This is a genomic window from Rhodococcus sp. P-2 (genome assembly GCF_016598535.1).
Classification (GTDB): Bacteria; Actinomycetota; Actinomycetes; order Mycobacteriales; family Mycobacteriaceae; genus Rhodococcus_F; species Rhodococcus_F baikonurensis.
Window position 1 is genome coordinate 115,343 of sequence record NZ_CP066779.1, and the last position, 57,671, is coordinate 173,013.

Consider the following 57,671-nt stretch of genomic DNA (forward strand, 5'->3'; position numbering starts at 1 on the left):
CCATGGTTGGGCAACCGGGTGTGTCGTCAGGGATGCTGGAGACATCATGAGTGAAGCGCGAGGCGAGAAGTCGAGCGGAAGTGATCTGCACCACCGCAGATGGCATCCGCTACGCCGCACCGGGCAGTTGATCGGTCGAACCCTGAGCAAGGCCTGGGACGATTCCATCTTCGGAAAGGCGGCTACGGCCGCGTTCTGGCAAACGCTGTCACTGGCTCCCCTGCTGCTCGGTCTTCTCGGAATGATCGGCTATATCGGTGGGTGGTTCGGACCCAACACCGTCGAGATCATCGAATCCAAGATCGTCACGTTCAGCGGGACGATCTTCAGCGAAAGCGTCGTCGACCAGATCATCCGTCCGACAGTGACGGACGTGCTCCAGCGCGGACGACCGGAGATCATCTCGGTCGGCTTCCTGCTCTCACTGTGGGCGGGGTCGTCGGCGATCAGTACGTTCGTCGACTCGATCGTGGAGGCACACGGTCAGCAGGATGCCCGCAATCCCATCTGGCAGCGCATCTTCGCCCTGCTGCTCTACGTGATGTTCCTGGTGATGGCGGTGTTCATCCTCCCGCTGGTAGCACTGGGCCCGACGCTCGTCGGGCGCGCACTACCCGCATCCTGGTATGTGGTCGGATCGAATCTGGTCGACACGTTCTACTACCCCGCAGTCGGCCTGCTGGTGATCATCGGCCTCACGACGCTCTACAAGGTCGCTCTGCCGAAGTCGCTGCCGTGGCATCGGCTCCTCGCCGGCGCTCTGGTCGCCGGTGTGTTCTTCATGGCTGCGAGCACCGGATTGCGCTGGTACCTGGGATTCGTCACCAGCACCGGCTACACGTACGGAGCGTTGGCAACGCCGATCGCCTTTCTGCTCTTCACGTTCTTCCTCGGTTTCGCCGTCGTGCTCGGCGCCGAGTTCAACGCGACCGTGCAGGAGTTCTGGCCGGCTCGAGCCACCCGGATGGAGCAGATGCGAGAGTGGCTCGCGGCTCAGAAGACCGATGACGAATCCGGCCCGGTCACCAACCTGACCTGGCACCTGGCCACCAGCCCGATCCGCATCTCGGGCGACAAAGCGGATCCGGCCACTGTCCCCTCGTACGGGCGGCCGCGCAGCAGACAAACGGAGTCGCGACAGAACTCCTGCGTCGACCAGGATCACTGCGACAACCCGCAGGCAGACGCGAAGAGCCCGGCGGCCGACTGCGTCGAGGCTGTCGATCCGCCGAGCTCTGGAAGTACTGCCGCTCGCGTGACCCGAGGTCAGTCGCCCTTACGGAGTCCTTCGTAAATCTTCTTGCAGTCCGGGCACACCGGTGATCCCGGCTTGGCGGACTTCGTCACGGGAAACACCTCACCGCACAGCGCGACGACATGGGTTCCCATGACGGCGCTCTCGGCGATCTTGTTCTTCTTCACGTAGTGGAAGAACTTCGGGGTGTCGTCGTCGGTCGTTTCGTCGGTGGAGACGTCGGGACGTTCCTTGGTTTGAGTGCTCACCCCTCCAATAATGCCGTCTCCGTCACAGCGGTGCGACCCACGGGTCGTGTGCAATTGTCGGCCGAGAGTGGAACAGTGGAGTCATGGCACGAAATGGCGCGTTCGGCAGGTCCGACGAGGCCGGGACTCCCGACAATCCCGTACTGATCACCGAAGCGCAGCAGTCCGTCGAAGAACAGCACAAAGCCCGAGTGCGCAAGTACATGATCATCATGTCCTTCCGGTTCCCGGCGTTGATCCTCGCGGCGATCGCGTACGGCATCTGGGCCAACGCCTGGATCTCGATGCTCATCATCGGTGCATCGATTCCGCTTCCCTGGATCGCCGTCCTGATCGCCAACGACCGACCACCGCGCACCAAGGACGAACCGAGTCGATACGACGGGCGAAAGAAGACCGCAGGCGAGATCGAATCCGCGACGCACCACACCATCGAAGGCTGACAAGTTCCGCCTGCGAGAATGACGGGGTGAGAAGCGAAACGCTCCTGTCCATCACCCCTGCGCTGCGTGGGGCTCTGCTTCGCAATCGATTCGACACGGGAACCATGCTCGAGGCATTGGGTCCCGAAGTTCACGCCGCTCTCGGCCGAAGTGAGCCGGTACCCGTGCGCCGCGCCACCCGGGAACTCGGGGATCTGGGCGTTCTCGTCAGACTGTTCCTTCTCGCCGATGATTGCCCCGCGGGCGACGTCGCCGCGGCGCTGGCTCCACTGACGATTGCGCAGTGTGTCGACGCCGGTCTGCTCGAAGGTGAGAACTTCGACAGTGAGAATCCGCTCGTGCGGGCCGCGGTCGATCTTCGTCCCATCGATGTCGGCGACGGCGATCGTTGGGTGATCTCGGACCTCGACGGCGGAATCCGTCCCAAGAAGGCCACGGCCGATCACGTGCTGGGAGTCGGGCACGCGTCACTGTCCTTGCTACAGGCCACTCCCACCGCGAAGGTCGGCAGCGTGCTCGACCTCGGTACCGGATGCGGCATCCAAGCCCTGCACGCGAACACGTACGCCGATTCGGTCACCGCAACCGACATCAATCAACGCGCCGTCGACCTCACGGCAGCAACCATGGCCCTCAACGGACTGGACGTCGAACTGCTTCAAGGGTCCTGGTTCGAACCCGTCGAGGGTCGAACTTTCGACCAGGTGGTCGCCAATCCCCCGTTTGTCGTCGGCGAGGCACGCGTGCATCACACGTACCGCGATTCCGGACTCGATCTCGACGGTGCGAGCGAATTGATGATCTCGCGCTCGATCGACTACCTGAACCCCGGCGGCACGGCAGCACTGTTGGCATCGTGGGTGCACATCGAAGGACAGGACTGGCGTTCGCGGATCGCGTCGTGGCTGCCGGCGCACGGCGTCGACGCCTGGGTGGTGCAGCGCGACGTGGCGGATCCAGCTCTGTACGTCGGTACGTGGCTCAAGGACGGCGGGCAGGATCCGCGAGATCCGGAAACGGCATCGAGAGCAAACGCCTGGCTGGATCACCTCGAAGAAGCCGATGTCGAGGGCGTCGGCTTCGGTTTCGTGTTCCTTCGCCGCACCGACTCCCCCACCGACCTGATGGCCGAGGACCTCATGCACGGCTTCTCGGACCCGCTCGGGGCCGAGGCGCTCGCATACTTCGACCGTCTTGCCTGGTTGCGTGAACACGACGTCCTCGAGGAACGATTCGTTCTCGATTCGGACACCGCACTCGAACGCGTCTATCTCCCCGGCGACGAGGGATGGCGGCCGGTCGTCACTCGCGTGCACCGCGGAAACGGACCGCATTGGCAACACGAGATCGACGAACTGGGCGCTGCGCTGCTGGCCGGCCTTCGAGCGGATGGACTGGTGGTCGACGAGCTGGTCGAACTTCTCGCCGCGGCGAACGACGAAGACCCGGACCAACTACGTGAGGCCGTCGTCACATTGCTGGTCTCGCTCGTCCGGCACGGGTTGGTGCTTCCCGTCACGAACTGAGTTCCCGGTGAGTTGCAGATTTTTGTGTTCTCAGCAACTTCTCAGGACGACTGGGAAATAACTGCAGGTCACGGCGATTTTGCGGAAATCGGCACGGGAACTTTCCCGGAACTCTCACACGTTGAACTGTGTGAGAGACCGCCGATAGGGAGGCAAGTCATGACAAGCCCCAGCACCACTACTCGCATTCGTCCGAGCGCCGCAGATCTGGACGCCCAGAGCCCGGCCGCAGACCTGGTCCGCGTCTACCTGAACGGGATCGGTCGTACTGCACTGCTGACAGCAGCAGACGAGGTCGAACTGGCGAAGCGAATCGAAGCGGGGCTGTACGCCAGCCACGTTCTTGCCACGGGAAAGCGCCTGACAGTCGCCAAGAAGAGGGATCTCGCAACAATCGTTCGCGAGGGACAGTCGGCGCGTAGCCACCTCCTGGAAGCGAACCTGCGACTCGTCGTGTCGCTGGCCAAGCGCTACACCGGCCGCGGCATGCCGCTCCTCGATCTCATTCAAGAAGGCAACCTCGGACTCATCCGTGCCATGGAGAAGTTCGACTACGCCAAGGGCTTCAAGTTCTCGACGTACGCCACCTGGTGGATCCGTCAGGCGATCACCCGCGGAATGGCTGATCAGAGCCGCACCATCCGGCTCCCAGTCCACCTCGTGGAGCAGGTGAACAAGCTCGCACGCATCAAGCGCGAACTGCACCAGCAGCTCGGACGCGAAGCGACCGACGACGAGTTGGCCGAAGAGTCGGGCATCCCGGCCCACAAGATCGCGGACCTGCTCGATCACAGCCGTGACCCGGTAAGCCTCGACATGCCGGTCGGTAACGACGAAGAAGCGCCGTTGGGCGACTTCATCGAAGATTCCGAGGCGACTTCGGCGGAGAACGCCGTCATCGCCGGTCTGCTGCACAGCGATGTGCGCAGCGTGCTCGGGACCCTCGACGAGCGAGAGCAGCAGGTCATCCGACTTCGCTACGGTCTCGACGACGGCCAGCCTCGCACCCTCGATCAGATCGGCAAGCTCTTCGGCCTCTCCCGTGAGCGGGTTCGTCAGATCGAGCGCGAGGTCATGGGCAAGCTCCGCGTCGGTGACCGCGCCGAGAAACTGCGGTCCTACGCAAGCTGATCAAACAACACAGCACGTGCGTCAGCGCGCCACACCACTCGCGCTGACGCACCGCACAAAGCACCGGCCACCGCTACTTCCCTCCCCCTCGGGAATGTGCGGTGGCCGGTGTTGTTCGCTGTGTCCATCTCGAACGCTGTGACTACCGCAACCGTCTGGGCCCCAGGTCGATTGCGCTCGGCTCGGGCCCTATGCGTACTCGCGAATCGGTGATCTCCGCGCCGGTAGCCGAAGCGAGTACCGGCTCACAGGCCAGTTCGCGGACTTCCGGAATGTCGTCGGCCAGCGCCGAGATGCGCTGGACCAGATCAACCAAGGCACCCTTGTTAACCGGAACGGCGTTTCGATATCCGGAGAGTAGCGGCGCAGCCTTGGGTGCGTCGATCAACTCCGTAGCAGCGTCTTCGGTGAGAGGCAGTACGCGATAGGCACGGTCGCCGAGGAGGTCGGAGATCACACCGGCGAGGCCGAACGAGATCAGCGAACCGAACGACGGGTCGTCTTGGACTCCGACCACACACCCGATGCCCTTGGTTGCCATTTTCTGCACGTGCAGCAGCGGTTCACCCGACGCGGCCGCAAGATCTCGGTAAGCGAGGCGTACCGATTCCGGTCCACTCAGATCCAGCCTGACGCCGCCCAGATCCGGTCGGTGGCGCCACATTTCGCCGGTTGCCTTGACCGCGACCGGATAGCCGACAGCATTCGCTGCCTCGACAGCTTCGTCTTCGCTCAGGACCGAACGGAATTCGACGACCGCGACCCCGTAGCACTCGAGAAGAGCGGCTGCCTCCACGTCCGACAGCCAACGGCCAGAAGAGTTCTCGAGCCAGTCGGCCACCATCTTCTGAGCTCGCTCGGAGTCGATCCCCGCCGGGCGAACAACCTTCGACGCCGGCTTGCTGCGCCACTCCGCGTAACGCCAAGCCCTCGCCAACGCCAGTGCGGCGCGCTCCGGCCCCGGGTAGGACGGCACCGAACCGCGGGTCGGGTTACCGACTTCGTCGCGGACCGCAAGGACGTCCGGCACACCCTCGGCTGCGAGGAACGTCGTGAGAATCGGCTTGTCCGAGCCCGCGACGGCGTCTTTGAGTGCTTTCGCGAACGGCTCGACCGGAATTGCAACCGGAGGAACGAAGACGGCGATGACGGCATCGACGTCGAACGACGCCAACGCGTCACGCACGGCGGTAGCGAACAGCTCCGGACTGGCCTGTGCGCCAAGGTCGACCGGGTCACTGACCTGCAATCCTTCACTGCGGGCAGCGTCCGCGGCAAGGACACCGAGCGCGGTGGAGTTGCCGATGACTGCAAGCCGTGGACCGGCCGGCAACGGCTGGTAGCCGAAGAGCAGTGCGCAGTCGAACAACTGAGAGATGGATCCGACTTGGATGACGCCGGCCTGTTCGAAGAGGGCCCGGACGATGGAATCGTCGATCTCGACTCCGGTGGCGGCGAGCACCGGCGGAACCGCGTGCCGACCGCTCTTGACCGCGACGATCGGCTTCTTGCGCGCAACTCGACGCGCGATGCGGGAGAACTTTCGTGGGTTGCCGAAGCTCTCCAGATAGAGAAGAACCACTTCGGTGGACTGGTCGGAATCCCAGTACTGCAGAAGGTCGTTGCCCGAGACGTCCGCACGGTTACCCGCAGAAACGAAGGCGGACAACCCGATTCGACTACGCGCGGCCTCGTCGAGAATGGCGATACCGAGTGCGCCGGACTGACAGAAGAAGCCGACGTTGCCTGCCACCGGCAAAACCGGCGCCAACGTCGCATTCAACGAAATCGCCGGGTCGTTGTTCGCGACACCCAGGGCGTTCGGACCGATGAGGCGCATTCCGTGAGCGCGGGCCGCGTGGACCAGTTTGCGTTCGGACGATCGTCCGTCCGGACCACTCTCACTGAAGCCTGACGAGACCACCACCAGCGCTTTGACGCCCTTGTCGAGGCAGTCGTCGAGAACCGAATTGATCGATTCCGCAGGTACAGCCACGACGGCCAGATCGACGTCGTCGGGGATGTCACGAACCGTCGGATATGCCCGAACACCGTGCACCGAACGATGCTCCGCGTTGACGGGATAGACCGGTCCGGTGAATCCGCCGCGCAGCAGGTTGGTCAACACCGCGTTACCCACCTTGGCCGGGTCCGCCGATGCGCCGATCACTGCCACCGATCGTGGACTCAGCACGTTTCCCATGCTGCGGGCCTCAGCTGCCCGCTCCCGCGAATTACGTACCGAAACAAGCGCTTCCGTCGGGTCGATCGCGAATTCGAGTCGCAGCACGCCACCGTCGAACGAGCGGCTCACCTGATAACCCGCCTCACGGAACACCGTCACCATGTTGCGGTTCTCGGAGAGGACCTCGGCGACGAACATCGTCAGACCGTTCTCGGCCGCTGCTGCTGCCAGGTATTCGAGCAGGATCGGGCCGAGGCCGCGCCCCTGGTGTGCGTCGGCGACGACGAAGGCGACCTCGGCAGACTTCCCGTCACCGACGTCGAGGAGGCGCTCGTATCGACCCACCGCGATGATCTCGTCGCCGAGCATCATCACGAACGCGACGCGGTTGTGGTGGTCGACCGTCGTGAAGTTCTTGACGTCGCGCGCCGACATCGTGGGGTACGGGCCGAAGTAGCGCAGGTAACGGGTGCGCTCGGAGAGCTTGCCGTGGAATTCGACGAGTTTGTCCGCGTCCTCGGGAACGATGGGTCGCAGCGCCACCGCGCCGCCGTCGGAGGCGAGAACATCGACTACCCACGAATGGGGATAGGTGTGAGCGGGGTCGGTCTTCGGCGCCTGCTCACTCGCGCCGCCGGCATCGGTATCGGACTGTTCAGTCACGGGGATCCTCCGGGTCGAGTCCGAGTAGCGGGAACGAAGCGCGGCGTGTGGCGATGATCGCCGAGTCGATTCGGGTGAGTGCACGGTCCACCGACGCGACGCCTGTCTCCGGTGTACCACCCGGGCCGTCCCACGGTGTGTAGGCGACATCGCCGCCGTCACCCATGGTCGGCGGGAGGTCGACGCTCGGTGCCCGCAGTTTCGTCGATTCCTTCCAGTCCTCGGGGACAGCGGTGTCGACGTCGATCTCGCGATCGAGTGCGGCCGCGATCAGGTGAGTCCATGCCCTGGGCACGACGCGAACCAGTCCGTATCCCCCACCGCCGACCGCCAGCCACCGTCCTTCGGAGTAGCGGTCGGCGAGATCGCGCATTGCCAGGAACGCCGCACGCTGACCGTCGACGGTGAGGGCGAGGTCCGCGAGCGGGTCCTCGCGGTGCGAGTCCACACCGCACTGACTGATGATGATCTGCGGGCGGAAGGCTGCAATGGCTCCCGGAACGACGGCGTGAAATGCACGCAGCCACAACGCGTCGACGGTCCCGGGAAGCACCGGGATGTTCACCGCTGTACCTTCGGCCGCGCCGTCACCGACCTCGCTCGACCATCCGGTGTTGGGCCACAACGTCGCCGGATGCTGATGCAGCGAGACGGTGAGCACCCGAGGGTCCCCGAGGAACGCATGTTGCACACCGTCGCCGTGGTGAGCGTCGACGTCGATGTAGGCGATGCGGTCGTAGCCGTTGTCGAGCAGCCACGAAATCGCAACAGCCGCATCGTTGTAGACGCAGAATCCCGAAGCCCAATCCGCCATCGCATGGTGCATGCCACCGCCGATGCTGACCGCACGCCTAGTACGCCCCGAAGCGATTTCCTGCGCTGCCGCCAGCGAGCCGCCGGCGAGGATGGCACTTGCCTCGTGCATGTGCGGGAAGACCGGGTTGTCCTCGGTACCGAGGCCGTGGGGAACATCCTGGCCGCTCACACCGTTGTTCGCAGAGTTACCCGCGTCTTTGACCGCTGCAAGATATGCCGGTGTGTGGATTCTGAGGAGGTCGGCATCGGACGCGGCACTCGGTTCGAGAAACTCGATGCCCTCGAGAAGTCCGAGGCTTCGCGAGAGTGCCATCGTGAGATCGAGGCGAGTGGGATTCATCGGGTGATCGGCGCTCCACCGATAGCTCAGGTACTCCGGACTCCACACCACGACTCGATTCGCTCGAGACGCCGCGGGGTCCCCGTCAGATCTGATCGACGCGGTCATGGGATCACGCTACTTCCTTCTCGTTTCGTGCTGCACACCACACTCGTGGCCCGCTACGGAGACAGAGATCGAGTGACACGAATCCAATTCGGACACGCGCTGGACTCGCCGCAGTGGAGGCGGCACCGGAACCACGAACTGAACGGTAGAATGATCAACTGACGAAGGGGTTGAGTGTGAAGGATCTAGTCGACACCACGGAGATGTATCTCCGGACGATCTACGACTTGGAAGAAGAGGGCGTAGTCCCACTCCGGGCGCGGATCGCCGAACGGCTCGAACAGAGCGGACCCACCGTCAGCCAGACAGTTGCGCGTATGGAGCGCGACGGCTTGCTGATGGTCGCCGGCGATCGACATCTGGAACTCACCGACAAGGGTCGCGATCTCGCGATCTCTGTCATGCGTAAGCACCGGCTGGCAGAGCGCCTGCTGGTGGACGTCATCGGTCTCAAATGGGAAGACGTACATGCCGAGGCATGCCGTTGGGAGCACGTGATGAGCGAGGAGGTCGAGCGTCGACTCGTCGTCGTTCTGAACAACCCCACGACGTCGCCCTACGGCAACCCGATTCCGGGCTTGGACCAGTTGGGACTCGACGGCCCGGTTGCCACCACCGAAACGTTGGTGCGTCTGACCGACATTCCGCACGGCGCACAGACGGCGGTGGTCGTTCGGCGACTGGCCGAACACGTGCAGTCCGATCCCGAGGTGATCGCGCAGCTGCGTGACGCCGGCGTCGTTCCCGACGCCAGGGTGACGGTCGAAACCCGTCCGGGCTCGGTGACCATCATCGTGCCGGGTCACAGCGGGTTCGACCTGTCCGAGGAAATGGCTCACGCCGTTCAGGTCAAGCAGGTCTGAGGAAGTAGTAGATGAAACTCCTGGTCACCGGCGGCGCCGGTTACGTCGGCAGTGTGTGCAGCACTGTGTTGCTCGAGCGTGGACACGAGGTTGTCGTCATCGACGACCTCTCCACGGGAAATGCCGACGCGGTGCCCGCCGGTGCCGAGTTCATCGAAGGGGACGTCGGGGCGCTGGCCGCCGAGGTCCTCGGTAGTGCGGGTTCACCCGTTTTCGACGGCGTACTGCATTTCGCAGCGCAGTCGTTGGTCGGCGAATCGGTGCTGCACCCCGAAAAGTACTGGCGCGGAAACGTCGTCACGACCATCGAGTTGCTCGAGGCGATCCGTCTCTCCGGCACTCCCCGGCTCGTGTTCTCTTCCACCGCCGCAACGTACGGCGAGCCGGAGCAGTCCCCCATCGTGGAAACGGCTCCGACCCGCCCTACCAATCCGTACGGCGCGACCAAGCTCGCGATCGATCATGCGATCACCTCGTACTCGATCGCCCACGGCCTGGGCGCGACCAGCTTGCGCTACTTCAACGTCGCGGGTGCGTACAAGTCCGCCGGCGAGAACCGGGTGATCGAAACCCACCTGATTCCACTCGTGCTGCAGGTCGCACTCGAGCAGCGAGACAAGATCTCGGTCTTCGGAACCGACTGGCCCACGCCGGACGGCACCGCAGTACGCGACTACATCCACGTGCTCGACCTCGCCGAAGCGCATCTACTGGCGCTCGAATCCTCGGTTCCCGGCGAGCACCGCATCTACAACCTGGGAAGTGGTGCCGGCTTCAGCGTGCGTGAGGTGATCGCTGCCTGTGCACGGGTCACCGGCCTGCCGATCAACGTCGAAGACGCGTCGCGACGCCTGGGCGATCCCGCGGTCCTCATCGCATCGAGCGACAAGGCGATTGCCGAGTTGGGTTGGACGCCCACGCGTACCGATCTCGACGTCATCGTCGCCGATGCGTGGCAGTTCCTCCAGGATCTGGGCGATCGCTCACACGCTGCTCGCTAGCTTCCGCTCGGCAGTGCCGGCGGCAAGCCGGCGATTCCGAGCGATTCCCCGATGGACAATCCGACGGCCGCAAGGTCACGGATCCCGTCGGGGTGCACGCCGGATTGAAGGGACAAGTCCAGCAATCCGGCCAAGGTGTGTTCCGAATCGGCCGACAGTGCGACCGACAGCGCCACACCGGCCAGAGGGCCGTCACCGCGAACGTATGCAAAGAAGCCGAGAAGTGTTGCCGGCCAAGCGCGTTCGGGACAAGGCACTTCATGGGTGAGCGCAAGCCACAATTGCTCGGCGGCCGCCGCAACTGACGTGATCGCCAGACCCAGCACCACGTCGCGCACGTGAACGTCCATCAACGCGACCACAAGATCGGCGCATTCCTGCGGGTCAGGGTGATCTCCTCCCTCCACACGACGAATATGTTTCAGCACCAGATCGACCCGGTCCTGGACCGGGTCCTCGCCGTCGACTCCCCCTCCGTACATACCCGATTCCCTTCCGCTCGCGATCAGTTCCGCAATCACCTCGTGATTGCGAGCGGCACCGTGTACCCACCGGACCAGTTCCTCACGCGAACGGCGAATGACCCTCCCGCCCAACACCTGTGCCGCCGCAACCGACGAAGATGCCGGGTCGGGCAGAGTGCCCCGGTGAATCGAACGCGTGACGCTCGTCCACGGTTGGCCAGATTCTATTGCGGCCGTGCACAATACGTCAGCCAGCCCGACGCAGGTTCCGCCGAGCATGTCTTCGAATACCTCGGCCAGCTCGATGGTTTCATCGATCAGAGTTTCAGCTGCCGAGTAATCGGTGATCACCACGAGAACGACCGCACGCGCTCCTTCCCTGTCACACACGGAGGCGAACTGGCGCAGCGCTGCACTCATCTGCCTCGCGGGCTTTCCCCTGACACTGGGAAAGTAGTCGTGTCGCATCACCGGGCCGAGCGTCGAGGCGGAGATGCCCATCAGAGACAGCGCAACGACGGAGTTGGACGGATGAAATCCCAGGAGGGCGGGTATTGCCGCAATCAATTCGCCTGGATCGGAAACACGTTCGACGCAGCCGAAAAGGGTGAGGTCGTCGTCGGAGAATTCGAATTCTCCCGGAAGAGGTGATGTGGTCATGCACAGACCCTGGCCGATCACCCCGACGCCGCCATCTACTCGACCAGGGGAAACACCCACGTCGAAGTCGTCTGTGGATTACCGCGATTGTTGTGGACGAAGTGCCCCGACACAACGGGGCGATCCGATCCTTGTCGGACCCGTATGCTGCGGAATCACTTACCCGCTTTGACCTTCTGGACAGCGGCGGTGAATGCCTGATCCAGAGGTGCTGTCGACGGCGTCGCCGAACCGAACGTCATCAGTGTCGTCGCTACCCGCACGTCGCCCACCTGCGCAATCAACGTCAGCATCGTCTGATCGCCGGCTGCAGCTTTGGGGGAAACGACAGTGCGGCGCAGCGACATCGTCTTGTCGGCATCGATCGGCGAGGGCGGAAGAATTTCCGTCGTCACTGTTGTCGTGACGCCGTTCGCAGTGACGGTCATGGACGGGCACTGCCGAGTTTGCGCTTCCAACTCGTCCAGGGGTGCGTCGACCTTCGTGAGTTCGACCGAAATCGTTGCCCTCGTCGCATTGTCGGTCCCGACCGCCATCACGGTCCCGTTCGGACCGTAATCCTGTTCCGGTGGCTCACATTCGGATGGATCGACGGTGGCACCGCGTGGGACGCCGACCAGATCCGGCGCTGCCATCGGAACAGCCTGCGGGGGCAGGACAACAGCGCCGAAGGGCTCGGGAAATTCCTCGGGAGTCAGCAGAAGTTCGGACAACGGTGCCGCTGATTTCGGAGAGGTAGATTTCGGCGACGAGGATTTGGGGGCAGCCGTCGTACTCGGCGCCGCTGAGCCGCTGTCGGTCACACCGGCAGTCGCCGGCGCGGAGTCCGGAACGGGTGCTCCTTGGACCGACCCGGAGCAGCCCGCGAGTAGTGCAACCGCGGCCACTGCTGCAAGGGAGCTTGCGGCCACTCGCCTGGACGATCGTGGACACACCCGCATGTAAGCCTCCGCACTCGACCGATCCCGACAATCGACCAATCCATTTCGGACAAATCAGTCGTGCCGACCTTGTGTTCCACTCTGCCATGTCCGAAGCCGCGCACCCGACATCTACCGAACGCCCAGGACAAGTGTCGAAAGATACCGCTCGGCTTCGCTCTCGGCGAACGCCCGTCTCGTCGGATCGGGAATGATCGGTCACCGACTCGGTGTTCTTACCGATGAACGTCTGATCCAGTGCTGTCGGGCACCCGACTCCGATGCTGTCGAGCGTGCGCCGATAGTGGACACTTGAGATCAAGACCGAAGAGCGAAGGGGACTGCGATGGACGAACAGTCGAGGATGTACGAGCTGGAATTTCCGGCGCCCCACTTGGCGGCTGCCGACGGCCAGGGACCGATCCTGATTCACGGACTCGAGGGTTACTCCGACGCCGGTCACGCCGTGAAATTGGCGACGACGCATCTGCGGGAAAGCCTGGAAACCGAGCTTGTCGCGTCGTTTGCTGTCGACGAGCTGATCGACTACCGCTCGCGCCGACCGACGATGACGTTCAAGGCCGATCATTTCTCCGACTACGACGCTCCGGCGCTCAATCTGTATGCGCTGCGCGATACGGCCGGCACGCCCTTCCTGCTGCTTGCCGGGATGGAACCGGACCTCAAGTGGGAGCGGTTCACCACAGCCGTTCGTCTGTTGTCCGAACAGCTCGGTGTGCGTCGAACCATCGGGCTCAACGCCATTCCGATGGCAATCCCGCACACCCGACCGCTGGGCGTGACAGCACATTCGACCAACAAGGACCTCATCCAGGACCATCAGCGCTGGTCAGGTGAACTGCAGGTTCCCGGCAGCGCATCGTCATTGCTCGAGCTTCGTATGTCTCAGCACGGGCACGAGGCGATGGGCTTCTCGGTTCACGTTCCCCACTACCTCGCGCAGACCGATTACCCCGGCGCCGCCGAGACTTTGCTCGAAAACGTCTCCGAGGTTTCGGATCTGGAACTTCCGCTGGCGGCACTGGGTGAGGCCGCGGCACGCGTTCGAGAACAGGTTAACGAGCACATAGCCGGAAACGAAGAAGTTCAGACTGTAGTCCACGCTTTGGAGCGGCAATACGACACTTTCGTGGCCGCCCAGGAACAGCAGTCGTCACTTCTAGCTGGAGAAGCCGACCTCCCCAGCGGCGACGAGATCGGCGCGGAGTTCGAAAAGTTCCTGGCCGAACAGGCTGGGAACGACGACTTCGGCTCAGCTGGAGACGCCGGTCGAGGCGACATCTGACCAAAATGTGACGGGCGGGGCGCATAATTCGACATTGTGCGCATTCCGCAACCCCTCCGTTACCTGGGCTGTTGTTCAGGACACATCCGTCGGATAGCCTCGAACTCTGTGAGATTTTCGTTGACGGCTCAACAACTGGAGCAGACAGTCAACGTGGTCTCACGCTGAGCCAGGAGGCGACATGAGCAGACCACGGAACCGTCAGCTCCGACCGGTCCCCGACGAGGAACCTCGGATGATGTTCCGGACCATTCACGGCTACCGACGCGCATTTCGGATAGCCGGAGAGGGCCCGGCAGTACTGCTCCTGCACGGAATCGGCGACAACTCGTCGACGTGGACCGAGATCATTCCCCACCTCGCCAAGAAGTACACCGTCATCGCACCTGACCTGTTGGGTCACGGCCGCTCCGACAAGCCGCGCGCCGACTATTCGGTAGCCGCGTACGCCAACGGCATGCGTGATCTCCTGTCGACGCTCGGCATCGAGCACGTCACTGTCATCGGGCATTCACTCGGTGGCGGCGTCGCGATGCAATTCTCCTACCAATTCCCACACATGGTGGATCGCCTCGTGCTGGTCTCGGCCGGTGGCGTCACCAAGGACGTCCACCCACTGCTGCGCCTCATGTCCGTTCCGGTGGTCAACGAGGTCGTCAAACTGCTCCGGATACCTGGAGCGATGCCGCTCGTCCGAATGGCCGGAAACCTTGCCGGCGTCGTGCACGGTTCAAATCTGCGTCCCGGCACCATGCTGCACGACACTCCCGACCTGATTCGTGTGCTCGCCGATCTCCCCGACCCCACGGCCTACGAGGCGTACCTTCGTACCCTGCGGGCGGTGGTGGACTGGCGCGGACAGGTCGTCACGATGCTCGACCGTTGTTATCTGACCGAGAATCTGCCCGTTCAACTGATCTGGGGCGACGACGACTCCGTCATTCCGGTCTCCCACGCGCACCTCGCGCATGCGGCCATGCCCAACTCCCGACTCGAAGTCTTCCGCGGCTCGGGCCACTTCCCGTTCCGCGACGATCCGATGCGTTTCCTGCAGATCGTCGAAGATTTTCTTTCCAGCACCGCACCACTCGTCTTCGACGAGGCCCGCTGGCGTCACATGCTGATCTCCGGGGTCGGCGAGAACACCATCACCGGAACGTCGTCCACCCGCATGGCGGTGCTCGACGCCATGGGCTCGGACGAGCGAAGCGCAACCTGATCCGCGGTTGCGGCTAGCCTGTACGAGTGCTGCTGACGGAACTTCTCCCCGACAACGCGGATCCTGATTCCGTTTTCGACGCCTTCTCCTCGTGGACCCTCGAACGAGGGTTGACGCTCTATCCGGCCCAGGAAGAGGCCGTCATGGAGTTGGTCTCGGGTGCAAACGTGATCCTTGCGACGCCGACCGGGTCCGGCAAATCGATGGTGGCGATCGGCGCGCATTTCTATGCGATGTCGCTCGGCAAGCGTACGTATTACACCGCGCCGATCAAGGCGCTGGTGAGCGAGAAGTTCTTTGCGCTCTGTGAGGTCTTCGGTGCCGAGAACGTCGGCATGATGACCGGTGATGCCGCCGTGAACTCGTCGGCGCCGATCATTTGTGCGACGGCGGAGATCGTCGCGAATCTCGCACTGCGAGAGGGCCCGAACTCCGATATCGGCCAGGTCGTGATGGACGAGTTCCACTTCTACTCCGAACCCGATCGAGGTTGGGCGTGGCAGGTTCCGCTCATCGAGTTGCCGCACGCCCAGTTCCTCTTGATGTCGGCAACCCTCGGTGAGGTCGATTTCTTCTCCGAAGATCTGACGCGTCGCACCGGTAAGCCCACCACCGTCGTCTCCGGCACGGAACGCCCCGTGCCCCTGATGTTCTCGTACGCGACCACGCCGGTCGGCGAAACCATCGAAGATCTGGTGACCACCAACCAGTCCCCCGTGTACATCGTGCATTTCACGCAGGCCGCCGCTCTCGAACGCGCCCAGGCACTGACGAGCGTCAACTTCTGTTCCAAGGAAGAGAAGGAAGCGATCGCCGAAGCATTGGGCGGTTTCCGCTTCACCACCGGGTTCGGAAAGACACTCTCTCGCCTGGTCCGGCACGGCATCGGCGTTCACCATGCTGGCATGCTGCCCAAGTACCGACGGCTCATCGAAGTTCTCGCGCAGGACGGCCTTCTCAAGGTCATCTGCGGTACAGACACTCTGGGCGTCGGCATCAACGTCCCGATCCGCACGGTACTGCTCACCGGTCTCGCCAAGTACGACGGCGTCCGCACACGGCATCTGAAAGCCCGCGAGTTCCATCAGATCGCCGGCCGCGCGGGTCGTGCGGGCTACGACACGATGGGCACCGTTGTCGTCCAGGCACCGGAACACGAGGTGGAGAATCTGCGGGCCGTCGCCAAGGCGGGCGACGATCCGAAGAAGATCAAGAAGATTCAACGCAAGAAGGCTCCCGAGGGGTTTGTGTCCTGGAGCGAAGCGACGTTCGACCGATTGGTCGCGGCATCGCCCGAACCGTTGGTGTCACGATTCTCGGTCAGCAACTCGATGCTGCTCAATGTCATTGCCCGACCGGGCAACTGCTTCGACGCGATGCGGCACCTGTTGGAAGACAACCACGAATCGCGGCCGGCGCAGCGCAAGCACATCCTCAAAGCGATCTCGCTGTATCGCGGATTGCTCAGCGCCGGGATCGTGGAGCGCCTCGACGAACCTGACGAGCACGGCCGGATGGCACGGTTGACGATGGACCTGCAGCGCGACTTCGCGCTCAACCAGCCGCTGTCGCCGTTCGCCTTGGCGGCATTCGAACTCCTCGACGTCGAATCCGACAGTTACGCACTCGATGTCGTCTCGATCATCGAGTCGACGCTCGACGATCCGCGTCAGGTGCTCATGGCGCAGCAGCACTTCGCTCGCGGCGAAGCGGTGGCACAGATGAAGGCCGACGGCATCGAGTACGAGGAGCGCATGGAGCTTCTCGAAGAGGTCACCTGGCCGAAACCGTTGTCGGACTTACTGTTCCCGGCTTTCGAAATGTATCGCGGCGGCCACCCGTGGATCACGGAGTTCGCCCTCTCCCCCAAGTCCGTGGTGCGCGACATGATCGAACGCGCCATGACGTTTGCCGAATTGATCAGCCACTACGGACTCACCCGATCCGAGGGCCTCGTCCTGCGCTACCTCGCCGACGCGTACCGCGCCCTGCGGCAAACCGTCCCGACGGAGGCACGCACCGAGGAACTCGAAGACATCATCGAGTGGTTGGGCGAGCTGATCCGTCAGGTCGACTCGAGCCTTCTCGACGAGTGGGAGTCACTTACCGACCCCGGAGCCGAAGCAGACACCGAAGAGGTGGCGTTCGGCGCCGACATTCCCCGGCCCATCTCGGCGAACCCGCGCGCATTCCGCGTCATGGTGCGCAATGCGATGTTCCGACGCATCGATCTCGCATCGCGTCGGCAGTGGAACGAGCTGGAAAACCTCGAGGACGGTATCGACGCCGCTGAGTGGGAAGAGCAACTACTCCCGTACTTCGAGGAGTACGCAACCATCGGAACCGGACCGTCGGCGCGCGGGCCGGCGCTCTTCCAAGTCACCGAAGAGGGTGAGTTCTGGCGGGTGCGGCAGGTGCTCGAGGACCCGGAGGGCGATCACGGATGGGCACTGCTTGCCGTCGTCGACATCCCGGAATCGGATGCCGCGGGTGAAATCGTATTCGACGAGCTGAGCGTCGTAGAAGGCTAGCGCCTGTGCGCCTTTCTGATAGTGGTCGCTACCAGTAGGGCGCACAGGGGGCTTTCAGCCCCTTCGAGCCTTCCGCGGCTGATTACGACGAGCAGCGCGCTTTTCCTTGATGCGAACGTTCTCGGCCCGCACGTCGGCCTGAACAGCGCGTTCCTTCTCGAGCCAGTCGGGCTTCTCTTCGAGGAGTGCGGCGATCTGATCCGTGGTAAGTGCCTCTTCGACGCCGCCGCGAGCGAGACCGGCGATCGAGATGCCCAACTTGGCAGCGATGACCGGGCGAGGGTGCGGTCCGGTGCGTCGCAGCTCCAGCAGCCACTCCGGCGGATCGGTCTGCAGCGCGGTCAGTTCGTCACGAGTCACGTCGCCTTCCTGGAACTGCGCAGGTGTTGCTTCCAGGTACACACCCAGCTTCTTGGCAGCCGTCGTCGGCTTCATCGTCTGGGGAGTTTTGTTCGACGTCATGCAACAAGAGTAACCAGCCGATACGGGTGCTTTTACCAAGGCGGTAGCCTTGCCTGGTGACAGGTGCGGATAGTCAGGCAATTTTTCGACTCGCGTACGCCCCGGGGGTGACGCCCACCAAGTGGGTCCGGGTGTGGCACGAGCGGCTTCCCGAGGTGCGTCTGGAACTGGTTCAGTTCCCGGTTCTCGAACTCGAAGCTGCACTTCGCGCAGGTGAAGCAGATGCAGGTTTGGTTCGCCTGCCGATCGACCGGACCGGCATCAGCGCCATCTCGCTGTATGCGGAAACCCCGGTGGTGGTGGTACCGAAAGATCACGTGTTCACTACTGTCGATCAGATTTCCGTCGACGATCTGGCCGACGAGATAGTGCTCGATCCTCTCGACGACAGACTCGACTGGCCGACCCGTCCCGGAAAGACCGCCGCCGAGCGACCCGCGAGCATCGCCGACGCGATCGAATTGGTTGCCGCCGGCGTCGGCGTTGTCGTCGTGCCACATTCGCTGGCGCGGTTCCACCATCGCAAGGACCTGACCTTCCGTCCGGTGGACGGTGCGCCCGAGGCTCCCGTGGCTTTGGCATGGATGGAGTCCAAGACCACAGATCTGGTCGAGGAACTGATCGGCATCGTGCGAGGCCGCACGGCACAAAGTTCCCGCGGCCGGAACGGCGAGCCGGCCGAGAAGATCAAGGGTTCCGTGAAAGCCAAGATCGCGGCCCGTGAGCGTCGTGCAGAAGCTGCCAAGAACGGTCAGAAGGCGAAGGGCGCCGGCACCGCGAAGAACATTTCCGGACGCAACGCCGGTTCCGGTAAGGCCAAGGCGGGCGGCAAATCGGGTAGCGGGAAGTCCGGTGGGACCAAGAGTTCGGGTGGCCGGTTCTCCGGAAAGCAGAAGGGCCGCTAGGGATTCAGCCGGCAACTCGGAAGATCGTTGCCTGACATCGCTGAACTGTTCAGGCGCGAGTGAACCGCGCTGCGGGCCGCGAAACGGCGCATCGTCGAACTCCGTCGAGCATGATGAGAGTATGACTCCCGCGAGTTCTTCAGCCCTCGACGAATTGGTAGCGGCACTCCCCGAGGGAGCCGTCCTGCTGGATCCTGACCTGACCGCGGGCTACCGCCAGGACTGGGCTGCCGATCCGACCGCCGGCCACCCCGCTGCCGTGGTTCGCGCAACGTGCACGGAAGACATCCAAGCAGTCATGCGATGGGCAACCGCCAACCGCGTACCGGTGGTTCCCAGAGGTGCCGGCTCGGGCCTTTCCGGTGGATCCAGCGCCGTCGACGGTTGCATCGTGGTCAGCACCGAGCGAATGCGACAGATCACGATCGACCCGGTTGCCCGTGTGGCCGTTACTCAGCCCGGCTTGATGAATGCGGAGGTCAAGAAAGCAGCCGCAGAGCACGGACTCTGGTACCCGCCGGACCCCTCGTCCTTCGAGATCTGTTCCATCGGCGGCAATGCAGCCACCAACGCCGGCGGACTCTGCTGCGTCAAGTACGGAGTAACCACCGACTACGTTCTCGGACTTCGGGTCGTGCTGGCAGACGGGACAGCGGTCAGCCTCGGTGGCCCCCTTCTCAAGGACGTCGCCGGACTCTCACTCACGAAACTGTTCGTGGGTAGTGAGGGAACTCTCGGCATCATCACGGAAATCACCCTGCGTTTGATTCCCGCGCAGCCGCCCGCATCAACCGTCGTCGCGTCGTTCGACTCGTTACAAGAGGCTGCCGACGCGGTCTTGGCGATCACCGGCAACATGCGTCCGGCGATGCTCGAGTTCATGGATCATGCCAGCATCAATGCCGTCGAGGATTCGGTACGCATGGGTCTGAACCGCAAGGCTCACGCACTGCTGCTCGCGCAGTCCGACGCACCCGGCGCGGCAGGCGTGCTGGAAATCGAGACGATTGTTCAGGCGTGCGAAAACAACGGAGCCACCGAGGTATTCGCCACCGACGATCAGGCCGAGGGTGACGCTTTTGCGGCAGCACGGCGGGCAGTGTTCCCGGCAGTGCTCGCGATGGGAAGTCTGCTTCTCGAAGACGTGGGCGTTCCCATGCGCGCACTCCCCCAGCTCGTGACCGGGGTCGAAGCCATCGCCGACGACCTCGAAGTCCTGATCTGCACGGTGGCGCATGCCGGAGACGGAAATACACACCCGCTCATCGTTTTCGACCCCGCAGATCCGGACATGACCGAACGCGCACAGATCGCATTCGGACGGGTGATGGATCTCGCCATCGCGCTCGGCGGCACGATCACCGGCGAACACGGGGTCGGTCGACTCAAGCGCGACTGGCTGCCGTCACAATTGGGTGACGACGTCATGGCCCTCAATCGCAAGGTCAAGGATGCGCTCGACCCGCTGGGAATTCTCAATCCCGGAGCCGTCATTGCCGTGAAAGAAGGCTCATCCGACTAGCTTTCACGTCGACGTCGAACGAGTTACGTCATCGAGGAACTGTCGGGCTGACCGAACGGACCAACTCGGCCAGCTGACGGAATCCTTCTGCTCGGCCACTCGAAGAGCGGAACACGACGCCGATCGTGCGACCTGGAGCCGGCGATGCGAAGCGCGCCGTCGACAAATCTCCGCGTCGAACCTCCACTGCAACAGCAGATTCCGGGACCAAAGTCACCCCGAGTCCCCCGGCCACACACTGCACGACCGTCGCGAGCGACGTCGCCCGCGTGTCGCCGGCAAGCGGATGAGCGTCTACGGAACGGCACAGATCCAACGTCTGGTCGCGCAGGCAGTGGCCGTCGTCGAGCAAGAGCAACGGCAGCGCGTCGAGCACGTCCACCGTGAGATCGACACGTCCGGCCAAGGAGTGATCGTCCGGCACGACCATCACAAAATCCTCTTCGTACACAGGAACTTCCACCAGGCCGGGCGTTCCGGCAGGAAGCGCCAACACAGCTACGTCGAGCGCTCCCGATCGCAGTGCATCGAGTAGGCGCGCCGTCTGATCCTCGACGATCTGCGGCGCCAACGACGGCAGCTTGTCGCGCAGCTCCGGCAACAACCCCGGAAGAATGTAGGGCGCAACGGTCGGGATCAACCCGATGCGGAGCGGTCCGGTCAGAGAGTCGCCGGAGCCGGCGGCACTCGCGACGAAACCGTCGGCAGCCTCGAGAATCTGCTTGGCCTGACCGAGCAAGCGCTGCCCGTCCGCAGTCACGAGCACGCGCCGCGTACTCCGTTCGATCAGCTTGACCCCCAGGCCCGCCTCGAGCGCCGCCAGCGCCTGGGACAGTGTGGGTTGGCTCACACCGGAACGTGCTGCGGCAGTACCGAAGTGCCGATACTCGGCCACCGACACGAAGGCACGCAGCTGTGACAAGGAAGGTTGATAAGTCTGATCAGACATGCCTATCAGTGTAGTGCCACCCATCACCTTTACCTTTTGAACGGTTTGATGCAGAATGGACTCATACCAAAAAGCGCCGGTCACAACCTCGACACTCCAGTCGAAACCGTCCGACCCGCTGACGGTGACAAACCCTCTCGATCCAGCACGTTCGGCCGTCACAATCCGAACAGCCGGATCGTGTGCGCAAGAAATTCCTGTTCACGAGACACGTAGGAGAATGAGACACATGGCTCTGCTCACAATCGGCGACCAGTTCCCCGCTTACAACCTCACGGCTGTCATCGGCGGCGACCTGTCCAAGGTCGATGCCCAGCAGCCCGATGACTACTTCACCACCGTCACCAGCGACGACTACGCAGGCAAGTGGCGCATCGTCTTCTTCTGGCCCAAGGACTTCACCTTCGTGTGCCCCACCGAGATTGCTGCATTCGGCAAGCTCAACGACGAGTTCGCAGACCGTGACGCTCAGGTTCTCGGCGCTTCCGTCGACAACGAGTTCGTGCACTTCCAGTGGCGTGCACAGCACGAAGAGCTCAAGACCCTCCCCTTCCCGATGCTCTCGGACCTCAAGCGCGAGCTTGCCGAGGCCACCGGCGTCCTCAACGCCGACGGCGTTGCAGACCGCGCGACGTTCATCGTCGACCCCAACAACGAGATCCAGTTCGTCTCCGTCACAGCCGGTTCCGTCGGCCGTAACGTCGACGAGGTTCTCCGCGTCCTCGACGCTCTCCAGAGCGACGAGCTGTGCGCATGCAACTGGAAGAAGGGCGACCCGACCATCAACGCCGGCGAACTCCTGACTGCGAGCGTCTGAGTATGAGCGTCGAGAACCTCAAGAACTCGCTTCCCGAGTACGCGAAGGACCTCAAGCTCAACCTGAGTTCCATTGCGCGCACGACGGTCCTGAACGAGCAGCAGTTGTGGGGAACGCTCCTCGCAACGGCCGCAGCCACCAAGTCTGCGTCCACGCTCAAGGAGATTGCATCCGAGGCTGCCGACAACCTGTCGGCAGAGGCGTACAACGCCGCTCTCGGCGCAGCGTCGATCATGGGCATGAACAACGTCTTCTACCGCACCAAGGGCTACCTCGACGGTAAGTACGACGACCTTCGTGCCGGCCTGCGGATGAACATCATCGGCAACCCGGGCGTCGACAAGGCCGACTTCGAATTGTGGTCGCTTGCAGTGTCCGCGATCAACGGCTGCAACCACTGCCTCGAAGCTCACGAGAACACCCTCCGCCAGGAAGGTGTCGACCGCGAGGTCATCTTCGAAGCGATCCGCGCCGGTTCCATCGTCGCGGGCGTCGCACAGGCTGTCGAAGCCAACGAGATCCTCTCTGCCGCACAGGTCTGATCACTCGGACCCGACTGCAGTTCGACGAGCCCTCCCCACCGTGAAGGTGGGGAGGGCTTTTCGCGCGCTAGGGTGGACCGATGGGTATCGAGGTGAGTGTGGTCCGGGTCTTCACGGACGAGAACGGCAAGCACGGCAATCCGCTGGGAATCGTCGACGCATCCACGGTTGCAGAATCGGATCGACAAGCCGTCGCGAAGGAACTCGACTACAGCGAGACCATCTTCATCGACGTACCGGATGACGGCGCCTCGCGTGCCCGGGCTCAGATCTTCACTCCGGCAGCAGAACTCCCCTTCGCCGGGCACCCGACCGTCGGTGCCACGTGGTGGCTGGGCGAGCAGGGCCGCCGCGTGACCGCCCTCGACGTTCCCGCCGGCAGTGTCGACGTCCGCCAATCCGGCGCTCTCACATGGGTACGCGCGCGTGCCGAGTGGGCACCGGAATTCGCGATCTATCCGATGGACACGGTCGACGACGTCATCGACGCCGATCCGTCCGACTACGAGGCGGATCATTCGTATCTGTGGGCATGGCAGGACAAGCTCGAAGCTGCCATCCGCGCACGCATGTTCGCACCGGTGATGGGAATCGCCGAGGACGAGGCCACCGGATCGGCAGCGCTACGCATCACGGACCGGTTGAGGAAATCACTGCTCATCACCCAGGGACGCGGATCGGTGCTTCACACCACCTTCTCCCCCGAAGGGTGGCTCGAAGTCGGCGGCCGCGTCGTCGCCGAGCCGTCACGAACCTTGTGAGTACCCGGCGGGATTGCGTCCGGCCTCGAGGTCACTTGCGCTGAGAGTCACCGAGATCTCGTCACCGAGCGCGACTCCCGGTGCGAGGGGCAACTGATCTCCACTCCAGAATTTGCCCGGGTCGAACCAGTTGATCCGACGATTACCGACAAGCAGACCCATCGCTTCATAGGTCTTGGCAACCACTTCGGCGCAGTAGGCGCTCTCGGCGGCGACTGCCGATACGTCGGACTTCTTGCGCAGCTTCGGGATTCGGCCCCCGAACCAGCGTGAGGCGAGCTTGGCCGTCGACGGGAACGGCGTGCCGTCCAGTCGCGCGATCGTCTTGAGCAGAGCGTCTTCCTGCTCACGGGTGATCTCGTGGTCGAGCTGGCGCAACCATCCGCGCTGCCCATACTTGGCGCCCCACACCTGAACCGCCGACCTCAGATCGTGCAGTTGGACACCACGCTGAAAGCGTCCGGTCCACATGTCCTGCAGCGAGTGACCGAGTTCCGCATGCCACATCAGCGGCGGAAGGTCGTCGATCACCACCGACATTCCCACGTGATTGACCGGGCTGTTGGTCAGCGTCTGGATGGCCCGGTCGGCCGTCGACTCTCCGCGGAAGATCCAGATGTCGCCCGTGCGGGTCGCCGCGGCGGCCTCGTCGAGACTCACCTGCGAAAGCAATCGTCGGTCCATGCCTCTAGCGTAGAGGGATGAAACTCCCTACTCCTCTGCGCGCCTCGCACGTTTGGAAACTGGTCGGCCTCGCTGGTGCCATGGGCATTGCCGCCACCGGGGTCCTCGTCGCGCGCGGCGAACGCCAGCGTCGGGCCTACTCCCCGGACGAGATTCGCTCGGTATTGCACGAGCGGTACACCCAGGCCTACGCCAAGCAGTCGGAGCAAGAAGTTCTGGAACTCGAACCTGCACCCAACGCAGTGCGGCGCCGAATCGAGAAGCTCTTCCGGCGCCGCAACTGAACTCATCCGAGGGCTGCGAGGATCCCTGCTGCCATCTCCGCGACCTGATCATCGGTCATCACGAACGTCGGCGAAATCTGCATCGCACCCTGACCCGCCGCGCGACCCGAAATACCGTGCTCACGCAACGTCTTCACGAACGGCAAAGCCTCCGCCGGATCAGCCAACTGCACCGCAGCGACCGCACCGAGCCCACTACGAACCTCCGCCACCCGCGGATGCTCGGCCAACGGCTGCAGATGCGTATGCAACGACGCCTCCAGACGCTTCGACTCCCCGAGCAAATTCTCACGCTCGACAATGTCGAGGTTCGCCATCGCCGCCGCAGCAGCACCGGCATGCCCGCCATACGTGTAACCATGACGCCACCACGAACCCGCATAGAACGGCTCCGCCACCCGCGGCGCGATGAACACCGCACCCATCGGAACATAACCCGACGTCAAACCCTTTGCCGTGGTCATCATGTCAGGCTGCAAATCGAAACGAGTAGACGCGAACCACTCACCACCGATACGACCGAAACCGGTCACCACCTCGTCGACCACAAACAGAATGTCGTGCTCACGGCAGATGTCACGCACCTCCGCCAAATACCCCTCCGGCGGAAGATACACCCCACCCGCACCGATGATCGGCTCCGCGAAGAACGCGGCGATCTTGTTCGCACCGATCCTCTCGATCAACTCGAGCAGACTCTTCGCATCATCCCAACCGACCGTCGCCGCATCCGCCATCAGCTCGCCGTAACCCTCACGGTTCACCGGAATACCCGCCAGAGCCGTTCCCGCAACATGCATTCCGTGGTACGCCTTCTGACGACCGACAATGATCGCCTTCTCCGGCTGCCCCACCTCATGCCAATACCGGCGAGCGAGCTTCGCCGCAGTGTCCACCGAATCCGAACCACCCGAGGTGAAGAAGATCTTGCTCCCGGCAACCGGCGCGATCGTCGCCAACCGCTCCGCCAACACCTGCGTGGTCTCGGGAACAAAATCACCGAAGTTGGAGAAATGCGCGATCTTCGACAACTGAGCCGCCACCGCGTCCGCGATCTCCGTGCGCCCGTGCCCGACATTGGTGAACCACAGGCCCGCCGTCGCATCCAGATACCGAGTGCCCTCGCGGTCCCAGATGTACGCGCCCTCACCGCGAGAGACGACAAACGCGCCGTTCTTCTCCACAGCGCCCATGTCCGCGAACCCGTGCCACAATGCCGAAGCCATCATTGTCCCCTTCGAATACAAACGATGCTGGTGTGCAAACGATGTGCTGCGACTATATCGACACCGGGAATCGGCGCACGACGGCGCTCGCCGGGCACCGGCATTTCCGGGTACACACGTAATCTGTCGACCGTGACTTTTGCCGACAATCTCGCCGCACTGCCCACCATCGATCATCTGGCCGCCATCGAGGTACTCGACGCCGACGGAACCGTCATCGACACCGTCGAGAACAAGCCCGGAAAGTCCGGCTCGGTCAAGGTGTACAACCATCTTGCCGAGGTCTACGGCGCCCTGACACCCGAAGCCGCGACAGCAGGACTGACGATCTTCGCCGAGCACACCGAGGACGCGCGATCGAACCCCGGCAAGCACCCGAACGTGGACCGCCTCGAGCAGGTGCTCGCCTCCGGCAATCCACTAGGACTTCGCAGCGTTCCGTCCGCGTAGCCCGGCGCCCAACCGTCCGACGGCATTGACCGCCAACGCCATCAGGGCCATCGCGATGCCCAGTACGACAAATCCGATGAACAGGGCCAGATAGCCCTGGTGGCGAGGATCCATGAACGGATACGGATACCAGTCGACGATCGGCCCTCGAATCAACGTGTACACCGCGTAGATCACCGGAAACAGCAGCCACTGCAGCGAGCGAATTTCGGAGATCCTGTGCCTCGAAGCGAAGAACACCCAGTCGAGGAGCATCACCAGCGGAAGAATGCGGTGCAGCGCCGAGTTGATCCACGCGTCGTTCAAATTGACGTCGATGTTCGCCAGTAGTACGGCGTAGATGATTCCGGTGATCACCATGTAGAGCGTCACCGCACCGCGAACCGACTGCCATGTCCGAGACTGCGGATCCCGAAGGGCGCCGACCAGCAATACGATCACCGCAAGGATGTTGCTCTCGATGGTGAAGTAGCTCAGATAGTTCGACAACGAGAATCCGTCGGCGTTTCGAATCGGAATCCACAGCAGCGCCGTGAGTCCGTAGAACGCGAACAACAGGCGAAGTACTCGCACGGCAACAGGCGTCGACGCGACCGGTGCAGCAGCCTCATTTGCGGTATTTGTCGTCACTCGACGATATTTGCACATCAAAACGATCTGCGAGCGGTAGTTGTGAACGCGTTCGATAGGCTGTCATCAGCATGTCTACAACACCACCGGCCCCGCTCTCCCCCAAGCGGAGTGACCTGAAGAGCGCGCTGGCACAGGTCTCACTCCGCGACGAGAGTCGACTCCGTCGCAAACTCGACCGCGCCCGCACACCAGACGCTCTGGTGGCGCTGGCCGAAGAAATCGAGAAGGCACGCACACGCTTGGCTGCCCGCGCAGTCAGTGTTCCTGCGGTCTCGTACCCCGAAGCCCTGCCCGTCAGTCAGCGCAAGGACGACATCGCGACCGCGATCTCGGAGAATCAGGTTGTCATCGTCGCCGGCGAGACCGGCTCGGGTAAGACAACCCAGATCCCGAAGATCTGTCTCGAACTCGGACGTGGCGTCCGCGGACTGATCGGACATACACAGCCGCGCCGGTTGGCAGCCCGCACCGTTGCCGAACGTATCGCCGAAGAACTAGACACCGAACTCGGCGACGCCGTCGGATACACCGTGCGGTTCACCGATCAGGTCTCGGATCGCACCTACGTCAAGCTCATGACCGACGGCATTCTCCTCGCCGAAATTCAGCGCGACCGTATGCTCCGACGCTACGACACGCTGATCATCGATGAAGCGCACGAACGCAGCCTCAACATCGACTTCATCCTCGGGTACCTGGCTCAGCTGCTCCCCCGCCGACCCGACCTCAAGGTCATCATCACGTCGGCGACCATCGATCCCGAACGCTTCGCCGAGCACTTCGCTGTCGACGGTAAGCCCGCGCCGATCGTCGAGGTATCCGGGCGAACGTTCCCCGTCGAAATGCGTTACCGGCCACTGACTGTCGAATCCGGCGACATCACCTTCGACCGCGATCCCGTCGACGCGGTCTGCGAGGCTGTCGACGAGCTGAGCGCGGAGGGCGAAGGCGACATCTTGGTCTTCCTCTCCGGCGAACGCGAAATTCGCGACACCGCAGACGCTTTACGCGATCGGCATCTGCGCAACACCGAAATCGTCCCGCTGTACGCGCGGCTGTCGGCCGCCGAACAACACAAGGTGTTCTCGCCGCACACCGGCCGACGCGTCGTCCTCGCAACCAACGTGGCGGAGACCTCGCTGACCGTTCCCGGCATTCGGTACGTCGTCGATCCAGGAACGGCGCGCATTTCGCGGTACTCGGTACGCACCAAAGTGCAGCGCTTGCCGATCGAACCGATTTCCCAAGCGTCGGCGCGTCAGCGCTCCGGGCGTTGCGGCCGCGTCGCCGAAGGAATCTGCATCCGCCTGTACTCCGAGGAGGACTTCGAGTCACGGCCGGCATTCACCGAACCGGAGATCCTGCGAACCAACCTCGCATCCGTGATCTTGCAGATGACGGCTCTCGGCCTGGGCGACATCGCGGCCTTCCCCTTCGTCGAACCGCCGGACCAGCGCGCGGTGAAGGACGGAATCGGACTCCTCGAAGAACTCGGCGCCATCGCGCGAGGTTCCGAGGCCAGCCACCCCGAACTGACGCCCGTCGGCCGCGAGTTGGCCCAGATTCCGGTGGATCCGCGGATGGCACGAATGCTGGTGGAAGCCAAGAACAACGGTTGCCTTCACGAAACCCTTGTCATCGTCGCGGCACTGTCCATTCAGGACGTTCGCGAACGGCCCGCCGAGTTCCAGCAGGCAGCCGACGAAAAGCATGCCAGGTTCAATGTCGAGAACTCCGACTTCCTGGCCTACCTGAAGCTGTGGGACTACTTACGCGAACAACGTAACGATCTGTCCTCCAACCAGTTCCGCAAGATGTGCCGGAACGAGTTCCTGCACTGGCTCCGGATCCGCGAATGGCAGGATCTGCACGGGCAACTCCGGCAGATCACCCGCGGTCTCGGCTGGACAGTAGGAGAGACGCCGGCAAGCGAGAACGCGATCCATCAGTCGCTCCTCGCCGGATTGCTCTCGCATATCGGGCTACGCGAGGGCGAGAAGCGGGACTACCTCGGCGCCAGGGGCAGCCACTTCGCGATCTTCCCCGGATCGGGACTGTTCAAGAAGCCACCACGCTGGGTCATGGCCGCCGAACTCGTGGAAACGTCGAGGCTGTGGGCGCGCATGTCCGCGCGTATCGAACCCGAGTGGGCCGAAAAGCTCGCCCCGCACCTGGTGAAACGGACCTATTCCGAACCGCACTGGTCCTCCAAGCGAGGCTCGGCGATGGCATACGAGCGGGTCACTCTCTACGGAGTTCCCCTCGTGACCGGCCGCGCAGTGACGTACTCGCGAATCGATCCCGAGGCCTCCCGCGATCTCTTCATCCGCCATGCGCTGGTGCAGGGGGAATGGCAGACGAACCACAAGTTCTTCCACGAGAACCGCGCACTGCTCGACAACGTCGAGGAACTCGAGAACCGCGCGCGCCGACGCGACATCCTCGTAGACGACGAGACTCTCTACGAGTTCTACGACGAACGTATCGGCCAGGAAGCCGTGTCCGCCAAGCATTTCGACCAGTGGTGGAAGACTGAGCGGCGCAAGAATCCGAGTCTGCTGACGTTCACACCGGAAACCGTGGTCAACTCCGACGCCGCTGCAGTCCTCGGTGGCGAGTACCCGGACGCGTGGCGCCAGGGCGACATGCAGTTTCCGCTCACTTACCAATTCGAACCCGGAAAGGATGACGACGGCGTCAGCGCGCACATCCCGGTCGGCCTGCTCGCGCAACTTCAGCCGGTCGGCTTCGACTGGTTGGTCCCGGGTATGCGCGTCGACCTGGTTACCGCTCTGATCAAGACGTTGCCCAAGAACATTCGACGCGCTGTCGTGCCGGCACCCGACTACGCCGCCGCAGCGTTGGCAGCAGTCAAACCTCGATCCGAGCCGTTGATGACCGCAATGGCCCGTGAACTCTCGCACTTGGGCGGGATCCAGATCGACGCCAAGGACTTTGATCCCGCCGCGCTGCCCGACCATCTTCGGATGACGTTTGTCGTCGAGGACGAATCGGGCAAGGTTCTCGCGAAGGGTAAGGATCTGGCGCAGCTGCGACGCGTGCTCGCCCCGCGCGTGCAGAAAGAAGTAGCCAAGGCGGCAACCGGTACCGAACGGGCAGCGGCAACCGTCTGGACATCCGAGACACTCGGCGCGTTGGAACCGACCATCACTCGCTCCATCGGCGGGCAGCAGGTAACCGGATACCCGGCACTGGTGCCGGAAAACGGCGGAGTTGCCGTTCGTGTCCTGAGTACACCGGCTGCGCAGGCGCAGGCGATGCGGGAAGGCACTCGGGCGCTTCTCCTGGCGGCCGTTCCCACCCAACTCAAGGCAGTGACCGCCGGATTGTCGAACGCGCAGCGTCTGGCGCTCGGCCAGAATCCGGACGGCGGCTTGGAGGCCCTCGTCGAGGATTGCCGAGTGGCAGCTGCCAACGAAGTGATTGCAGCCCACGGTGGACCGGTGCGCACGCCTGAGGCCTTCGACGCCCTGGTGAAGATCGCACGCTCCGAACTGGCCGGGCGCGTTTCCGCGATCCTGCGCATGATTGTTCCGATCCTCGAACACGCCCACCAACTGAGCGTCGTCCTCGAACGCTCACGCGGGGAGGCAGCCGACGACGTCCGAGAGCAGTTGACCTCACTGCTTTTTCCGGGTTTCGTCGCCGAATTGGGCTCAGCGCGCCTACGCGATTTGCCGCGGTATCTTGCCGCAGCAAAATTCCGTCTCGAAGCTCTGCCTGCAAGCGCACAACGAGATCAGCAGGCGATGGATGTCCTCGACCGGGTGTACGCAGCGTACGACCGGTTGTTGAGTTCACTTCCCGAAGAGCGACGCACGGCCAGGGACGTCGACGCGATCAGCTGGATGATCGAAGAACTGCGCGTGAGTCTGTTTGCGCAGTCCCTCGGTACACCCACACCGATATCCGAAAAGCGAGTCCTGAAAGCTATCGAAGCGATCAAGCGTTGATGTTCGACGAGGACTGCGCGATCAGTAGATTGTCTGAATGTTGACGTTGGTGAGGAAACCGCCAAAGGTGGCAACAGTGTTGGCGAACCCGAGGGTTACCAGGCTGTTCACGACTCCGAGAACTGCAACTAAGTTCATAACGCCTCCGTGAAGATCCGAGATGCGGACGAACGTACCTGGTAGACACTAAGCGAATAACTTGCCCGATTTGTTCGATTGTTCGCTTTGTGTTCTCAGCGTTACCTAGTGCCCGCTCCGTGCTCTGAGCGTTACCTAAGTCGAAGGCCTCAGTCGACGGAAACGGGCTCGGCGCCGGGAGCCTTGTCGGCGTCACGGGTCTCGGCATGTTCGCGCATGTCGGTGATCTCACGTTCGAAATCCGCGGCGGAACTGAAGGACTTGTACACCGAAGCGAATCGCAGATACGCAACCTCGTCGAGATTTCGAAGCGGATCGAGAATCGCGAGCCCTACCTCGTTGCTGGGAATCTCGGCAGAACCCGATGCACGTACGGCATCTTCGACCTGCTGGGCCAGCAAATTCAGCGAGTCGTTGTCCACTTGGCGGCCCTGGCATGCGCGACGCACACCTTTGACAACCTTTTCCCGGCTGAACGGCTCCGTCACGCCGCTGCGCTTCACGACCGAGAGAACTGCCGTCTCGACCGTGGTGAATCGACGTCCACACTCGGGGCACGAACGGCGCCGCCTGATCGCCTGGCCCTCGTCGGCCTCGCGTGAATCGACCACTCGGGAATCAGGGTGCCGGCAGAACGGGCAATGCATCGGGGTTCCTTCGTTGTCGCCGAAATGGCCGCAACTCAGATTCGCTACCGACTGCAAATCCTCCGACGATTTACAGAGCAGATCCACGTACTCAACGCGACCACCCGAGGTGGTGGGACTGTCAAGTGGACAGCTTACTCGCTGTGAACCGACTGCTCTCACGCTCGGTACGCCCCCCGCCTGGGAGGGGTACGGTTAGCGGCCCGAGACCGGCACGATCAGAGTTTGCCCAACGGACAGCCCGGAGCTCGACATCGCATTGAGATCCATGATCTGCTCGATCACCGAACCGACAGCCTGGCCAGGCGCAACCTTGGCAGCAATATCACTGAGGGATTCACCCGCGGCAACGCGAACCACTTCGGTCGCGCCGTGTGTCGCAGCTACATCACCACTCGACAAAGCGCCGATCCCCACCAACGCCAACACTGCCAGTGCAGTGAATACGGCGCCCAGGAACACTGTCTTCCAGCTGACGTCCTCGGCAGCCACTTCATGTTCGACCCGTGAGACACCGACTCGGTTTCGGTGCGCAAAACTTCCTCCGTACGGGCGCGACGAATCGTGCTCGCTGTCCCACCGGCGAGGAGACTCACGCAATGACCGCGAACCTGAAACCGCACCCACCGCCGGAACACGGCGAACGACGGCCGCCTGCGGTTCGTTGTCGACATACCTGGCCACACCCCGCATTTCGGCCGTACCGCGCCGTTCGAATGACACAACGTCAGCATCGGACCCACCATCAGGCCCATAGAACGAGGGGTGGTACTTCAGTGCCGACGTGCCGTCGAAACCAATCGCGTCGACACCAAACGCGTCGACACCAATCGCGTCGTCGAAAATCCTGTTGCTTTGCAGTGCTGCGTTACCCATCGTGACCTCCGCTGGTCGACACCGATCGATGTGTTCGATCATGCGTTCGATGGAACGCATGTTCGAATTTCTACCACGCCTGGCCGACAATGTCTCTACTTGGAGCGACACGAATCGAACAGATGTTTGAAACCGCGAGCAAATCCGGCTAGATTCGTGTCAGACCACACAGCGGGAATTTGCGAAAGCCTCCGTGTTTGTCGACAGCTCGAATGTTGGCAGGAGGCACCGACAGGTTTCTGCGTGATGTGCACCAGGCACTTTTTCAGGCACGACTTCTTCAGACACGGAGGCAACAGGCCATGAAGGACGATCGCTCCAGCACAGCCGCGGAGGCAGGAGCTTCTGCAGTTCCGTCTCCGTCGAGCGAGACGCTCACCGAGCGTCAGCGGCGCGTTCTCGAAGTGATCCGCGATTCGGTGACGGAGCGCGGGTATCCGCCCAGCATTCGCGAGATCGGCGATGCGGTGGGGCTCACCTCCACCTCGTCCGTCGCACATCAACTGCGAACGTTGGAGCGAAAGGGCTTCCTTCGCCGCGATCCCAATCGCCCTCGCGCGGTCGATGTTCGAGGCCTCGACGAAGTTGCAGCCGATACCGCCATCGCATCCGTGTCGAAGCATTCGGGCGAGTACAACAGCGCCGACCCGCTACCGGAGCCGGCGTTCGTCCCCATCCTGGGTCGCATCGCTGCCGGCGGACCGATCCTCGCCGAGGAAGCGGTGGAGGATGTGTTCCCACTCCCCCGCGAACTCGTCGGCCAGGGTTCGCTCTTCATGCTCAAGGTCGTCGGCGAGTCGATGATCGATGCAGCGATCTGCGATGGCGACTGGGTTGTCGTCCGTCAGCAGAACGTCGCGGAGAACGGTGACATCGTGGCCGCAATGATCGACGGCGAAGCCACTGTGAAGACGTTCAAGCGCACGAAGAAGGAGGTGTGGCTGATGCCGCACAACGACCTCTTCGAGCCGATTCCCGGCAACAACGCTGTCATCCTGGGCAAGGTTGTCACCGTCATGCGGAAGATCTGAGCTCGCTCGCACCCTACGACCACAAGACTCTGGGCCCCGGCATCAGCCGGGGCCCAGAGTCTTTACGTGACGATCAGCGGTGCATCACCCGAATCAGAGATTCAGCGAACGTCCGATGATCTCCTTCATGATCTCGGTTGTGCCACCGTAGATGGTCTGCACACGAGAGTCCATGTACGCCTTGGCAACCGGGTATTCCTTCATGTAGCCGTAGCCTCCGTGCAGCTGGAGGCAGCGGTCGATGAGCTTGACCTGAGCTTCGGTGGTCCACCACTTCGCCATCGCAGCTTCCTGCACGGTCAGCTTCTCGGCATTGAGCTGTTCGATGAACTTGTCCACCAGGATCCGCACTGCGGTGGTCTCCGTAGCCAACTCGGCGAGGACGAATCGGGTGTTCTGGAAGCTACCGATCGACTTGCCGAATGCCTTGCGGTCACGGCAGTACTGGATCGTGCTCTCGAGAACCGATTCCATTGCGGCAGCGGCAACAACGGCGATCGAGAGTCGTTCCTGAGGAAGGTTCTTCATCAAGTAGAAGAAGCCCATTCCCTCTTCGCCCAGCAGGTTGGCGGCGGGAACGCGGACGTCGGTGAAGCTGAGTTCGGCGGTGTCCTGAGCCTTCATGCCGATCTTGTCGAGGTTGCGTCCTCGCTCGAAGCCCGGCATGTCCCGCTCGACGACGAGGAGGCTGAAGCCCTGCGCTCCCTTGTCCGGGTCGGTACACGCGACAACGATGATGATGTCGGCGTTGATTCCGTTGGTGATGAAGGTCTTCGAGCCGTTGAGGACCCAGTGATCCCCGTCGCGAACTGCTTTGGTCTTGATGCCCTGCAGGTCGCTACCGGTACCCGGTTCGGTCATCGCGATTGCCGAAATCAGCTCTCCCGAAGCGAATCCGGGCAACCAACGCTGCTTCTGCTCTTCATTGGTCAGCTCCAGCAGGTACGGCGCCACGACGTCGTTGTGCAACGTGAAGCCGATACCGCTGAACCCGCCCTTGGTGGTTTCCTCGGTGATGATCGCGTTGTAGCGGAAATCCTTCACACCGCCGCCGCCGAACTCCTCGGGCACCGCGGTTCCCAGGAAGCCCTGCTTTCCGGCCTCGACCCAGACGTCACGATCGACGATGTTCTGCTCTTCCCACTTCTCGTGGTTCGGAGCCACGTGCTGTGCCAAGAACTTCTGGTACGACTCCCGGAAGAGTTCATGTTCCGGTTCGAACAGGGTGCGCTCCACGCCGACTCCTTGCAATTCGATATACGGCACTTCAGTGATGTACCCGCTGGGGACGTACCCACTGGGGTGTATTCGCTGAGACAGGGCACGCCGAAGTGCGCGGGCCCACGTCACTGCCTCCGACGGTAGAACCTGTTGCGATACCCGTCGATGACCCGAACGATCACGATTCGTGACTGTAGCGGTTATCTGTTACTCGAAGTACGGAATTTAGCGAGATATCGCATGATCGGGTAGGCGACAAGGATGCCGATGGAGCCCCAGGCGATTCCGCCCAACTCGACCGAACCGATGGTCAACGTCAAGTTTCCGATGCCGGCGACCAGCGCAGCCGCGGCGACCGTCAGGTTGACCGGATCGGTGAAGTCGACCTTCGCCTCCATCCAGATACGGACACCGAGAATGCCGATGAGTCCGTAGAGAACCATCGTCGCGCCGCCGATGACGCCGTTCGGAACCGTGAACACCAGCGCACCGAACTTGGGCGAGAACGCGAGGATCACCGCCGTGGCGGCGGCGACCCAGTACGCGGCGGTCGAGTACACGCGCGTCGCTGCCATGACGCCGATGTTCTCGGCGTACGTAGTGGTTCCGGATCCGCCACCGGCACCCGCCAAGGTAGTGGCGAGGCCGTCTGCAAACAGTGCGTTGCCGGCCAGATCGTCGAGCGACTTCCCCGTCATGGCGGAGACCGCCTTGACGTGCCCGACGTTTTCGGCAACCAGAACGATCACCACGGGCAGGGCGAGCACGATCACCGACCAGTCGAAGGACGGACCGTGCAGACTCGGCAACCCGAACCAGTCTGCCTCACGCAGGGCCGACACCCGTTCACTGTCGAGACCACCGATGACAGCGGCGAAGACCCAGCCGATCACGACGCCGACCAGAATGCCCAGCCGGCCGAGCAGCCCGGGACCGACGACCGTGACCAGCAGGATCGAAACGAGCGTCACCGTGGCGATCAGCGGCTGCGATTCGAAGGAGCCGACCGCCGTCGGAGCGAGGTTGAGACCGATCAGCGCGACGACAGCTCCCGTCACCACCGGCGGCATGACGGCGTCGATGACCCGGCTGCCGATCAGACGTACGGCTACGCCGATCAACATCAACACGATGCCGACGGCCATGACGGCACCGAGTTGCGCGGCCGGGCCCGATCCTGCCGACGCTGTCAGCGGGGCGATGAACGCGAAGGACGAACCGAGATAGCTGGGGATCCGGCCCCGGGTGATGAGCAGGAACAGCGCGGTGCCGATACCCGAGAACAACAGCGTCGTCGTGACAGGGAAGCCGGTGATGGTCGGTACGAGCAGTGTCGCTCCGAACATCGCGATGACGTGTTGCATCCCGATTCCGATGGTGCGCGGCCAACTCAGTCGTTCGTCCGGCGCCACGACGGCTCCGTCGGCGATCCGCTTGCCGTCTCCGTGGACAGTCCAGCCGATTCCGCCGGCCCCGGTCATAGTTTCTCGTTCGATCACAGGTCGAAATACTAGAGGTCAGGCGCTCGGTCGCCGACCTAGACCGACGAAACCACGTCAGCTGAGTGCGTCAGCCGCCGCTTTACGCGCTGCCACCGGATCACCGGTTGCCAGTACCGCCGCCGCAGCCGCCTCACATTGCGCCATGGTGACGGACCCGACCTTCGCTCCCACGCCGGCAACCGACGCCGCAGCGCACGACAGCGAGGAAACGCCGAGACCGGCAAGTACGCAGGCCAACAGCGGATCGGCGGCCGCCTCGCCGCAGACCCCGACGCGCTTACCTGCCGCCTGACCGGCCTGGGCCGTACGTGCGACAAGGGCGAGCACCGCGGGCTGCCACGGATCGGTCAGGTCGGCGAGTTCGGAGGACATCCGATCAGCGGCCATCGTGTACTGAGCAAGGTCATTGGTACCGATCGAGAGGAATTCGACGTGTTCGAGAATCTGGTCGGCCAACAGCGCTGCCGCCGGGATCTCCACCATCACACCGGGAACAAGATCGCGTGCCCGCACGGCATCGGCAAAACGTTTCGCCTCGGCCGGGGTGGCGATCATCGGTGCCATGACCCACGGCGACGAGTTGGTCGACGCCGCCGCTGCGGCGATCGCGTCGAGCTGGCGGTCGAGAATTCCCATGTCCTGCCAGGCGATTCGGACCCCACGAACGCCGAGCGCCGGATTCGCTTCCTCTTGATGGTTGGCGAATTTGAGCGGCTTGTCCGAACCCGCGTCCAACGTGCGAATGATGACCTTCTTTCCTGCGAAGGCCTCGAGAACCTCGGCGTAGATCGCCGCCTGCTCGTCTACGGTCGGTTCGGTCTCACGGCCGAGGAAGCAGAGCTCGGTCCGGAAGAGCCCGATGCCCCCCGCAGCAGTCGACGCCGCGGCGCGAGCGCCCGCGCCGTCTTGAACGTTGGCGAGAACGTCGACCGGCCGTCCGTCCGCCGTCTGGCCCGGTCCGGTCCATGTGCTGACGCGTTCGCGATCGATCCGAGATTGTTCGACCAGTTCGCGCGCCTGCTCGGGATCCGGCTCCGCGATCACGTCGCCGGTGGTTCCGTCGATCAGAATCGGCGTTCCTGCCGAAATGGACTCCAATTCCTTCGCGGCAACGATGCACGGGATGCCCAACTGCCGCGCGATGATTGCCGTGTGGCTGGTCGGGCCGCCGTAGATGGTCACGAGCCCGATGATCTTGGTTGCATCGAGGCCCGCGGTGTCTGCAGGAGCAAGATCGTCCGCGCACAGCACCGATGGTGTCTCGGGCATCGGAACTCCTGGTTCGGGTAATCCGGAGAGTTCGGCGATCACGCGGTCGCGGATGTCCTCGAGGTCCGTGACGCGCTCGGCCATCACACCGCCGACTTTGGTGAACAGCACAACGAACTGCTCCGTCGCCGCGATCGCAGCCTGCACCGGGGGCACTCCGCCGGCGATCGATTTTTTGGCCGCCCCGATCCAGCCACGATCGGCTGCCATCGCCGCGTTGGCCTGCAAGACCTCGGCAGCCGCGCCTGTAGCTTCGGCCGCCCGTCCGAGGAGGCGGTTCTCGACAACCTTCGCCGCTGCGACGAAGGTGTCGGCGGCGGCCTCTCGATCGGCCTCGTCGAGGGCCGGCGCATCGGTGACGAGTTCTGGTCGGCTGGACGGCCAGATAGCCGGGCCGTAGGCAATTCCGGGCACGACGGGAGTGCCGTGCACGGTGATGCGATTGAGCTGTTCGGTCATCTGTCCTCCTTGAGCGATGGGCCCGGTGTCACACCGGAGCACCTCGAGCGCGTTGAGCCCACACCTTCGTTGTGACGAAGATTACTCCCAAGTCTTGACATGTCAACACACTCGGGCGTAAAACAACATAAAGCAACATTCACTGTGACCCACAACGCACCGTCGGATCACATTTCGGAATCGGAGAGCACGTGTACGCGGAAGAACGCCAACAAGCGATCGGCACCATGGTGTCGCAGCGCGGACGCATGTCCGTGGCGGCTCTGTCGGAGACCTTCGGTGTGACCACCGAGACCGTGCGTCGCGATCTGGCATTCCTCGAGCGGATCGGACAGATCAGGCGTGTACACGGCGGCGCCGTTCCGACCGGATCCCTCCACGTGACCGAACCGGGCATGGCGGAACGCGATCAGACCCGGGCGCAACAGAAGGACCGGATCGCCCGCTGCGCGGTCACCTATCTCCCTCCTACCGGCGGCAGCGTGATCTTCGACGCGGGCACCACCACAGGCCGCATGATCCCCGAACTACCGACCGAGAACGACTTCACAGCAGTCACCAATTCCGTCCCGATCGGCGCACGACTGGCATCGATGAACTCGATTTCCCTGATCCTGCTCGGAGGACGAGTACGCGGGGTGACGCAAGCCGCGGTCGGCGAGGACGCCCTACGCCTGCTGAGCACGTTGCGGGTCGACGTCGCTTTCGTCGGAACCAACGCGATCAGCGTCGGGCACGGACTCTCCACACCGGACAGTGAGGAGGCTGCAGTCAAACGAGCGATGGTCAAAGCTGCCAATCACGTTGTCGTGGTGGCGGATTCCACCAAAGTCGGCCGCGAGCACTTGATCAGCTTCGCCCCCCTCGACAGCATCGACGTCCTCATCACCGACGAAGAGATCAGTCCCACAGACACATCCGAGTTCCACGACCACGGAATCGAGGTGGTGATCGCATGATCGTCACACTGACAGCCAACCCGAGTATCGATCGGACCGTGCAGCTCGAGCAACGGCTCGAACGAGGCTCCGTGCTACGCGCCCACTCCACTCGCAGCGACCCCGGCGGCAAGGGGGTCAACGTCGCGCGTGTTCTCGCCGCAGCCGACCTCGACGTCCTCGCGGTCCTACCGGGGAACGGCGGCGACCCCCTACTCTCGGCGCTCGCCGCCGGTGGAATTCCCCACATCGGCGTCGCCACGACGGGTCTGGCTCGCACCAACATCACCATCGCGGAACCGGACGGGACCACGACGAAGATCAACGAGCCCGGCGCGACACTGTCGGGTTCGACGCTCGACGCCTTGGCGCAGGAATTGATCGCCCGCGCCGATACCGCCCTGTGGTTCGCGCTGTCCGGCTCACTGCCCTCCGGCGTTCCTCTCGGGTGGTACGGCGAACTTGTCGCGGCGCTGCGCGATCACCCGTGCAAGGTAGCGGTCGACACCTCGGACGCCCCGCTGACGGCACTCGCCGAAGGCTTCCCCGACTCGGCACCTGACCTGCTCAAACCCAACGGCGAGGAACTCGCGCAACTGACCGGCGTCGACGGCCACGTCCTCGAACGTGCCGCCGAGAACGGTGATCGCGGGCCTGCAATCACGGCGGCACAGCGATTGGTCGATCGCGGCGTCGGCAGTGTGCTCGCCACGCTCGGCGCAGCAGGTGCTGTCCTCGTCACGGCCGACGGCGCGTGGATCGCCACCGCTCCCCCGATTGTCGCAGTCAGTACCGTCGGCGCAGGCGATTCGTCGCTGGCCGGCTACATCCTCGCCGAAGCGGGAGGCGGCTCGGAATCCGAGCGGCTACGTCACGCGGTCGCCTACGGAAGCGCCGCTGCCTCCCTTCCCGGCACAACCCTTCCCACGCCCGAACAGATCGATCTGGCAGCGGTTTCGGTATCTGCAGCAGATGCCGCCTCTCCCATCCCCGTCCCCACCGAACTCGCCTGACGCCCTAAGGAACCTGACATGTCCGATACCACCGCAGCCGGCAGTTCCGGCCCGGAGATCATCAGTCCCGAACTGATCTCACTCGACACCGACCTGGGTACGACCAAGGAAGATGTCATTCGTTCTCTCGCAGCGCGATTGACTGCTGCGGGTCGGGCAAGCGACGCCGCAGGACTGGTCGATGCAGCACTCGCTCGCGAAGCGCAGTCCGCGACCGGGTTGCCCGGCGGAATCGCAATTCCCCACTGCCGCGCCGAGGCCGTCTCGTCTGCATCCCTGGGGTTTGCTCGACTCGATCCGAAGGTCGACTTCGGTGCACCCGACGGCCCCGCCGATCTCGTGTTCCTGATCGCGGCACCCGAGGGCGCCGGAGCCGAGCACATGAAGCTGCTCTCCTCCTTGGCCCGAGCACTCGTCAGGCCCGCGTTCGTCACGTCACTTCGTGAAGCGTCGACGCCGGACGAGATCGTGCGCTTGGTCGACGAGGTCCTCAATCCTGCACCGAAGGATCCCACAGCCAAGGATTCTGCAGCCAAGGATTCTGCAGGGACGGCCGCGGCAGTGACACCCCCGGAACCTGTTTCCACCGGGAAACACGCCACCGACGAGACCCCGGCACCAGCGCCCGCGGAGCGTCACATCGTCGCGGTCACCGCGTGCCCGACCGGAATCGCTCACACCTACATGGCGGCGGACTCACTCGTCGCTGCGGGTGAACGCGCCGGCGTCAAGGTTCACGTCGAAACTCAGGGCTCGAGCGGAAGCACCCCGCTGGACCCGTCGGTCATCGCCGGAGCCGCCGCGGTCATCTTCGCCACCGATGTCGGAGTGAAGGGCCGCGAACGATTCGCCGGTAAACCCGTCGTCGCTTCCGGTGTGAAGCGGGCGATCAACGAACCGGACAAGATGCTCTCAGAAGCGTTGCGCGCTTCCGAGAATCCCGCCGCCGCCACCGTGGACGGCACTGCCGCCGCGGCCGCGGATTCCGATGCCGGTTCCGTAGGGTTCGGCACCCACCTCCGTCAGGTCCTCCTGACCGGCGTCAGCTACATGATCCCGTTCGTCGCGGCCGGCGGTCTGCTGATCGCCCTCGGCTTCCTGCTCGGCGGATACGAGATCTCCGGTCCGGCCAAGGACATTGTTCTCGACAACTCGATCACCAACCTTCCCGAAGGTGGTCTGGCCACCTATCTCGGCGCAGTGCTGTTCCAGATCGGTTCGTTGGCATTCAGCTTCCTGGTGCCCGCGTTGGCCGGCTACATCGCCTTCGCCATCGCCGACCGGCCTGGCATCGCTCCCGGCTTCACAGCCGGCGCGGTCGCCGTGTTCGTCGGTGCCGGATTCATCGGCGGCCTGGTCGGCGGTCTCATCGCCGGTGTCGTCGCGCTCTACATCGGCCGGATCGCCGTCCCGCAATGGCTGCGAGGTCTGATGCCGGTGGTGATCATCCCGCTGTTCGCGACGCTGGTCGTCGGAGCACTGATGTTCATCGTCCTCGGTCGTCCGCTCGCCGCGATCACCTCCGGTCTCACCGACTGGCTCAACGGATTGTCCGGCAGCTCGGCCATCTTCCTCGGCATCATTCTCGGCCTCATGATGTGCTTCGACCTCGGCGGGCCCGTCAACAAGGCGGCTTACGCCTTTGCTGTAGCCGGACTCAACGTCAACGACCCGGCCACCTTGCGCATCATGGCGGCAGTCATGGCCGCGGGTATGGTTCCGCCGCTTGCCATGGCACTTGCCTCGACGGTGTTGCGTCCCAAGCTCTTCAGCGAAGCCGAACGTGAGAACGGTAAAGCTGCCTGGTTGCTGGGTTCGGCATTCATCTCCGAGGGTGCAATTCCGTTCGCCGCTGCCGACCCGCTTCGAGTCATCCCCTCGATGATGGCGGGCGGCGCGGTCACCGGCGCACTGATCATGGCTTTCGACGTCACTCTCAGCGCCCCACACGGCGGGATCTTCGTCTTCTTCGCAGTCGGAGGCATCGGCTGGTTCCTCGTCTCACTGGCGGCGGGAACCGTGGTAGCTGCGCTCGCCGTCGTCGGAGCCAAGGAGTTCTTCCGCAAGGGTCCCTCCGATGCCGAACTCGACCCCGAAATCGTGCCCGCTGCGGCATGATCGACAGCAGGCAACACTGCAATCACCACCGAAGTCACCAGATCTGCCCGAACACCCCACAACGTCCGCAACGACAGTTCTACAACGAGGAGATCCCATGCCCAGCAAGACAGTTGCCGTCGGTTCCGCAGTCGGCCTTCACGCCCGTCCCGCCGCCCTCATCGCCGAAGCAGTCGGAGCCTCCGGTGCCACGGTCACCCTCGCAGTCGCCGACGGCGAACCGGTGGATGCCGGCTCGGCCCTGATGATCATGACGCTCGGCGCCGCCAAGGACACCGAAGTCACCATCGAATCCGACGACGCCGACGCACTCGCCAAGGTCGCCGAACTGGTGGCCGCTGATCTCGACGCTTGATCCGATTTCGGCCGGTGCTGTTTAGTGGGCCGGACACTTTCACGGAGTGAGTGCGAGTGTCCGGCCCAGCCAGTCCATTTCGAGTTCCAGCGCAGTGCCCCATACATCACCCGAGTGCCCACCGGGAAGGGTGTAGTAGTCCACGTTCATGTCGGCGGCACGCGCAGCCTCGAACATGACCTCCTGCTGCGGACGGTAGATGTCATCGTCCTCACCCGCGACGAACACACCCGACAACTGCGGATACCGATTCTGCGCCATCAGGTCTCGGGCATTGACCGCGTCGAACGCGTCCTCGTCACCGTTGAACATGGCCGCCACGGTGTCCTCGTGATCACCGGTCGACGGTTCGTCCTGGCCGGAGAAGTCCAGGAATGACGGGTAGCGATCCGGGAAGTTCACGGCCATTTCGATCGCGCAGGTTCCGCCGTACGAAAACCCGCCGATGGCCCATTGCGCAGCGTCCGGGTTCACTTGAAGGTTCGATTCGATCCAGTTCGGGACGTCCTGGTCCAGATACGTCGCGACGTTGCCGAGCGCAGAATCCATGCAGCCTGGGTTGGCGTCGTAGTCCCCCAACGCGTCGGGCACTACCACTACGGGAGCAAGCCCGGAATGCCTCGACGCGTAGGCGTCGACGGTGGTCGCGAGCCGGCCGCTGTCCAGCCAGTCGCTGGGGCTGCCGGGCTCACCCGCCACCAGCACCAGGACGGGCAACTCCGCACGCGGATCGGCAAGGTAGGCAGGCGGGAGGTACAACGTCGCAGGCCTCGCGTCGAATCCCGAGATGTTGCCGGGAATCGCCGCTTCCGTGACGACGCCGTTGCTCGGCATCCGAACCGGTACCTGCCAATGGGTTTCCGTGGGAAGTCCCCGCTGTAACGCGGGCTCGGCCCCGGGGAGCGAATCGAAGGCGACGTGCTCGACCGCGCGGACCGGCCAGTGCCCGACCAGTGAACCGAGTGTGGGATAGGTGCCGGTCTGGGCATTGACCTGACCTACCGCGACGATCGTGGCCAGCGCGGCGAATGCCGTCACCGAAAGGCCGCGGGCAAGTCCTGGGCGCCGACGGAGAACAAGCGCCGCGCCGACGACTCCGAACATCGCCAGCGCTATCCAGACGAAACTCGACACGGGTAGCTGCGCGGGCAACGGTCGATAACTGAGCCACACGAACATCGCGCCGCCGACGGACCCGACCACTGACAGGCCCAGCGCGACAAGCACGGCCCGACGCGACAACCACCGAAGCAAAAGCAGCGTGCCGACACCGACGAGGACGGAACCCACGAGCAGCGCTGCGATGACGTGTCCGTGCTCGAGTGACATACGCGAGAGCCGCGTCAGGAGTTGATGCCCGTGCATTCGTTCCAGTATCCACATCTACCGGCAGTCTGCGAATTCGCGGAGTTGAGGCGAATCAGCGGCGTCGTCGAGATCTCACGAGCGCCACACCGCCTATCGCGCATCCTGCCGCGGCTAATCCGGCCCACGCGAATGTCCACGGATCGACGCCGACGCCGACCGAATCGCCTGACGAGTCAGCCGTCGATTCGGTCGCTTCCACGAGCGCGCGCATCACGTAAACCGGCGGCAAAGCTCCACCCGCAGATTCCGATCCGATCAGAACATCGCCCGCGTCGTTGAACGCCACGGCCTCGCCCTGCGGCTCCGTCGGGAGGGGGATCCGCAGCGGTTCGGTATCGGTGAGCGTCGCGCCGATTCCGCCGTCCACGACTTCGTACAGGTACAGATCGGAGTAGCTCCGGAGCGCGATCGCCGAACCGTCCGACGACACCGCTCCCCCGGTGAACATCACCGACACTGGCTTCTCCGGTCCGACAGACACGGCTCCGACGCGCTCGAGCGGCGTCGGGCCTGGCTGTGCCAAGTCACTCAGCTTCTGACCCCCGACCGGTGTGTAGAGACTGCTGGCGCCGAACAATTCCTTGGTCACGACAAAGACGTGGCCATCGGGGTCGAGGAGAATCGATTCGGTGTCGTGCGCTCCGTCCGGGTATGTGAGGCGGTGCAACGTACCGTCACCGGAATCGAGGTCCATCGTGATGAACGCCACCGTTTCGCGGGTTCGGAGGTTGTCACCGGTGTCCGACAGAACGAGCGTTCGACCACTCACCGCAAGATCTTCGACGTCGTAGGGATCAATCGGGACCGGAATCTGTTTCTGGACAACACAGTTCAGGTCCATTTCGAATACGAAGTCGTCACTGCCGCCGTCGCCCATCGCGTAGATCCGATCGTCGACGACGACCATCCCCGACAATTCCTGGAGCGCAGGATCCGTAGGTGTACACAGTGGGGCGAACTCGCTCGGTTCGAACGACGATGCCTGTGCGGGTGCTCCGGGAAGCAATACGGTTGCCGTAGTCGCGGCAATCACCGCGATCACGGCCCCGAAACTACGCACTAGGTGCGTACTCGACCAATGCCGAGGCCAACATCTGTGGCACACGTGCGTGCACCCGCGTTCCGGCCTCTTCGTGAGTCGATTCCAGGATCGTTCCGTCCGAGTGGATTCGAGCCATCAAGTCACCCCGCGTGTACGGCACCAGCACGTCGACCTCGACCTCCGGTCGAACCAGCACCTCACTGAGATGTGCTCGCAGTTCAGCGATTCCCTCGCCTGTCCGCGCCGAGACGAACACGGCGCCAGGCAACAGACCACGTAGTTGCGTCAAGGTAACCGGATCTGCCGCGTCGATCTTGTTGACCACGATCAACTCCGGCGGAGCCTTCGAATCCGTCTCGCGCAGAACATCGGTGACGACTTCCCGCACAGCCTTGATCTGTTCTGTCGGCAACGGATCCGAACCGTCGACGACGTGCAGAAGCAGATCCGCGTCGGTTACTTCCTCGAGAGTCGAGCGGAATGCCTCGACCAACTGAGTCGGCAGGTGTCGCACGAAGCCGACCGTATCGGTGAGTACGTACTCGCGGCCGTCGTCGAGTGCTGCGCGGCGCGTCGTCGGGTCCAAGGTGGCGAACAACGCGTTCTCCACGAGCACACCGGATCCGGTGAGCGAATTGAGCAGACTCGATTTGCCCGCGTTGGTGTATCCGACGATGGCAATCGACGGAATGTCGCTCTGCAGTCGACGTGTGCGCTTGGTGTCGCGAGCGGCCTTCATGCCCTTGATCTCGCGGCGTAGTTTTGCCATGCGCTCACGAATACGGCGACGGTCCGTCTCGATCTTCGTTTCACCGGGACCACGCAGACCCACACCGCCGTTGCTACCGGCACGGCCACCGGCCTGGCGCGACATCGACTCGCCCCAACCACGCAGACGCGGGAGCATGTACTCCATCTGAGCAAAAGCCACCTGGGCTTTACCCTCACGGGAAGTCGCGTGCTGAGCAAAGATGTCGAGAATCAGAGCCGTCCGGTCGATGACCTTGACCTTGACGATCTTCTCCAGCGCCGTGAGCTGCGCCGGCGTCAGCTCGCCGTCGCAGACGACGGTGTCGGCACCGGTCGCCAGGACAACTTCGCGCAGTTCCTGCGCCTTGCCGGAACCGATGTAGGTGGCAGCGTCAGGTTTGTCGCGGCGCTGAACCAGTCCTTCGAGAACCTCCGAGCCGGCCGTCTCGGCAAGTGCGGCCAGCTCGGTCATGCTCGCCTCGGCCTGCTCGGCGGTTCCCTGCGTCCAGACGCCGACCAGGACAACTCTTTCGAGTCGAAGCTGGCGGTACTCGACTTCGGTGACGTCCTCGAGCTCGGTCGACAGACCGGCCACGCGGCGCAGGGCGCCGCGATCTGCGAGTTGCATCTCACCGGTCGACGGGTTGCCCGATGCAGAATCTGCCGTGTATTCGGCTTGCGCGTACTCGGACTGCTCGTGAGCGGTGGACTCTTCGTTTTCATGTGTGTTCGTCATACAAGATCCATGGTCCCACGAAACCTGGGCACGGTGCATCCGTATTTCCTGCAGGCGTATTTCCCGCGGGCGATGTCACACGAGCGATTGCCACCAGGCGTCGCTGATCGTCCCGTTCGCCACCAGAACCGAGGGTCCCCGCAAAGACCCTTCACCGCCTTCGACGGTGACCTGCACTTCGCCGCCGAGCACGCGCACCAGCACCGAACCTTCGTCGCGGCCGTCGTACTTCAGCGCCGCGGCCGCAGCTGCGACCGTTCCGGTTCCGCAGGAACGAGTCTCGCCCACACCACGCTCGTGTACGCGCATGTGGACCCCGCCGTCGTGGATCGGCGTCACGATCTCGATATTGACCCCGTGCGGGAAGAACCCGGGATCGAAGCCCGGAGAAACACTCAGATCGAGCGCACTCAACACTTCTGCCGTCACGTGCTCGTCGACGCATGCCAAATGCGGATTACCGACGTCGATGCCGACGCCGGCGAAGACGCGGCCGTCGATTGTTGCCGAACTGGTGCCGAGTTCTTTGATCCGGCCCATCGCCACGGTCACGTCACCGTGCGTCGCGTCGTAGCCGTGCACCACGACCGGACGCGCTCCGGCGCGGCTGCCGACCACGAACTCGTCCTTGCTCTCCAAGCCAGACGCCTTGAGGTAATGGGCAAATACCCGAACGCCGTTTCCGCACATCTCCGCGATAGAGCCGTCGCTGTTGCGGTAGTCCATGAACCAGTCTTCTGCAGCGACGCCGTCGGGAAGTGCGGTGAGCACGCCGGCGTCCGCAAGTGCGCCTGCGCGAGCGACACGAAGGATGCCGTCGGCGCCGAGACCACGCTGGCGATCACACAACGCTGACACTCGTGCCGGCTCGAGATCGATCCGTACGTCGAGGTCAGGGAGAACAACGAAGTCGTTCTGCGTTCCGTGGCCCTTACTGAAATCCATGGTCGCCATCCTATCCGGACCTACCGACCGATTTACGCAGGTGACGCGGTGACCACCACGTTCTGTTCGTACGTGAATCCGGACGGCAACGAGGGGTCGGGGACGGTTGCGCCCCCGCAGGTCACGAGGACCAGCCTGGGCGCACCGGATTCGGAGAAGAACTCCGCAGGCAAAGCCACCTTTTCGTACAGCTTCAGGCTCGCTGCGTGATAGATGAACATCGTTCCGGCATCGTCGCTCACGTAGATCGGTGTTCCGGGCTTCATCTGGTGCAGCGCCCACAAGGCGCCGTGCGTGCGATCACCGTCGTCGACGTGGCCGGCAACAAGATTGGTGCCCTCCGAAGATCCGAACTGCACACCGTTGGTGAAATGCGAAACCTTGTCAGGATGCGGAAGGATCATTCCGCGGTTGGCGCCGAACCCACTGGTCACGATCTCGGCTTGCACATCCAGATCGGGAATCGCAAGCGTGTTCGGCGGCAGGTCCGTCGGCGCGGGCGCCCACGTCGCCTCTGGATCGGTTGGGGCTCCCACGTCGAATGGCGCTTCGGGAACGGGTGCGCTGACGGGCTTCCCGGCGGCACTCACCGCAAAATAGATCAGCACGCCGCCTACCGCGAGAAATGTGACGAGCAGCAGGAGAAGCGGCAGCCGACTCGCGCGTCGGCCTTTCGGTCGCGCGTGTGTCCCGCTCTGCGCCATGTTCGATGTCCTCCAGTCCGCCGATCGCGAAACGGATGGATCGCGAAAGAGCTAACTGTAAGATAGCTGATCGGCTCGATCGTGTTACAGACCGCGATCTGCAAGTGCAGAGAAGGCCGAGCGAGCCAGCTTCGGATCGGCACCGTCGAGCCAGTGCACGCGGGCGTCGCGACGGAACCATGATCGTTGGCGTCGAACGTAGCGCCGTGTCCCGATGAACGTCCGTTCGAGTGCTTCGGCCAGATCGTATTCACCGTCGAAATGTGCGAGCACCTGTGCGTAGCCGATGGCTCGCGGCGCTGTGACGCCCTCACGCAATCCTTGCTCGACCAGCACGGCAACTTCGTCGACAAGCCCGCCCGAAAACATCAACTCGGTTCGCAACCGAATCCGTCTGTCGAGTTCTTCCGTATCCCGATCCACGCCGATGATGCGGGTTCCCCAACGAGGGTCACCGATCTGCGGCGCCGAGGCCGCGAACGGCAGACCTGTCAGCTCGACGACCTCGAGCGCCCGAACCATCCGCCGTCCGTCCGTAGGCAGTATCGACGCCGCCGCTACCGGATCAGCAGCAACAAGCGCCGTATGCACCGCACCGACCCCACCGTCGGCCAGCACTGCTTCCCACTTCGCGCGAACTTCGGGATCCGTTGCCGGAAAAGACCATTCGTCAAGCAACGACTGGACGTACATCATGGATCCGCCGACGATCACCGGAACCTTGCCCGCCGCGATCAGATCCTCGGCGATCGCGATCGCGTCGGTTTGATAACGCGCGACAGTGGCCGTCTCCGTCACGTCGAGAACGTCGAGCAGGTGATGCGGAATCCCACGGCGCTCGGCAGGCGTCAGTTTGGCGGTCCCGATATCCATGCCGCGATAGAGCTGCATCGCGTCGATGTTGATGATCTCTCCGCCGAATTCCTCGGCCAGTGCCAACGCGAGATCGGACTTTCCCGACGCCGTCGGACCGACAACTGCGATCGGGCGAAGCTCTTCAGGGATGTTCACGGCCGCCACGTCCCGACGTGGTAGCCGATGCCGAACGGTGCATCGCTGTAGTCGACCGTCGAGCGAGGATGGTCTGACGGAGACGAGCTCGTAAAAACACCGGCGAGGACCTGCCACGCCGCGCGCCCCTGGGCTCCGACACTCCGGCAGAGCTGCGGATCGAGAGCAAGAAGCCCCTCCGGGTCACCGGTGGTCAGGGCATCGTCGATGGCCGATTGCACGCCCGCGGCGCGCTCGTCGAAGCTTCCGGGCGCCTTTGCCGTCAGCGTGGACGCACCGTCAGCCACGATCAGAAGCCCTTGCGGTCGGTTGTCGCTGTCGAGCTGCTTGCGCAGCTGCTTCCCGAATTCACGACATTCATTCGCCGACGCCTCTGCACTGACGGCGTGCATGTCGACGGTGATCTCCTCGTCTGCTCGGGCACGCAGCCAGCCGGCGACAAGGGCGCACAGTTCGAGAGATGGCACCGGTTCGCCGGTCGCATCCGCGTCCAGGGACGTCCGGACATCGGCGCCGAATCCCGCAAATGTTCCGATCTGCCCATGTCCGACGCCCGATCGCCAGAGTTCGCCCGCTGCCTTCTCGGAGTCGACACCGACGCCCACCCAGTGAACCGCCTCGTGAGAGAGCCGGCGCACGGCGGCTGTCGCTGCAGCACGCACCTGAGCGGACTCGGCCGAATCACCGGACAATTCCGGCACGAGTAACGGCGCCGAGGGGACGAGAACAGCGGAAGTCAACACAGCTGCCACGCTAGTCGACCCCGAGGTGGCGACCTCACACCCTCTTACCTGATTCAATAGTCGGAGAACGTGAGTACCGGGTTCAATGGAACCAGGAATGCGATCAGGCAGCCGTGACGCGCGGCAGAGACGAGGACCGATGACCGAGAACAGTGAACCCACCACCGGCGCCGACAGCAGTTCGGCCAGCCCGAGCCCGGCAGCACCCAAACCCGGCGCGCCCAAACCTGGTGGACCACGCCCCGGTGCACCCCGCCCCGGCCCAGCAGCCTCGCATGCCGTCACCGCCGCACCGGCCAGCGACCCGAGCAAGTACGGACGCGTCGAGGAAGACGGGACCGCCTGGGTGAAGACCGCTGACGGTGAACGTCAGATCGGATCGTGGCAGGCCGGGGATGCCGCCGAGGGTCTCGCCCATTTCGGCCGTCGCTACGACGACCTCGCGACCGAGGTCTCGCTACTCGAGGCGCGACTGACGTCGGGCGCCGGAGACGCCAAGAAGACCAAGGCTGCCGCCATCGCTCTGTCCGAATCCCTCTCCACCGCTGCCGTGATCGGTGACCTCGATGCTTTGGCCCGACGACTCGACGTGATCGTCGCCGGGTCCGACGAGGCCGCAGCGCACGCGAAGGAAGAGAAGGAACAGTCTCGCGCGGCCAGCACCGCCCGCAAGGAGGCCCTCGCTGTCGAGGCCGAACAGATCGGCTCGGAGTCGACCCAGTGGAAGACCGCGGGTGATCGACTGCGCGAGATTCTCGACGAGTGGAAGACGATTCGCGGAATCGACCGCAAGGTCGACGACGCACTCTGGAAGCGGTATTCCAAGGCTCGCGAGTCCTTCAACCGACGACGTGGAGCCCACTTCGCCGAACTCGACCGAGATCGTGCGAGCGCCCGTTCGACGAAGGAAGAACTGGTCGAGCGCGCCGAGAAGCTGTCGACCTCCACTGAATGGGGGCAGACCGCTGGAGAATTCCGCGATCTGCTCAGCGAGTGGAAGGCTGCCGGCCGCGCACCGCGCGAGGCCGACGACAACCTGTGGAAGCGCTTCAAGGGCGCGCAGGATGTGTTCTTCGCCGCGCGCAACGCTGCTGCATCCGAGCGCGATGCCGAATTCGAGCAGAACGCGGTTGCAAAGGAAGAGCTGCTCGCTGCCAACGCGAACATCGATCCGGCGCACGGACTCGAGAATGCTCGTGCAGCGCTGCGCGACCTGCAGGAGAAGTGGGACGCGATCGGCAAGGTGCCGCGCGACCGAATGCAGGAACTCGAAGCGAAGCTCCGGGCCATCGAAACCAAGGTGCGCGATGCTGTCGACGCCGAGTGGCGTCGTACCGATCCGGAGGCACTTGCCCGAGTCGCGCAGTTCAAGGAGCGGGTGAGCCAGTTCGAGGAGCAGGCCGCCAAGGCTCAGGCTGCCGGCAAGACGAAGGACGCCGAGAAGGCTCTCGCTCAGGCAAAGCAGTGGCGTGAGTGGGCCGACGCTGCCGAAAGCGCCGTCAACGAGTAATCGACGACGAGCTGCCAAGACAACAAAACGCCGGCTGACTCCGAAAGGAGTCAGCCGGCGTTGTCTTGCGCTTTGTACAGACGGCCTGCTGTGTCAGCCGACGTTCCATTCCTGATGTTTTTCGGCTTCAGCCGCAGCGATCCGGCGTTGTTCCTCCGCAGCGAGCTGAATGTTGGTTCGTGTCCAGACCACCTTGAGCCAATGGAACGTCAAGAACACGACGGCGAACCACCCGATGATCAGCCCGATCGACGGTCCGGCCACGTTGAAACCGGCGGGAATGGTCTGACGCGACCAGACGGCCATCATTCCCAGAGCACTCGCCACGGCGCTGCCGGCCAGCGCGACCCACGCCAGACTCCAGCGACGCGTCACGAGTGCCAGCATCGAGAATCCGATGCCGAAGACGACGACGAACCACACGAACAAGCGTGAGAACAGTGCAATCCGTTCGCTTTCCGCATCCTGGTTGTACGCGAGCACATCCCAGCCGTTCGCAACTCCCGCATGGGGCAGCGCAAGCGTCCCGACCAGCACGAGCACCGCAACTGCGACGACCATGGCGCGCGCACCTGGATCGATTTCTCCCGCGACCTTGCGTTCCGCGTCGTCGAGATCCTTGCGGTAGCCCTCGAAGGCGTCGTCGCCGGGCTGTGGTGTCGTGTTCTCGTGTTGCGAGGTCATGCGTTGCATCCCATCTGGACGGGTTGTGGGGCCGGGGCACCGATCTTCGGTAGCCCGAGACCTACGCCGATGGGCGGGGTCTTGGGTGTGATGCCCTTGTCGAACGAGTCACCGGCGCGGGTCCGACGGTGCGTGAGCACTCCGTCATCTGCCACGAGGTGATGAGGGGCTCCGTGGGTGACGACGACCGTCACCACGTCACCGGGTCGGATTGTGCCGTCGAGGTTTCCCTCGGGGCGGAAATGCACCAGGCGGCCGTCTCGCGCGCGACCACTGAGACGGTGAGTCGCTGCGTTCTTCCGACCCTCCCCCGCTGCCACCAAGAGTTCGACCTCGGTGCCGACGAGTTTGCGATTTTCCTCGATGTTCACTTCTTCCTGAACCGCCAGCAATCGCATGTAGCGTTCCTGGACAACCTCTTTGGGAAGCTGATCGGCCATCTCCGCCGCCGGCGTGCCCGGGCGCTTGGAGTACTGGAAGGTGTAGGCGTTGGAGAATCGCGCCTTACGCACGACGTCCAGCGTCTCCTCGAAATCCTCTTCCGTCTCCCCCGGGAACCCGACGATGATGTCCGTGGTGATGGCGGCGTGCGGCATTGCGGCGCGCACCTTCTCGATGATCCCGAGGTACTTCGACTTGCGGTACGAGCGCTTCATCGCTTTCAGAACCTTGTCCGAACCGGACTGCAACGGCATGTGCAGCTGCGGGCAGACGTTGGCAGTGGTTGCCATCGCTTCGATGACGTCGTCGGTGAACTCTGCCGGGTGCGGCGATGTGAACCTCACCCGTTCGAGGCCGTCGATGTGTCCACATGCCTTCAAGAGCGAGGCGAAGGCTCCGCGATCGCGCGGTTGTTCCGGATCGGCGAACGACACGCCGTAGGCGTTGACGTTCTGCCCGAGCAGGGTCACTTCCGAGACCCCCTCGTCGACGAGTGCCTGCACCTCGGCCAGGATGTCGCCGGGACGTCGATCCACTTCCTTGCCACGCAGGGCCGGAACGATGCAGAACGTGCACGTGTTGTTGCAACCGACCGAGATGGAAACCCAACCCGCGTAAGCAGATTCGCGCTTGGCCGGCAGCGTCGACGGAAAGGCCTCCAGCGCGTCGAGGATTTCGACTTCGGCGCGTTGGTTGTGGCGCGCGCGGTCGAGCAGCGCGGGAAGCGAGCCGATGTTGTGGGTGCCGAAGACGACGTCGACGAACGGCGCCTTCTTGACTACGGTGTCACGATCCTTCTGCGCCAGGCACCCACCGACCGCGATCTGCATGTCGGGGTTCGCCTCCTTGTTCGGGGCGAGCTGGCTGAGGTTGCCGTACAACTTGTTGTCCGCGTTCTCGCGGACCGCACACGTGTTGAAGACGACAAGATCAGGATCGCTTCCGGTCTCCGCCTTCGAATACCCGGCATCCTCGAGCAGACCGGACAGTCGCTCGGAATCGTGGACGTTCATCTGACAGCCGTACGTCCGCACCTCGTAGGTGCGAACAGGCGTCGCAGTCGGCTCGGAATCTGCCGTCGGTTCCGGAACTGCAGTCGGCTGTGGAAGTGCAGGGGACATTTCGTCGATCAGTGACACGCTTCAGCCTAGCTCACGTCCACTACGACGTGTAATAACGCCCTGATAAACAGCCGAAACGCGACATAAACGTCGTCACAGTAAAATTTCCATTACATATGGCAAGAACCATGGCGAAATCACGGGCGTCGACGCAAACTACGCCTAAGGTTCTCGTTTATGACCCAAGCCGACGATGCGACGACGCCGACCACCTCCGGCGATTCCACATCCATGATTTCGATGACCTCGGTGAACAAACACTTCGGGGAACTTCACGTCCTGCAAGAGGTCAATCTCGAGGTACCCAAGGGCCAAGTGGTGATCGTCCTTGGTCCGTCGGGCTCCGGTAAGTCGACTCTGTGCCGCACCATCAATCGCCTCGAACCCATCGACTCGGGCACGATCGCCGTCGACGGCAAGACGCTCCCCGAAGAGGGCAAAGCACTTGCTGCACTTCGCGCCGACGTCGGGATGGTCTTTCAGTCGTTCAACCTGTTCGCGCACAAGACGATCCTCGAGAACGTCATGCTCGCACCGATGAAGGTCCGCAAGGCCAAGAAGGAAGACGCCAAGAAGACCGCGCAGGCATTGCTCGAACGCGTCGGTATCGCCAATCAGGCCGACAAGTACCCGGCGCAGCTTTCGGGCGGTCAGCAACAGCGTGTCGCGATCGCTCGCGCCCTTGCGATGCAGCCGAAGGTGATGCTGTTCGACGAGCCCACCTCCGCACTCGACCCCGAGATGGTCAACGAGGTCCTCGACGTCATGACCTCCCTCGCGAAGGAAGGCATGACCATGCTCGTGGTCACGCACGAGATGGGCTTCGCGCGCAAGGCCGGCGATCGCGTGCTGTTCATGGCTGACGGCCAGGTTGTCGAAGACACCACGCCCGAAGAGTTCTTCACCCATCCCAAGTCGGATCGGGCCAAGGACTTCCTCGGCAAGATCCTCACGCACTGATTACAGTCTCCCCTCCGACAGTTCTGTCCTCGTCCACAAGACAACTTGCTCGACTGCACCGTTCACCTCGGCTGCACCGTTCATCTCGACTGCACTGTTCGTGTGTCGACAACTGAGAGGATCTTCATGAAGATCAATCGTTCCGTCCGTTTCGGAATCGGAATCATGGCCATCGCGTTCGCTGCCACGGCCTGTGGCGGCGGCGAGGAGAACAAGTCGATCACCGAGAGCGCTTCCGACGGCACTCTCACCGTCGGCATCAAGTTCGATCAGCCCGGCCTCGGTCAGCGCAACCCAGACGGCACCTTCTCCGGCTTCGACGTCGAGGTAGCCCGTTACATCGCAAACGAACTCGGCGTGAAGCCCGAAGGCATCACCTTCAAGGAATCGCCGTCAGCCCAGCGCGAGACCCTGATCCAGAACGGCGAGGTCGACTACATCGTCGCGACCTACTCGATCACCGACACGCGCAAGGAGAAGGTCAGCTTCGGCGGCCCGTACTTCATCGCGGGCCAGTCGCTGCTCGTTCGCTCCGACAACACCGACATCACCGGCCCCGATTCGCTCACCGGCGGCAAGAAGCTCTGCTCGGTGTCGGGTTCGACTCCGGCGCAGAACATCCAGGACAACTACGCCAAGGACGTCCAGCTCCAGCCGCTCGACACCTACTCCGCTTGTGTCGAAGCTCTGCGTAACGGCGCTGTCGACGCTGTCACCACCGACGACATCATCCTCGCCGGCTACGCTGCCCAGTACCCAGGAGAGCTGAAGGTCGTCGGCGAACCGTTCACGACCGAAAAGTACGGCGTCGGCCTGGCCAAGGACGATTCCGAGGGTCGCGGCAAGATCAACGATGCCATCGAGAAGATGATCTCCACCGGCGCGTGGGAAGAAGCCTTCAACAACACCGTTGGTGCTTCGGGCTACCCCATCCCGGCCCCGCCCACCGTTGATCGTTACTGACCTGCTTTTTTCACCGTCAATCTCGCTGCGGCTCCCCACTTCGGGAGCCGCAGCGCGTGACGCCACCAACGGAGATCCCGTGATCTGGGGAGACGGCAAGTGAACCTTCTGAGCAAGTACGGCGACCAGATTCTGGAAGCCTTCTGGACCACGATCCAGCTGACGTTCTTCTCCGCGATCGGCGCCGTCATCATCGGTGTCCTGATCGCGGCCATGCGCGTGTCACCGGTTCCGGTCGCCCGATTCCTGGGTACCGCGTACGTGACCGTGTTCCGCAACACCCCCCTGACACTGATTCTGCTGTTCTGTCTGTTCGGTCTGTCGCAGACGCTCGGAGTCAATCTCGCAAAGTCGGACTCACCGACTTTCTTGACAGACAACAACTTCCGACTCGCAGTGCTCGGACTCAGTGTCTATACCGCCGCGTTCGTGTGTGAGTCACTTCGATCGGGAATCAACACCGTTCCGGTCGGCCAGGCCGAAGCGGGCCGATCACTCGGTCTGTCGTTTGCACAAAATCTTCGGCTGATCGTCCTGCCTCAGGCATTTCGCGCGGTCACAGCACCGCTGGGTAGCGTGCTGATCGCACTGACCAAGAACTCGACCATCGCCGCTGTGATCGGCGTATCCGAAGCGTCAGCGCTGATGAAGAAGATGATCGAAAACGAAGCCGCGATCTTCGTCGTCGGTGGAATCTTCGCTGTCGGTTTCGTGATCCTGACACTTCCCATGGGCTTGATCTTCGGCAAGCTGAGCAAGCGATTCGAGGTTTCACGATGAGCAACCGCGCAACAGTCCTCTACGACGCGCCGGGCCCCAGAGCGCGAAATCTTTACCGATTCGCGTCCCTTGTCGTCGCTGCACTCATGGTCGCGATCGGGTACGTCATCTACCGCGCACTCGACGAAAAGGGCCAGCTGACAGCAGCGAAGTGGGATCCGTTCCTCGAATCCACCTCGTGGACAACGTATCTGATACCCGGTATCCGCGGGACACTGATCGCGGCTGCGATGTCCATCGTCTTCGCGCTCATCCTCGGTTCTGCCCTGGGTATCGGCCGACTCTCCGAGCACAACATCATCCGGAAAATTTGCGGCGTCATCGTCGAACTGTTCCGAGCAGTACCGGTTCTGATTCTGATGATCTTCTCGTATCAGGTGTTCGCCGAATACGAAGTCTTCAAGTCGAAGTACCTTGCACTGGCGGCAGTCGTCGTGGGTCTTACCCTGTACAACGGGTCAGTGATCGCCGAGATCGTCCGTGCCGGGATCAACTCACTCCCGCGTGGGCAAAGTGAGGCCGCCAAGGCGCTGGGGATGCGCAAGACGCAGATCATGGTGACGATCCTGCTCCCCCAGGCGGTTACCGCCATGCTGCCGGCACTGATTTCACAGATGGTCGTGGCGCTGAAGGACTCCGCCCTCGGTTACCTGATCGGGTATGTCGAGCTGGTACGTCAGGCCCAACAGCTCGGCACTTTCTACGGAAACTTCCTGCCGGCGCTCATCGTGGTTGCCGCAATCATGATCGCTCTCAACTCCGCGCTTACCTTCCTGGCAACCAAGGTGGAGAAGCGCCTGCGTTCCGGCAAGCGAAAGGGCAAGGGCCCCATCGCGGCTCCGTCTGCCGACCCAGCGGTTTCGGTACCGGGTATGGACCTGACCAAGCCGTGAGCTGATCGACCTGCTGTTCCACTGACGCGAGGAGCGGGGTGTGTCACCGAATTCGGTGACACACCCCGCTCCTGGTATTCGATGCCTACGACATGTGTTGCCTACGACTCTGCGGCAGCCATCTCTGCTTTGACCACCTCGTACGACATCCCCGCTGAATATCCTTTGCGCGCGAGCATCGAGACCAGTCGACGCGTGACCTTGTCACGATCGTCGATCGGCTTGTTCTTCAGCTTGCGCCGAACCAAATCTGCTGCGCGCTCGCGCTCGTCTTCGGGATCGATCTGCGACAGAGCTTCGGAGGCGACGTCCTGGTCGATTCCTTTGAGCCGCAACTCGACTGCAAGCGCACGCTTTCCCTTGCCCGAGTACGTGTGCCGCGAATGAACCCATTGGTTCGCGAAGTCTGCGTCGTCGATCAACCCGATTTCTTGGAGTCGATCGAGGACCTTGGTAATGATCTCGGGCTCGAAGCCGCGCCCGCTCAGCTTGGTTTCCAGTTCCGAGCGGCTGCGTGCCCGGTCGGTCAGGAGGCGCAGGCAAGCGTCTTTGGCCTGCGCCTCCG

At 63.2% G+C, this 57,671-nt stretch carries 52 protein-coding genes (1 of these 52 cut by a window edge); 27 read left to right on the forward strand and 25 right to left on the reverse strand.

All coding sequences use genetic code 11. From position 1 onward, the window contains the following. Nucleotides 1–46 precede the first annotated feature (46 nt). Complete coding sequence (locus I7X09_RS00575; RefSeq protein WP_124569735.1) at nucleotides 47–1,294, forward strand: YihY/virulence factor BrkB family protein; 1,248 nt, start codon at nucleotides 47–49, stop codon at nucleotides 1,292–1,294. On the opposite strand, the gene I7X09_RS00580 is transcribed toward I7X09_RS00575, so the two are convergent. Then, on the reverse strand, nucleotides 1,267–1,503 hold the full coding sequence (locus tag I7X09_RS00580; protein ID WP_003942602.1) for a DUF3039 domain-containing protein: 237 nt from the start codon (nucleotides 1,501–1,503) through the stop codon (nucleotides 1,267–1,269). The two genes, I7X09_RS00575 and I7X09_RS00580, sit on opposite strands and share 28 nt — an antisense overlap. A gap of 83 nt (nucleotides 1,504–1,586) precedes the next feature. Here I7X09_RS00580 and I7X09_RS00585 point away from each other — a divergent pair, with 83 nt between their 5' ends. From I7X09_RS00585 to I7X09_RS00595, 3 genes are all read left to right on the forward strand, one after another. Further along, on the forward strand, nucleotides 1,587–1,946 hold the full coding sequence (locus tag I7X09_RS00585; RefSeq protein WP_003942638.1) for a DUF3099 domain-containing protein: 360 nt from the start codon (nucleotides 1,587–1,589) through the stop codon (nucleotides 1,944–1,946). Nucleotides 1,947–1,972: 26 nt separating this feature from the next. After that, nucleotides 1,973–3,472 carry a DUF7782 domain-containing protein gene (locus tag I7X09_RS00590; protein ID WP_200315068.1) on the forward strand — a complete coding sequence of 500 codons (1,500 nt, stop codon included), beginning with the start codon at nucleotides 1,973–1,975 and terminating at the stop codon, nucleotides 3,470–3,472. Nucleotides 3,473–3,631: 159 nt separating this feature from the next. Then, on the forward strand, nucleotides 3,632–4,603 hold the full coding sequence (locus tag I7X09_RS00595; protein WP_003942639.1) for a sigma-70 family RNA polymerase sigma factor: 972 nt from the start codon (nucleotides 3,632–3,634) through the stop codon (nucleotides 4,601–4,603). A 142-nt stretch (nucleotides 4,604–4,745) separates the two neighbouring features. On the opposite strand, the gene I7X09_RS00600 is transcribed toward I7X09_RS00595, so the two are convergent. Continuing rightward, a complete protein-coding gene (locus tag I7X09_RS00600; RefSeq protein ID WP_124569736.1) occupies nucleotides 4,746–7,451 on the reverse strand; it encodes a bifunctional acetate--CoA ligase family protein/GNAT family N-acetyltransferase in 2,706 nt (901 codons plus the stop codon). Then, a complete protein-coding gene (locus I7X09_RS00605) occupies nucleotides 7,444–8,715 on the reverse strand; it encodes an acetoin utilization protein AcuC (protein ID WP_003942159.1) in 1,272 nt (423 codons plus the stop codon). The genes I7X09_RS00600 and I7X09_RS00605 overlap by 8 nt, the downstream gene beginning before the upstream one ends. Before the next feature lie 176 nt (nucleotides 8,716–8,891). Here I7X09_RS00605 and I7X09_RS00610 point away from each other — a divergent pair, with 176 nt between their 5' ends. Continuing rightward, nucleotides 8,892–9,578, forward strand: coding sequence for a metal-dependent transcriptional regulator (locus I7X09_RS00610; protein WP_003942150.1), 687 nt, complete (start codon nucleotides 8,892–8,894; stop codon nucleotides 9,576–9,578). Between the two features lie 11 nt (nucleotides 9,579–9,589). Further along, a complete protein-coding gene (gene galE, locus I7X09_RS00615) occupies nucleotides 9,590–10,579 on the forward strand; it encodes a UDP-glucose 4-epimerase GalE (RefSeq protein WP_095970541.1) in 990 nt (329 codons plus the stop codon). On the opposite strand, the gene I7X09_RS00620 is transcribed toward galE, so the two are convergent. Continuing rightward, nucleotides 10,576–11,703 (reverse strand): DUF4192 domain-containing protein, encoded by a 1,128-nt coding sequence (locus I7X09_RS00620; protein WP_200315070.1) that lies wholly within the window; start codon nucleotides 11,701–11,703, stop codon nucleotides 10,576–10,578. The two genes, galE and I7X09_RS00620, sit on opposite strands and share 4 nt — an antisense overlap. 155 nt (nucleotides 11,704–11,858) lie before the next feature. Continuing rightward, nucleotides 11,859–12,614, reverse strand: coding sequence for a sensor domain-containing protein (locus I7X09_RS00625; RefSeq protein ID WP_124569738.1), 756 nt, complete (start codon nucleotides 12,612–12,614; stop codon nucleotides 11,859–11,861). 355 nt (nucleotides 12,615–12,969) lie between these two features. Between I7X09_RS00625 and I7X09_RS00630 the strand changes: the two genes are divergently transcribed. The 3 genes from I7X09_RS00630 (at nucleotide 12,970) to I7X09_RS00640 (ending at nucleotide 17,679) form a co-directional block, all read left to right on the forward strand. After that, complete coding sequence (locus I7X09_RS00630; protein WP_200315072.1) at nucleotides 12,970–13,929, forward strand: proteasome assembly chaperone family protein; 960 nt, start codon at nucleotides 12,970–12,972, stop codon at nucleotides 13,927–13,929. 181 nt (nucleotides 13,930–14,110) lie between these two features. Continuing rightward, on the forward strand, nucleotides 14,111–15,148 hold the full coding sequence (locus I7X09_RS00635) for an alpha/beta fold hydrolase (RefSeq protein ID WP_007732813.1): 1,038 nt from the start codon (nucleotides 14,111–14,113) through the stop codon (nucleotides 15,146–15,148). Between the two features lie 26 nt (nucleotides 15,149–15,174). Continuing rightward, the gene (locus I7X09_RS00640; protein WP_095970545.1) at nucleotides 15,175–17,679 is read left to right on the forward strand and encodes a DEAD/DEAH box helicase; all 2,505 of its coding nucleotides are present in this window, start codon (nucleotides 15,175–15,177) and stop codon (nucleotides 17,677–17,679) included. A 54-nt stretch (nucleotides 17,680–17,733) separates the two neighbouring features. Here the strand turns inward: I7X09_RS00640 and I7X09_RS00645 are convergent, their stop codons facing one another. Continuing rightward, nucleotides 17,734–18,141: a DUF5997 family protein gene (locus I7X09_RS00645; protein ID WP_095970546.1), complete on the reverse strand. Its 408-nt coding sequence runs from the start codon at nucleotides 18,139–18,141 to the stop codon at nucleotides 17,734–17,736. Between the two features lie 56 nt (nucleotides 18,142–18,197). Here I7X09_RS00645 and I7X09_RS00650 point away from each other — a divergent pair, with 56 nt between their 5' ends. After that, nucleotides 18,198–19,046 (forward strand): LysR substrate-binding domain-containing protein, encoded by an 849-nt coding sequence (locus I7X09_RS00650; protein ID WP_200315074.1) that lies wholly within the window; start codon nucleotides 18,198–18,200, stop codon nucleotides 19,044–19,046. A 121-nt stretch (nucleotides 19,047–19,167) separates the two neighbouring features. Then, complete coding sequence (locus I7X09_RS00655) at nucleotides 19,168–20,568, forward strand: FAD-binding oxidoreductase (protein WP_200315076.1); 1,401 nt, start codon at nucleotides 19,168–19,170, stop codon at nucleotides 20,566–20,568. Nucleotides 20,569–20,596: 28 nt separating this feature from the next. Here I7X09_RS00655 and I7X09_RS00660 read toward each other — a convergent pair whose 3' ends face one another. Further along, the gene (locus tag I7X09_RS00660; protein ID WP_095970736.1) at nucleotides 20,597–21,517 is read right to left on the reverse strand and encodes a hydrogen peroxide-inducible genes activator; all 921 of its coding nucleotides are present in this window, start codon (nucleotides 21,515–21,517) and stop codon (nucleotides 20,597–20,599) included. A 229-nt stretch (nucleotides 21,518–21,746) separates the two neighbouring features. Between I7X09_RS00660 and I7X09_RS00665 the strand changes: the two genes are divergently transcribed. The 3 genes from I7X09_RS00665 to I7X09_RS00675 all read left to right on the forward strand — a co-directional run bounded on the left by I7X09_RS00665 (nucleotide 21,747) and on the right by I7X09_RS00675 (nucleotide 23,637). After that, on the forward strand, nucleotides 21,747–22,334 hold the full coding sequence (locus tag I7X09_RS00665) for a peroxiredoxin (RefSeq protein ID WP_095970549.1): 588 nt from the start codon (nucleotides 21,747–21,749) through the stop codon (nucleotides 22,332–22,334). Between the two features lie 2 nt (nucleotides 22,335–22,336). Continuing rightward, nucleotides 22,337–22,876, forward strand: a complete 540-nt coding sequence (locus I7X09_RS00670) for a carboxymuconolactone decarboxylase family protein (protein ID WP_003942122.1) — start codon at nucleotides 22,337–22,339, stop codon at nucleotides 22,874–22,876. A gap of 80 nt (nucleotides 22,877–22,956) precedes the next feature. Further along, nucleotides 22,957–23,637, forward strand: coding sequence for a PhzF family phenazine biosynthesis protein (locus tag I7X09_RS00675; protein ID WP_095970550.1), 681 nt, complete (start codon nucleotides 22,957–22,959; stop codon nucleotides 23,635–23,637). On the opposite strand, the gene I7X09_RS00680 is transcribed toward I7X09_RS00675, so the two are convergent. After that, nucleotides 23,623–24,321, reverse strand: a complete 699-nt coding sequence (locus I7X09_RS00680; RefSeq protein WP_095970551.1) for a hypothetical protein — start codon at nucleotides 24,319–24,321, stop codon at nucleotides 23,623–23,625. The genes I7X09_RS00675 and I7X09_RS00680 overlap by 15 nt on opposite strands. Nucleotides 24,322–24,338: 17 nt before the next feature. Between I7X09_RS00680 and I7X09_RS00685 the strand changes: the two genes are divergently transcribed. After that, nucleotides 24,339–24,605, forward strand: coding sequence for a hypothetical protein (locus tag I7X09_RS00685; RefSeq protein ID WP_095970552.1), 267 nt, complete (start codon nucleotides 24,339–24,341; stop codon nucleotides 24,603–24,605). Between the two features lie 2 nt (nucleotides 24,606–24,607). On the opposite strand, the gene I7X09_RS00690 is transcribed toward I7X09_RS00685, so the two are convergent. Then, nucleotides 24,608–25,831 carry an aminotransferase family protein gene (locus tag I7X09_RS00690; protein ID WP_200315078.1) on the reverse strand — a complete coding sequence of 408 codons (1,224 nt, stop codon included), beginning with the start codon at nucleotides 25,829–25,831 and terminating at the stop codon, nucleotides 24,608–24,610. 132 nt (nucleotides 25,832–25,963) lie between these two features. Here I7X09_RS00690 and I7X09_RS00695 point away from each other — a divergent pair, with 132 nt between their 5' ends. Next, entirely contained in the window at nucleotides 25,964–26,281 is a 318-nt protein-coding gene (locus I7X09_RS00695) for a DUF2322 family protein (protein ID WP_200315080.1), read from the forward strand. Here I7X09_RS00695 and I7X09_RS00700 read toward each other — a convergent pair. Beyond that, nucleotides 26,252–26,929 (reverse strand): Pr6Pr family membrane protein, encoded by a 678-nt coding sequence (locus I7X09_RS00700; RefSeq protein ID WP_200315082.1) that lies wholly within the window; start codon nucleotides 26,927–26,929, stop codon nucleotides 26,252–26,254. The genes I7X09_RS00695 and I7X09_RS00700 overlap by 30 nt on opposite strands. Nucleotides 26,930–26,982: 53 nt before the next feature. Between I7X09_RS00700 and hrpA the strand changes: the two genes are divergently transcribed. Next, complete coding sequence (gene hrpA, locus I7X09_RS00705; protein WP_200315084.1) at nucleotides 26,983–30,888, forward strand: ATP-dependent RNA helicase HrpA; 3,906 nt, start codon at nucleotides 26,983–26,985, stop codon at nucleotides 30,886–30,888. 287 nt (nucleotides 30,889–31,175) lie between these two features. On the opposite strand, the gene nrdR is transcribed toward hrpA, so the two are convergent. After that, nucleotides 31,176–31,673, reverse strand: coding sequence for a transcriptional regulator NrdR (gene nrdR, locus I7X09_RS00710; protein ID WP_095970738.1), 498 nt, complete (start codon nucleotides 31,671–31,673; stop codon nucleotides 31,176–31,178). Between the two features lie 195 nt (nucleotides 31,674–31,868). Beyond that, nucleotides 31,869–32,609, reverse strand: a complete 741-nt coding sequence (locus I7X09_RS00715) for a LysM peptidoglycan-binding domain-containing protein (protein ID WP_200315086.1) — start codon at nucleotides 32,607–32,609, stop codon at nucleotides 31,869–31,871. Between the two features lie 242 nt (nucleotides 32,610–32,851). Here I7X09_RS00715 and lexA point away from each other — a divergent pair, with 242 nt between their 5' ends. Continuing rightward, on the forward strand, nucleotides 32,852–33,580 hold the full coding sequence (gene lexA, locus I7X09_RS00720) for a transcriptional repressor LexA (protein WP_007735195.1): 729 nt from the start codon (nucleotides 32,852–32,854) through the stop codon (nucleotides 33,578–33,580). Between the two features lie 93 nt (nucleotides 33,581–33,673). Here the strand turns inward: lexA and I7X09_RS00725 are convergent, their stop codons facing one another. The 3 genes from I7X09_RS00725 to I7X09_RS00735 form a co-directional block, all read right to left on the reverse strand. Continuing rightward, on the reverse strand, nucleotides 33,674–34,816 hold the full coding sequence (locus I7X09_RS00725; RefSeq protein ID WP_007735194.1) for an acyl-CoA dehydrogenase family protein: 1,143 nt from the start codon (nucleotides 34,814–34,816) through the stop codon (nucleotides 33,674–33,676). A gap of 185 nt (nucleotides 34,817–35,001) precedes the next feature. Continuing rightward, complete coding sequence (locus I7X09_RS00730) at nucleotides 35,002–36,282, reverse strand: uracil-xanthine permease family protein (RefSeq protein ID WP_020907537.1); 1,281 nt, start codon at nucleotides 36,280–36,282, stop codon at nucleotides 35,002–35,004. Between the two features lie 75 nt (nucleotides 36,283–36,357). Next, nucleotides 36,358–38,031 (reverse strand): putative PEP-binding protein, encoded by a 1,674-nt coding sequence (locus I7X09_RS00735; protein ID WP_124569747.1) that lies wholly within the window; start codon nucleotides 38,029–38,031, stop codon nucleotides 36,358–36,360. A 191-nt stretch (nucleotides 38,032–38,222) separates the two neighbouring features. On the opposite strand from I7X09_RS00735, the gene I7X09_RS00740 reads away from it, so the two are divergent. From I7X09_RS00740 to I7X09_RS00755, 4 genes are all read left to right on the forward strand, one after another. Further along, nucleotides 38,223–38,990 (forward strand): DeoR/GlpR family DNA-binding transcription regulator, encoded by a 768-nt coding sequence (locus tag I7X09_RS00740; RefSeq protein WP_095970559.1) that lies wholly within the window; start codon nucleotides 38,223–38,225, stop codon nucleotides 38,988–38,990. Further along, nucleotides 38,987–39,982 carry a 1-phosphofructokinase family hexose kinase gene (locus tag I7X09_RS00745; RefSeq protein ID WP_200315088.1) on the forward strand — a complete coding sequence of 332 codons (996 nt, stop codon included), beginning with the start codon at nucleotides 38,987–38,989 and terminating at the stop codon, nucleotides 39,980–39,982. The genes I7X09_RS00740 and I7X09_RS00745 overlap by 4 nt, the downstream gene beginning before the upstream one ends. An 18-nt stretch (nucleotides 39,983–40,000) precedes the next feature. Next, entirely contained in the window at nucleotides 40,001–42,100 is a 2,100-nt protein-coding gene (locus I7X09_RS00750; protein WP_200315090.1) for a PTS fructose transporter subunit IIABC, read from the forward strand. Nucleotides 42,101–42,197: 97 nt separating this feature from the next. Beyond that, nucleotides 42,198–42,455, forward strand: coding sequence for an HPr family phosphocarrier protein (locus I7X09_RS00755; RefSeq protein WP_003942144.1), 258 nt, complete (start codon nucleotides 42,198–42,200; stop codon nucleotides 42,453–42,455). Between the two features lie 39 nt (nucleotides 42,456–42,494). Here I7X09_RS00755 and I7X09_RS00760 read toward each other — a convergent pair whose 3' ends face one another. The 7 genes from I7X09_RS00760 to I7X09_RS00790 all read right to left on the reverse strand — a co-directional run bounded on the left by I7X09_RS00760 (nucleotide 42,495) and on the right by I7X09_RS00790 (nucleotide 49,754). Beyond that, nucleotides 42,495–43,820 (reverse strand): alpha/beta hydrolase, encoded by a 1,326-nt coding sequence (locus tag I7X09_RS00760; RefSeq protein WP_234036760.1) that lies wholly within the window; start codon nucleotides 43,818–43,820, stop codon nucleotides 42,495–42,497. A gap of 55 nt (nucleotides 43,821–43,875) precedes the next feature. Continuing rightward, nucleotides 43,876–44,865: a hypothetical protein gene (locus I7X09_RS00765; RefSeq protein WP_234036761.1), complete on the reverse strand. Its 990-nt coding sequence runs from the start codon at nucleotides 44,863–44,865 to the stop codon at nucleotides 43,876–43,878. Nucleotides 44,866–44,875: 10 nt separating this feature from the next. Next, nucleotides 44,876–46,351 (reverse strand): GTPase HflX, encoded by a 1,476-nt coding sequence (gene hflX / locus I7X09_RS00770; RefSeq protein ID WP_095970564.1) that lies wholly within the window; start codon nucleotides 46,349–46,351, stop codon nucleotides 44,876–44,878. Nucleotides 46,352–46,426: 75 nt separating this feature from the next. Next, nucleotides 46,427–47,296: a diaminopimelate epimerase gene (gene dapF / locus I7X09_RS00775; protein WP_200315094.1), complete on the reverse strand. Its 870-nt coding sequence runs from the start codon at nucleotides 47,294–47,296 to the stop codon at nucleotides 46,427–46,429. 32 nt (nucleotides 47,297–47,328) lie between these two features. Beyond that, on the reverse strand, nucleotides 47,329–48,000 hold the full coding sequence (locus tag I7X09_RS00780; RefSeq protein WP_200315096.1) for a class F sortase: 672 nt from the start codon (nucleotides 47,998–48,000) through the stop codon (nucleotides 47,329–47,331). An 84-nt stretch (nucleotides 48,001–48,084) separates the two neighbouring features. Beyond that, nucleotides 48,085–49,020 (reverse strand): tRNA (adenosine(37)-N6)-dimethylallyltransferase MiaA, encoded by a 936-nt coding sequence (gene miaA / locus I7X09_RS00785; RefSeq protein ID WP_200315098.1) that lies wholly within the window; start codon nucleotides 49,018–49,020, stop codon nucleotides 48,085–48,087. Then, the gene (locus I7X09_RS00790) at nucleotides 49,008–49,754 is read right to left on the reverse strand and encodes a class III extradiol dioxygenase subunit B-like domain-containing protein (RefSeq protein WP_200315100.1); all 747 of its coding nucleotides are present in this window, start codon (nucleotides 49,752–49,754) and stop codon (nucleotides 49,008–49,010) included. The genes miaA and I7X09_RS00790 overlap by 13 nt, the downstream gene beginning before the upstream one ends. Nucleotides 49,755–49,893: 139 nt before the next feature. Here I7X09_RS00790 and I7X09_RS00795 point away from each other — a divergent pair, with 139 nt between their 5' ends. After that, the gene (locus I7X09_RS00795) at nucleotides 49,894–51,264 is read left to right on the forward strand and encodes a DUF349 domain-containing protein (RefSeq protein WP_200315102.1); all 1,371 of its coding nucleotides are present in this window, start codon (nucleotides 49,894–49,896) and stop codon (nucleotides 51,262–51,264) included. 93 nt (nucleotides 51,265–51,357) lie between these two features. On the opposite strand, the gene I7X09_RS00800 is transcribed toward I7X09_RS00795, so the two are convergent. Beyond that, a complete protein-coding gene (locus I7X09_RS00800) occupies nucleotides 51,358–51,948 on the reverse strand; it encodes an Rv2732c family membrane protein (protein WP_124569757.1) in 591 nt (196 codons plus the stop codon). Next, the gene (gene miaB / locus I7X09_RS00805) at nucleotides 51,945–53,402 is read right to left on the reverse strand and encodes a tRNA (N6-isopentenyl adenosine(37)-C2)-methylthiotransferase MiaB (RefSeq protein ID WP_234036988.1); all 1,458 of its coding nucleotides are present in this window, start codon (nucleotides 53,400–53,402) and stop codon (nucleotides 51,945–51,947) included. Before miaB ends, I7X09_RS00800 begins: the two co-directional genes overlap by 4 nt. 339 nt (nucleotides 53,403–53,741) lie before the next feature. On the opposite strand from miaB, the gene gluA reads away from it, so the two are divergent. The 4 genes from gluA (at nucleotide 53,742) to I7X09_RS00825 (ending at nucleotide 57,106) form a co-directional block, all read left to right on the forward strand. Continuing rightward, nucleotides 53,742–54,470 (forward strand): glutamate ABC transporter ATP-binding protein GluA, encoded by a 729-nt coding sequence (gluA, locus tag I7X09_RS00810; protein ID WP_095970742.1) that lies wholly within the window; start codon nucleotides 53,742–53,744, stop codon nucleotides 54,468–54,470. 126 nt (nucleotides 54,471–54,596) lie between these two features. Continuing rightward, nucleotides 54,597–55,433 carry a glutamate ABC transporter substrate-binding protein gene (locus I7X09_RS00815; protein WP_020907523.1) on the forward strand — a complete coding sequence of 279 codons (837 nt, stop codon included), beginning with the start codon at nucleotides 54,597–54,599 and terminating at the stop codon, nucleotides 55,431–55,433. Nucleotides 55,434–55,532: 99 nt separating this feature from the next. Further along, nucleotides 55,533–56,213: an amino acid ABC transporter permease gene (locus I7X09_RS00820; RefSeq protein WP_019748198.1), complete on the forward strand. Its 681-nt coding sequence runs from the start codon at nucleotides 55,533–55,535 to the stop codon at nucleotides 56,211–56,213. Continuing rightward, nucleotides 56,210–57,106, forward strand: coding sequence for an amino acid ABC transporter permease (locus I7X09_RS00825; protein WP_007735172.1), 897 nt, complete (start codon nucleotides 56,210–56,212; stop codon nucleotides 57,104–57,106). Before I7X09_RS00820 ends, I7X09_RS00825 begins: the two co-directional genes overlap by 4 nt. Nucleotides 57,107–57,207: 101 nt before the next feature. Here I7X09_RS00825 and recX read toward each other — a convergent pair whose 3' ends face one another. Beyond that, nucleotides 57,208–57,671 carry the 3' portion of a recombination regulator RecX gene (recX, locus tag I7X09_RS00830; RefSeq protein ID WP_095970569.1) on the reverse strand. It continues 112 nt past the right edge of the window, so the window shows 464 of its 576 coding nt (coding positions 113–576); its start codon lies off the right edge, out of view; its stop codon occupies nucleotides 57,208–57,210.

Bases quoted from the DNA above. Each gene is read 5' to 3' on its own strand.
- I7X09_RS00670 (WP_003942122.1), top strand. From the start codon at position 22,337: ATGAGCGTCGAGAACCTCAAGAACTCGCTTCCCGAGTACGCGAAGGAC.
- I7X09_RS00780 (WP_200315096.1), bottom strand. From the start codon at position 48,000: ATGGCGCAGAGCGGGACACACGCGCGACCGAAAGGCCGACGCGCGAGT.
- I7X09_RS00630 (WP_200315072.1), top strand. From the start codon at position 12,970: ATGGACGAACAGTCGAGGATGTACGAGCTGGAATTTCCGGCGCCCCAC.
- gluA (WP_095970742.1), top strand. From the start codon at position 53,742: ATGATTTCGATGACCTCGGTGAACAAACACTTCGGGGAACTTCACGTC.
- lexA (WP_007735195.1), top strand. From the start codon at position 32,852: ATGAAGGACGATCGCTCCAGCACAGCCGCGGAGGCAGGAGCTTCTGCA.
- I7X09_RS00730 (WP_020907537.1), bottom strand. From the start codon at position 36,282: ATGACCGGGGCCGGCGGAATCGGCTGGACTGTCCACGGAGACGGCAAG.
- I7X09_RS00735 (WP_124569747.1), bottom strand. From the start codon at position 38,031: ATGACCGAACAGCTCAATCGCATCACCGTGCACGGCACTCCCGTCGTG.
- I7X09_RS00755 (WP_003942144.1), top strand. From the start codon at position 42,198: ATGCCCAGCAAGACAGTTGCCGTCGGTTCCGCAGTCGGCCTTCACGCC.
- miaB (WP_234036988.1), bottom strand. From the start codon at position 53,402: ATGAACGTCCACGATTCCGAGCGACTGTCCGGTCTGCTCGAGGATGCC.
- I7X09_RS00825 (WP_007735172.1), top strand. From the start codon at position 56,210: ATGAGCAACCGCGCAACAGTCCTCTACGACGCGCCGGGCCCCAGAGCG.
- hrpA (WP_200315084.1), top strand. From the start codon at position 26,983: ATGTCTACAACACCACCGGCCCCGCTCTCCCCCAAGCGGAGTGACCTG.
- nrdR (WP_095970738.1), bottom strand. From the start codon at position 31,673: ATGCATTGCCCGTTCTGCCGGCACCCTGATTCCCGAGTGGTCGATTCA.
- I7X09_RS00745 (WP_200315088.1), top strand. From the start codon at position 38,987: ATGATCGTCACACTGACAGCCAACCCGAGTATCGATCGGACCGTGCAG.
- I7X09_RS00585 (WP_003942638.1), top strand. From the start codon at position 1,587: ATGGCACGAAATGGCGCGTTCGGCAGGTCCGACGAGGCCGGGACTCCC.
- I7X09_RS00575 (WP_124569735.1), top strand. From the start codon at position 47: ATGAGTGAAGCGCGAGGCGAGAAGTCGAGCGGAAGTGATCTGCACCAC.
- I7X09_RS00620 (WP_200315070.1), bottom strand. From the start codon at position 11,703: ATGACCACATCACCTCTTCCGGGAGAATTCGAATTCTCCGACGACGAC.
- I7X09_RS00665 (WP_095970549.1), top strand. From the start codon at position 21,747: ATGGCTCTGCTCACAATCGGCGACCAGTTCCCCGCTTACAACCTCACG.
- I7X09_RS00795 (WP_200315102.1), top strand. From the start codon at position 49,894: ATGACCGAGAACAGTGAACCCACCACCGGCGCCGACAGCAGTTCGGCC.
- I7X09_RS00815 (WP_020907523.1), top strand. From the start codon at position 54,597: ATGAAGATCAATCGTTCCGTCCGTTTCGGAATCGGAATCATGGCCATC.
- I7X09_RS00635 (WP_007732813.1), top strand. From the start codon at position 14,111: ATGAGCAGACCACGGAACCGTCAGCTCCGACCGGTCCCCGACGAGGAA.
- I7X09_RS00660 (WP_095970736.1), bottom strand. From the start codon at position 21,517: ATGTCTGATCAGACTTATCAACCTTCCTTGTCACAGCTGCGTGCCTTC.
- I7X09_RS00675 (WP_095970550.1), top strand. From the start codon at position 22,957: ATGGGTATCGAGGTGAGTGTGGTCCGGGTCTTCACGGACGAGAACGGC.
- I7X09_RS00655 (WP_200315076.1), top strand. From the start codon at position 19,168: ATGACTCCCGCGAGTTCTTCAGCCCTCGACGAATTGGTAGCGGCACTC.
- I7X09_RS00680 (WP_095970551.1), bottom strand. From the start codon at position 24,321: ATGGACCGACGATTGCTTTCGCAGGTGAGTCTCGACGAGGCCGCCGCG.
- I7X09_RS00760 (WP_234036760.1), bottom strand. From the start codon at position 43,820: ATGCACGGGCATCAACTCCTGACGCGGCTCTCGCGTATGTCACTCGAG.
- galE (WP_095970541.1), top strand. From the start codon at position 9,590: ATGAAACTCCTGGTCACCGGCGGCGCCGGTTACGTCGGCAGTGTGTGC.
- I7X09_RS00700 (WP_200315082.1), bottom strand. From the start codon at position 26,929: ATGTGCAAATATCGTCGAGTGACGACAAATACCGCAAATGAGGCTGCT.
- I7X09_RS00645 (WP_095970546.1), bottom strand. From the start codon at position 18,141: ATGACGTCGAACAAAACTCCCCAGACGATGAAGCCGACGACGGCTGCC.
- dapF (WP_200315094.1), bottom strand. From the start codon at position 47,296: ATGGATTTCAGTAAGGGCCACGGAACGCAGAACGACTTCGTTGTTCTC.
- I7X09_RS00800 (WP_124569757.1), bottom strand. From the start codon at position 51,948: ATGACCTCGCAACACGAGAACACGACACCACAGCCCGGCGACGACGCC.
- I7X09_RS00595 (WP_003942639.1), top strand. From the start codon at position 3,632: ATGACAAGCCCCAGCACCACTACTCGCATTCGTCCGAGCGCCGCAGAT.
- I7X09_RS00750 (WP_200315090.1), top strand. From the start codon at position 40,001: ATGTCCGATACCACCGCAGCCGGCAGTTCCGGCCCGGAGATCATCAGT.
- I7X09_RS00690 (WP_200315078.1), bottom strand. From the start codon at position 25,831: ATGGCTTCGGCATTGTGGCACGGGTTCGCGGACATGGGCGCTGTGGAG.
- hflX (WP_095970564.1), bottom strand. From the start codon at position 46,351: ATGACGAACACACATGAAAACGAAGAGTCCACCGCTCACGAGCAGTCC.
- I7X09_RS00685 (WP_095970552.1), top strand. From the start codon at position 24,339: ATGAAACTCCCTACTCCTCTGCGCGCCTCGCACGTTTGGAAACTGGTC.
- I7X09_RS00715 (WP_200315086.1), bottom strand. From the start codon at position 32,609: ATGCGTTCCATCGAACGCATGATCGAACACATCGATCGGTGTCGACCA.
- I7X09_RS00605 (WP_003942159.1), bottom strand. From the start codon at position 8,715: ATGACCGCGTCGATCAGATCTGACGGGGACCCCGCGGCGTCTCGAGCG.